Source organism: Helicobacter mehlei (assembly GCF_007280785.1).
GTDB classification, from domain to species: domain Bacteria; phylum Campylobacterota; class Campylobacteria; order Campylobacterales; family Helicobacteraceae; genus Helicobacter; species Helicobacter mehlei.
This window is the reverse complement of sequence record NZ_VKGC01000008.1, coordinates 1-57,671: the sequence shown is the minus strand read 5'-3', so window position 1 is coordinate 57,671 and position 57,671 is coordinate 1. Positions and strand designations below refer to the sequence as shown.

Annotated in this window: 54 protein-coding genes and 3 tRNA genes (1 of these 57 running past the window's edge); 26 read left to right on the top strand and 31 right to left on the bottom strand. The window is 45.5% G+C overall.

Annotated elements, in window-relative coordinates; genetic code table 11:
• The 5 genes in view from FNE76_RS04470 to FNE76_RS04450 are tightly spaced (at most 2 nt apart) and all read left to right on the top strand, a layout consistent with a single transcriptional unit that may run on beyond the window.
• Window positions 1-477, top strand: partial view of a glycoside hydrolase gene (locus FNE76_RS04470; RefSeq protein ID WP_143928397.1) — the 3' portion only. The gene continues 1,611 nt to the left of window position 1, outside the view; the window shows 477 of its 2,088 coding nt (coding positions 1,612-2,088); its start codon lies beyond the left edge, outside the window; the stop codon is at window positions 475-477.
• Window positions 478-479: 2 nt separating this feature from the next.
• On the top strand, window positions 480-1,715 hold the full coding sequence (locus FNE76_RS08540) for a tRNA methyltransferase (RefSeq protein ID WP_235895359.1): 1,236 nt from the start codon (window positions 480-482) through the stop codon (window positions 1,713-1,715).
• Window positions 1,712-3,808, top strand: coding sequence for a glycoside hydrolase (locus FNE76_RS08245; RefSeq protein WP_162983086.1), 2,097 nt, complete (start codon window positions 1,712-1,714; stop codon window positions 3,806-3,808). The genes FNE76_RS08540 and FNE76_RS08245 overlap by 4 nt, the downstream gene beginning before the upstream one ends.
• Entirely contained in the window at window positions 3,805-4,980 is a 1,176-nt protein-coding gene (locus tag FNE76_RS08535) for a tRNA methyltransferase (protein WP_235895358.1), read from the top strand. Before FNE76_RS08245 ends, FNE76_RS08535 begins: the two co-directional genes overlap by 4 nt.
• Complete coding sequence (locus tag FNE76_RS04450) at window positions 4,977-6,158, top strand: tRNA methyltransferase (RefSeq protein WP_120948352.1); 1,182 nt, start codon at window positions 4,977-4,979, stop codon at window positions 6,156-6,158. Before FNE76_RS08535 ends, FNE76_RS04450 begins: the two co-directional genes overlap by 4 nt.
• A 46-nt stretch (window positions 6,159-6,204) precedes the next feature.
• On the opposite strand, the gene FNE76_RS04445 is transcribed toward FNE76_RS04450, so the two are convergent.
• On the bottom strand, window positions 6,205-7,395 hold the full coding sequence (locus FNE76_RS04445) for an O-antigen ligase family protein (RefSeq protein WP_235852362.1): 1,191 nt from the start codon (window positions 7,393-7,395) through the stop codon (window positions 6,205-6,207).
• Window positions 7,396-7,476: 81 nt separating this feature from the next.
• Window positions 7,477-7,749 carry a 30S ribosomal protein S15 gene (gene rpsO, locus FNE76_RS04440; protein WP_104740018.1) on the bottom strand — a complete coding sequence of 91 codons (273 nt, stop codon included), beginning with the start codon at window positions 7,747-7,749 and terminating at the stop codon, window positions 7,477-7,479.
• A gap of 122 nt (window positions 7,750-7,871) precedes the next feature.
• On the opposite strand from rpsO, the gene flhA reads away from it, so the two are divergent.
• The 8 genes from flhA to FNE76_RS08240 all read left to right on the top strand — a co-directional run bounded on the left by flhA (window position 7,872) and on the right by FNE76_RS08240 (window position 17,614).
• Window positions 7,872-10,070: a flagellar biosynthesis protein FlhA gene (flhA, locus tag FNE76_RS04435; protein WP_120948354.1), complete on the top strand. Its 2,199-nt coding sequence runs from the start codon at window positions 7,872-7,874 to the stop codon at window positions 10,068-10,070.
• Between the two features lie 8 nt (window positions 10,071-10,078).
• Entirely contained in the window at window positions 10,079-11,164 is a 1,086-nt protein-coding gene (locus FNE76_RS04430) for a DHH family phosphoesterase (protein WP_120948355.1), read from the top strand.
• A gap of 27 nt (window positions 11,165-11,191) precedes the next feature.
• Entirely contained in the window at window positions 11,192-11,869 is a 678-nt protein-coding gene (locus FNE76_RS04425) for a hypothetical protein (protein WP_120948356.1), read from the top strand.
• Window positions 11,870-11,878: 9 nt separating this feature from the next.
• Complete coding sequence (pheS, locus tag FNE76_RS04420; RefSeq protein WP_120948357.1) at window positions 11,879-12,877, top strand: phenylalanine--tRNA ligase subunit alpha; 999 nt, start codon at window positions 11,879-11,881, stop codon at window positions 12,875-12,877.
• Window positions 12,877-15,168 (top strand): phenylalanine--tRNA ligase subunit beta, encoded by a 2,292-nt coding sequence (gene pheT / locus FNE76_RS04415; RefSeq protein ID WP_120948358.1) that lies wholly within the window; start codon window positions 12,877-12,879, stop codon window positions 15,166-15,168. The genes pheS and pheT overlap by 1 nt, the downstream gene beginning before the upstream one ends.
• Window positions 15,165-16,475, top strand: a complete 1,311-nt coding sequence (aroA, locus tag FNE76_RS04410; protein ID WP_120948359.1) for a 3-phosphoshikimate 1-carboxyvinyltransferase — start codon at window positions 15,165-15,167, stop codon at window positions 16,473-16,475. The genes pheT and aroA overlap by 4 nt, the downstream gene beginning before the upstream one ends.
• Entirely contained in the window at window positions 16,465-17,289 is an 825-nt protein-coding gene (locus FNE76_RS04405) for a 4-hydroxy-3-methylbut-2-enyl diphosphate reductase (protein WP_120948360.1), read from the top strand. Before aroA ends, FNE76_RS04405 begins: the two co-directional genes overlap by 11 nt.
• A 169-nt stretch (window positions 17,290-17,458) precedes the next feature.
• Window positions 17,459-17,614 (top strand): hypothetical protein, encoded by a 156-nt coding sequence (locus FNE76_RS08240; RefSeq protein ID WP_162983087.1) that lies wholly within the window; start codon window positions 17,459-17,461, stop codon window positions 17,612-17,614.
• A gap of 32 nt (window positions 17,615-17,646) precedes the next feature.
• Here FNE76_RS08240 and FNE76_RS04400 read toward each other — a convergent pair whose 3' ends face one another.
• The 4 genes from FNE76_RS04400 to murJ all read right to left on the bottom strand — a co-directional run bounded on the left by FNE76_RS04400 (window position 17,647) and on the right by murJ (window position 22,352).
• Window positions 17,647-18,231, bottom strand: coding sequence for an NAD(P)H-dependent oxidoreductase (locus tag FNE76_RS04400; RefSeq protein WP_120948361.1), 585 nt, complete (start codon window positions 18,229-18,231; stop codon window positions 17,647-17,649).
• Between the two features lie 94 nt (window positions 18,232-18,325).
• Entirely contained in the window at window positions 18,326-19,348 is a 1,023-nt protein-coding gene (locus tag FNE76_RS04395) for an aliphatic amidase (RefSeq protein WP_120948362.1), read from the bottom strand.
• Between the two features lie 92 nt (window positions 19,349-19,440).
• Window positions 19,441-20,871, bottom strand: coding sequence for a cysteine--tRNA ligase (gene cysS, locus FNE76_RS04390; RefSeq protein WP_120948363.1), 1,431 nt, complete (start codon window positions 20,869-20,871; stop codon window positions 19,441-19,443).
• A gap of 17 nt (window positions 20,872-20,888) precedes the next feature.
• The gene (gene murJ, locus FNE76_RS04385) at window positions 20,889-22,352 is read right to left on the bottom strand and encodes a murein biosynthesis integral membrane protein MurJ (RefSeq protein WP_143928396.1); all 1,464 of its coding nucleotides are present in this window, start codon (window positions 22,350-22,352) and stop codon (window positions 20,889-20,891) included.
• Between the two features lie 141 nt (window positions 22,353-22,493).
• Here murJ and FNE76_RS04380 point away from each other — a divergent pair, with 141 nt between their 5' ends.
• The 6 genes from FNE76_RS04380 to FNE76_RS04360 are packed head-to-tail and all read left to right on the top strand — an operon-like array spanning window position 22,494 to window position 28,001.
• On the top strand, window positions 22,494-24,320 hold the full coding sequence (locus FNE76_RS04380) for a DUF342 domain-containing protein (RefSeq protein WP_120948364.1): 1,827 nt from the start codon (window positions 22,494-22,496) through the stop codon (window positions 24,318-24,320).
• Between the two features lie 2 nt (window positions 24,321-24,322).
• The gene (ruvA, locus tag FNE76_RS04375; protein WP_120948365.1) at window positions 24,323-24,883 is read left to right on the top strand and encodes a Holliday junction branch migration protein RuvA; all 561 of its coding nucleotides are present in this window, start codon (window positions 24,323-24,325) and stop codon (window positions 24,881-24,883) included.
• 5 nt (window positions 24,884-24,888) lie between these two features.
• A complete protein-coding gene (locus tag FNE76_RS04370; protein WP_120948366.1) occupies window positions 24,889-26,238 on the top strand; it encodes a class II 3-deoxy-7-phosphoheptulonate synthase in 1,350 nt (449 codons plus the stop codon).
• 58 nt (window positions 26,239-26,296) lie between these two features.
• Window positions 26,297-26,431 (top strand): hypothetical protein, encoded by a 135-nt coding sequence (locus tag FNE76_RS08690; RefSeq protein WP_268877242.1) that lies wholly within the window; start codon window positions 26,297-26,299, stop codon window positions 26,429-26,431.
• 21 nt (window positions 26,432-26,452) lie between these two features.
• The gene (gene tlyA / locus FNE76_RS04365; protein ID WP_120948367.1) at window positions 26,453-27,172 is read left to right on the top strand and encodes a 23S rRNA (cytidine-2'-O)-methyltransferase TlyA; all 720 of its coding nucleotides are present in this window, start codon (window positions 26,453-26,455) and stop codon (window positions 27,170-27,172) included.
• Complete coding sequence (locus FNE76_RS04360) at window positions 27,141-28,001, top strand: bifunctional riboflavin kinase/FAD synthetase (protein WP_143928395.1); 861 nt, start codon at window positions 27,141-27,143, stop codon at window positions 27,999-28,001. Before tlyA ends, FNE76_RS04360 begins: the two co-directional genes overlap by 32 nt.
• Before the next feature lie 95 nt (window positions 28,002-28,096).
• On the opposite strand, the gene FNE76_RS04355 is transcribed toward FNE76_RS04360, so the two are convergent.
• The 12 genes from FNE76_RS04355 to FNE76_RS04300 all read right to left on the bottom strand — a co-directional run bounded on the left by FNE76_RS04355 (window position 28,097) and on the right by FNE76_RS04300 (window position 39,189).
• A tRNA-Leu gene (locus FNE76_RS04355) sits at window positions 28,097-28,183 on the bottom strand.
• Between the two features lie 34 nt (window positions 28,184-28,217).
• Window positions 28,218-28,302: transfer RNA gene (locus FNE76_RS04350), tRNA-Leu, on the bottom strand.
• 22 nt (window positions 28,303-28,324) lie between these two features.
• On the bottom strand, window positions 28,325-28,636 hold the full coding sequence (locus FNE76_RS04345; RefSeq protein WP_034581476.1) for a F0F1 ATP synthase subunit C: 312 nt from the start codon (window positions 28,634-28,636) through the stop codon (window positions 28,325-28,327).
• A gap of 87 nt (window positions 28,637-28,723) precedes the next feature.
• Entirely contained in the window at window positions 28,724-30,808 is a 2,085-nt protein-coding gene (locus tag FNE76_RS04340) for a polyribonucleotide nucleotidyltransferase (protein ID WP_120948369.1), read from the bottom strand.
• 8 nt (window positions 30,809-30,816) lie between these two features.
• Window positions 30,817-31,491, bottom strand: a complete 675-nt coding sequence (locus FNE76_RS04335) for a phosphoribosyltransferase (protein ID WP_120948370.1) — start codon at window positions 31,489-31,491, stop codon at window positions 30,817-30,819.
• 1 nt (window position 31,492) lies between these two features.
• Complete coding sequence (locus FNE76_RS04330; RefSeq protein WP_185962995.1) at window positions 31,493-33,766, bottom strand: LPS-assembly protein LptD; 2,274 nt, start codon at window positions 33,764-33,766, stop codon at window positions 31,493-31,495.
• Between the two features lie 3 nt (window positions 33,767-33,769).
• Window positions 33,770-34,246, bottom strand: coding sequence for an RDD family protein (locus FNE76_RS04325; RefSeq protein WP_120948372.1), 477 nt, complete (start codon window positions 34,244-34,246; stop codon window positions 33,770-33,772).
• The gene (purD, locus tag FNE76_RS04320; RefSeq protein WP_120948373.1) at window positions 34,233-35,474 is read right to left on the bottom strand and encodes a phosphoribosylamine--glycine ligase; all 1,242 of its coding nucleotides are present in this window, start codon (window positions 35,472-35,474) and stop codon (window positions 34,233-34,235) included. The genes FNE76_RS04325 and purD overlap by 14 nt, the downstream gene beginning before the upstream one ends.
• A gap of 223 nt (window positions 35,475-35,697) precedes the next feature.
• Complete coding sequence (gene truA, locus FNE76_RS04315; protein ID WP_120948374.1) at window positions 35,698-36,459, bottom strand: tRNA pseudouridine(38-40) synthase TruA; 762 nt, start codon at window positions 36,457-36,459, stop codon at window positions 35,698-35,700.
• Window positions 36,459-37,499, bottom strand: coding sequence for an LptF/LptG family permease (locus FNE76_RS04310; protein WP_235852264.1), 1,041 nt, complete (start codon window positions 37,497-37,499; stop codon window positions 36,459-36,461). Before FNE76_RS04310 ends, truA begins: the two co-directional genes overlap by 1 nt.
• A gap of 23 nt (window positions 37,500-37,522) precedes the next feature.
• On the bottom strand, window positions 37,523-38,155 hold the full coding sequence (locus FNE76_RS04305) for a protein-L-isoaspartate(D-aspartate) O-methyltransferase (RefSeq protein WP_120948376.1): 633 nt from the start codon (window positions 38,153-38,155) through the stop codon (window positions 37,523-37,525).
• On the bottom strand, window positions 38,155-39,189 hold the full coding sequence (locus tag FNE76_RS04300; protein WP_120948377.1) for a ribonucleotide-diphosphate reductase subunit beta: 1,035 nt from the start codon (window positions 39,187-39,189) through the stop codon (window positions 38,155-38,157). Before FNE76_RS04300 ends, FNE76_RS04305 begins: the two co-directional genes overlap by 1 nt.
• Window positions 39,190-39,306: 117 nt before the next feature.
• Between FNE76_RS04300 and FNE76_RS04295 the strand changes: the two genes are divergently transcribed.
• Window positions 39,307-39,391: transfer RNA gene (locus FNE76_RS04295), tRNA-Leu, on the top strand.
• On the opposite strand, the gene FNE76_RS04290 is transcribed toward FNE76_RS04295, so the two are convergent.
• Together FNE76_RS04290 and galE are read right to left on the bottom strand one after the other, a co-directional pair.
• The gene (locus tag FNE76_RS04290; RefSeq protein ID WP_120948378.1) at window positions 39,392-40,207 is read right to left on the bottom strand and encodes an SDR family NAD(P)-dependent oxidoreductase; all 816 of its coding nucleotides are present in this window, start codon (window positions 40,205-40,207) and stop codon (window positions 39,392-39,394) included. It abuts the tRNA gene before it with no gap.
• Complete coding sequence (galE, locus tag FNE76_RS04285) at window positions 40,200-41,279, bottom strand: UDP-glucose 4-epimerase GalE (RefSeq protein WP_120948379.1); 1,080 nt, start codon at window positions 41,277-41,279, stop codon at window positions 40,200-40,202. Before galE ends, FNE76_RS04290 begins: the two co-directional genes overlap by 8 nt.
• 82 nt (window positions 41,280-41,361) lie before the next feature.
• Between galE and FNE76_RS04280 the strand changes: the two genes are divergently transcribed.
• Window positions 41,362-41,868, top strand: coding sequence for an acyl-CoA thioesterase (locus FNE76_RS04280; RefSeq protein WP_120948380.1), 507 nt, complete (start codon window positions 41,362-41,364; stop codon window positions 41,866-41,868).
• 30 nt (window positions 41,869-41,898) lie between these two features.
• On the opposite strand, the gene FNE76_RS04275 is transcribed toward FNE76_RS04280, so the two are convergent.
• Genes FNE76_RS04275 through FNE76_RS04265 form a run of 3 tightly spaced genes read right to left on the bottom strand, consistent with a single transcriptional unit; the run spans window position 41,899 to window position 45,661 of the window.
• A complete protein-coding gene (locus FNE76_RS04275; RefSeq protein ID WP_120948381.1) occupies window positions 41,899-42,987 on the bottom strand; it encodes a phospholipase A in 1,089 nt (362 codons plus the stop codon).
• A gap of 3 nt (window positions 42,988-42,990) precedes the next feature.
• Window positions 42,991-44,322: a sodium-dependent transporter gene (locus FNE76_RS04270; protein WP_120948382.1), complete on the bottom strand. Its 1,332-nt coding sequence runs from the start codon at window positions 44,320-44,322 to the stop codon at window positions 42,991-42,993.
• A 1-nt stretch (window position 44,323) separates the two neighbouring features.
• The gene (locus tag FNE76_RS04265; RefSeq protein WP_185962994.1) at window positions 44,324-45,661 is read right to left on the bottom strand and encodes a sodium-dependent transporter; all 1,338 of its coding nucleotides are present in this window, start codon (window positions 45,659-45,661) and stop codon (window positions 44,324-44,326) included.
• Window positions 45,662-45,777: 116 nt separating this feature from the next.
• Here FNE76_RS04265 and FNE76_RS04260 point away from each other — a divergent pair, with 116 nt between their 5' ends.
• A complete protein-coding gene (locus FNE76_RS04260) occupies window positions 45,778-46,167 on the top strand; it encodes a YbgC/FadM family acyl-CoA thioesterase (RefSeq protein ID WP_120948384.1) in 390 nt (129 codons plus the stop codon).
• Entirely contained in the window at window positions 46,154-46,408 is a 255-nt protein-coding gene (locus FNE76_RS04255; RefSeq protein WP_120948385.1) for an HP0495 family protein, read from the top strand. The genes FNE76_RS04260 and FNE76_RS04255 overlap by 14 nt, the downstream gene beginning before the upstream one ends.
• Here the strand turns inward: FNE76_RS04255 and FNE76_RS04250 are convergent.
• The 7 genes from FNE76_RS04250 to FNE76_RS04220 all read right to left on the bottom strand — a co-directional run bounded on the left by FNE76_RS04250 (window position 46,374) and on the right by FNE76_RS04220 (window position 53,753).
• Window positions 46,374-48,146 (bottom strand): disulfide bond formation protein B, encoded by a 1,773-nt coding sequence (locus tag FNE76_RS04250; RefSeq protein ID WP_120948386.1) that lies wholly within the window; start codon window positions 48,144-48,146, stop codon window positions 46,374-46,376. The genes FNE76_RS04255 and FNE76_RS04250 overlap by 35 nt on opposite strands.
• A 105-nt stretch (window positions 48,147-48,251) precedes the next feature.
• Complete coding sequence (locus tag FNE76_RS04245) at window positions 48,252-48,941, bottom strand: BspA family leucine-rich repeat surface protein (protein WP_235852266.1); 690 nt, start codon at window positions 48,939-48,941, stop codon at window positions 48,252-48,254.
• A 74-nt stretch (window positions 48,942-49,015) separates the two neighbouring features.
• A complete protein-coding gene (locus FNE76_RS04240; RefSeq protein WP_143928394.1) occupies window positions 49,016-50,857 on the bottom strand; it encodes a BspA family leucine-rich repeat surface protein in 1,842 nt (613 codons plus the stop codon).
• A gap of 32 nt (window positions 50,858-50,889) precedes the next feature.
• The gene (locus FNE76_RS04235) at window positions 50,890-51,903 is read right to left on the bottom strand and encodes a hypothetical protein (RefSeq protein WP_120948389.1); all 1,014 of its coding nucleotides are present in this window, start codon (window positions 51,901-51,903) and stop codon (window positions 50,890-50,892) included.
• Between the two features lie 50 nt (window positions 51,904-51,953).
• Window positions 51,954-52,403, bottom strand: a complete 450-nt coding sequence (locus tag FNE76_RS04230; RefSeq protein WP_143928393.1) for a 23S rRNA (pseudouridine(1915)-N(3))-methyltransferase RlmH — start codon at window positions 52,401-52,403, stop codon at window positions 51,954-51,956.
• Window positions 52,400-53,251 carry an acetyl-CoA carboxylase, carboxyltransferase subunit beta gene (gene accD / locus FNE76_RS04225; protein ID WP_120948391.1) on the bottom strand — a complete coding sequence of 284 codons (852 nt, stop codon included), beginning with the start codon at window positions 53,249-53,251 and terminating at the stop codon, window positions 52,400-52,402. The genes FNE76_RS04230 and accD overlap by 4 nt, the downstream gene beginning before the upstream one ends.
• A gap of 46 nt (window positions 53,252-53,297) precedes the next feature.
• Window positions 53,298-53,753: a hypothetical protein gene (locus FNE76_RS04220; RefSeq protein ID WP_235852267.1), complete on the bottom strand. Its 456-nt coding sequence runs from the start codon at window positions 53,751-53,753 to the stop codon at window positions 53,298-53,300.
• 89 nt (window positions 53,754-53,842) lie between these two features.
• Here FNE76_RS04220 and FNE76_RS04215 point away from each other — a divergent pair, with 89 nt between their 5' ends.
• From FNE76_RS04215 to rimO, 3 genes are read left to right on the top strand one after another with little or no spacing between them, the layout of a single operon-like run.
• Window positions 53,843-54,970, top strand: a complete 1,128-nt coding sequence (locus FNE76_RS04215; RefSeq protein ID WP_120948392.1) for a pyridoxal-phosphate-dependent aminotransferase family protein — start codon at window positions 53,843-53,845, stop codon at window positions 54,968-54,970.
• Between the two features lie 8 nt (window positions 54,971-54,978).
• Entirely contained in the window at window positions 54,979-55,443 is a 465-nt protein-coding gene (locus tag FNE76_RS04210; protein WP_120948393.1) for a phosphoribosyltransferase, read from the top strand.
• Window positions 55,433-56,734 (top strand): 30S ribosomal protein S12 methylthiotransferase RimO, encoded by a 1,302-nt coding sequence (rimO, locus tag FNE76_RS04205; protein WP_120948394.1) that lies wholly within the window; start codon window positions 55,433-55,435, stop codon window positions 56,732-56,734. Before FNE76_RS04210 ends, rimO begins: the two co-directional genes overlap by 11 nt.
• 5 nt (window positions 56,735-56,739) lie before the next feature.
• Here rimO and FNE76_RS04200 read toward each other — a convergent pair whose 3' ends face one another.
• The gene (locus FNE76_RS04200) at window positions 56,740-57,348 is read right to left on the bottom strand and encodes a LysE family transporter (RefSeq protein ID WP_143928392.1); all 609 of its coding nucleotides are present in this window, start codon (window positions 57,346-57,348) and stop codon (window positions 56,740-56,742) included.
• Between the last annotated feature and the right edge of the window lie 323 nt (window positions 57,349-57,671).

The following is a 57,671-nucleotide window of genomic DNA, read 5'->3' as shown; positions in this document are numbered from 1 at the left end:
TATAAGTTTAATTTTTCTTTTGAAGATCTTATCTATGTAAAATGGGGTGCTCCCGCATGGGATGAAAAGCGGGGGTATTTATTTTATGGGGATTTAGCCAAATGGTGGACTCCCAAAGAGGCCCCGCTATGGGATTTGCATTATAAAAAACGCATTGAGGCGTTTTTCACCAACCAAGACATTTACACAGACACGCTATTACACCCCGAAAAAGTCTCTGCCGATCGCTTGCGCACACACCCCACCGCCTGTTTGCAACCCCAGTATTTAAACAAGGAAGCTAAGGCAACTTGCTTGCAAATTTTTCAACAACACACCTACGACCCCAAACCCTTGCAAAAGTATTTAAAATCCTTGCGTTTAATCTCCATTGACAACGCCCCATGCGTGTATCTCAACTCTCAAGACAAACTCCAAGCGTTTAAATCTGATAAGACGATCTGTTTGGCGTTGCAAAAGAATTTAACAAAGGAATAAAAATGATCCGCTTGCTTCTCTTAGCCCTCTTGCTCTTAAATCTGCAGGCTAAAGAAAATGTATTGACCATCATGATTCCCATGGACAAACCCCAAGAATCCAAAAACGCCCCCTTTTTCAAGGCATTTAAAGCCCTCCATGACTACATGGATGAAGGCAATCAAAAAGCCGTAGGTGACCCTGATGCAGATGAGAGATGGGACTACATGAGCATTGCGTGGGGCATTTCAGAGTACATTGAAGGCGTGATCCCCCTAGCCCAAACAGCGGTCCAACAAATGCCCTTAATCCAAGAGTTTAAGCCCAAGAATAAAGCAGAAAGGCGGTTTTTGGCGCATTTGAAACAGCGAGAGATGTTGCGCGCGCTAGATAGTATCGGGGTGTATAATGCCTATGCTAATCACCCTAAAAGTGCCACACTCGCTAAAGTCTTCTTAGACACCGCCAATTTCCTCTATGCCCCACTTTTCAATGCCCAAAGGGCAGGGCTAGATATGATGAGCTACTTAAACCAGCTCCAGCATATCTTGGTCGCTCAAAAACAATGCCACCCCGCCCCCTTTGCCCCCAATGATTATTGCAATGATAGCAGCACTTGTGCGGGCTGTGCTCATGACATCATTGCAACCGCCTATGATGAAAACATTTCTAACGATAAACTCTTACAACAACTGCATACAGACATCAAAAACATGGCCGATGCTTATGGATTTTTCCAACAAAAGATCCATTCGCGCAGTTTGTGGGAACGCCTAACGCTCGCACACATCTTAGGTGATGATAAAGATTTAATCGTCGATGGCAAGCAAGAAGATGTTCCACCCTCCTATTATGTGGATGATGATTCTTATCAAGAGATGTTGCACAAATACCCAAAACGCATAGACCCTAGCCACCTCTCTACCCTCTATCTAGCCCGTCTCCTTGTGCTAAGCTACAACGCCCCCTTCTACACACATTTACAAAACAACCCCACCTCCATTCTAAAAGACCACCCCACCATGTGTTTAAGCCCTAAGTATTTAAGCCCCAAATCCCAGCAAACTTGCCTACAACTCTTTAAAGCCCAAACCTACAACACGAAGGACATTCAAGAGCAATTACACCTTGTGCGCCTGGTCTCCATTGATGATAGCCCTTGTGTGTATTTAGACCCTAAGGACAAGCTCCAAATCTTTAAGTCTAATAATGCAATCTGTGTGGCGTTACAAAAACACTTGACAAAGGAGCAAAAATGATCCGCTTGATCCTCTTAGCTCTCCTAGTCTTAAATCTACAGGCTAAAGAGTCCTCAAGTCATAAAGATACCCCCTTTTTCAAGGCGGCTACAAGTTTGTATGACTCGCTACTCAAAGCCCATAACAGCGCCCTACAAGCCGCCCTAAAAGCCCAGTGTGCGCCTAACGACATGGATCGCGTTGTGATCGCCCCCGAAGTGGTCGCACAGCATTACAAAGAATGGCTCACCCTAGCTGCTGCAATGATCGACCATGTGCCTTTTATGACCCGTTTAAAAAGCCTCCCGCTTTATCACCAAATCAGGGGTTTTGAGACTTTGCACGCCTTTGGCTTGGTGCGCGCTAAGATTAGTGGTAAAATGGATTGTAAAAAGGCACTCAAGCACGGCATACCCCCTTTAAAGCCCCTACAAGCGAAACAACTCTTAGATGACCTGCAACACAACCTAGAGTTTTACTACCCCTTGCTACTCAACGCCTCCAAGCAAGGCCTGCCCTTAGAGTCCTTTTTAGATAACTTAAATTGGGACTTTAGCTTCACATTCAGCGCAAAAGACTACCAAAGAACCCTATTAAACCGACTCCGCTTTGACTCTAAGGATGATGATCACAATCTCAAAACCCTAAAAGGTATGCTAAGTAAAGGCAACTCCCCCACTATCTTGCGCCTCAAAACACTAAAAGCGGGGGCGGATAATTTCTTATTTAACCGCTATGATTATGGTGTCGCCTGGCAAGAAGAAAGAGCCTATTACCAATATGCCCCCCAATTTTTAGGTTTAAGCCTGTGGGACATCAGCCGTTTGCATCAATATTACGCCTATCGTTTCAAAACTTGGCTAGGGGGCGTCCGGACTCTAAGCCCCTCTAACCCGCCCGTCCCTTTAGATCGGGTTGGGTTTTTTGGCTGCTTGAATGCCTCTAAAGCCGACATTCCCGCCTGCAACGCTTTAATCAAGCAACGCAGTGCGTTTTTTTACTTTTTTTTCCGCTCTACTCGCCTGCTTGCTTTCCACGATCAGCCCTGCCTCTATCTCACCCCCCAAAACACGCTCCAAAATTTCCCCTCCAAAGACCCCCTTTGCCAAATCCTACAGGCTAACCCGCCCCAAATGGGCAGGCGTGTGCCTACTAATCTCATCAACGCCTTTAAAAAGGCACAAGAGAGCTTGATTACCATGATGGACACACCCCCCTATGCTGTTGCACCCTTTAAGCAAAGTCTGCAAGCCATTTTACAAGCCACCCCCCTAGCCACCCTACAAGGTCCCAAGTGGAATCAACTTCTCTCTTACGAACAGCTCCACTTGTTTGCCCTGCTAAGAGGCTCGGTGTATTATTTTCGCGCGAATCTAAACAAACACCGCCCTAAATTCATTTCTATCCCTATGTTAGCCTACCACTACCTCAATCTAATCCACTTTTTTTACGCCCCCTTAATAGAAGCCGCCAAACAGGGCTTAGACCCTAGTGCGTATTTACAAGCCATCCAAAGCACCCAAAAACCCCAAAACCCTTGTAAAGAAGTGGGGGACTGCGATGAGCCTACCGACATACCAGAAAGTCCGTGGCTGACCGATTTGAGTATTGCTCAAGTGGGTGCTGACCTCACCAACCGCTATCAACAGGGCAATACGATACCCATGGTCGATTGGGATCTGCCCGCCCATGATGAAAAACACACATTTGCCTCTAATAGCGATTTGGCTAAATGGCTAACCCCTAAATCAGCCCCGCTATGGGATTTGCATTACATCAAACAGGTTGTGGCGTTTTTTTACAATGCAGACATTTACACCGATTCCTTATTGCACCCCCAAAAGCTCTCTATTAATCGCTTGCGTGAAAGCCCCAGTGCCTGCCTGCACCCCAAATACCTTAACAGCGAGGCTCAAGCCACTTGCCTAGATATCTTCCAGCAACGCACCTACGACATAAAAGATCTGCAGCAAGCCCTACAATCCATGCGGCTGCTCTCCATTGACGATAGCCCTTGTGTGTATTTAGACTCGCAAAACAAGTTGCAAACTTTTAAGTCCAGCAACCCCCTATGCCACGCCTTGCAGACAAATTTAACAAAGGACACCCAATGATCCGCCTACTTCTCTTAGCTCTCTTGGTCGTAACTCTACAAGCTAAAGAGCCCCCAAGCCATAAAGATGCCCCCTTTTTCAAGGCGTTTAAGGCGCTTAAAACCTACTTTATTCGCTCCCAAGATCGCATACATAAAGAGTATATGCAGACAAGAACGCCTGATAATATTGTAGGCTATAATGTAAGAGATTTGGCATCCATCACATCGTATTACACAGATGCCGCCACCCCCCTAGCTAAAGCTGTAGCAGCACAAATACCCTTGTTTAAAGAGTTTAAGCCCAAAAACCAAAGAGAAGAGCTTTTCTTAGTCCATGTTAGGGATATGGAAATGCTCCATGTCCTAAATGTGCTCGATTCTCTCATCAATTGCTACAATTGCAAACCAAAAAAAGCCACAGCCCACATCTTTTTAGATGTGATCGCCTTTCTTTATACGCCTCTCATTAACGCCCACAGGGCGGGGCTAGATGTGATCGCCTATCTCCAACAACTCCACAAGGAGTTTTCTCAAAAACAGCTTGATGGGAGCATTGACAAGATCAAAGAGTTCAATATGGCAAGACTTGATGAAAAACGAGAAAAACACATGATCCCCCGCAAGCCTTTTAGAAAACGCCTAGTCCAAGATATGGATCATGCAGAGAGACTGATAAGAATTTCTAGGCAAGAGTGGTATTTTTGGGCGCTCTCAGTTTTGGACACAAGATTGGGCGGTAACTTGGATGAAGATCGCGATAATCTTGTGTCCAGTTGTCGAGGAGGGCTAAGCAAGTTTTTAGAGCAAAACGCCCAGCGCATAGACCCCGAACATCTCTTTGATCTCTATCTAGCGCAGGTGTTCCTCCTAAATCGCAACGCCCCTTATTACTACGACAGCTTACAAAATGACGACCCCAAGATTTTAAAAAACATGCTAAAAGACAACCCCACCATGTGTTTAAGCCCCAAATACTTAAGCCCAAAATCCCAACAAATCTGCCAACAACTCTTTCAAGCCCAAACCTACAACGCTAAAGACATTCAAGAGCAATTACACATTGTGCGCCTGATCTCCATTGATGATAGCCCCTGTGTGTATCTAGACCCTAAGGACAAACTCCAAGCGTTTAAATCTGACAATGCGATCTGTTTGGAACTGCAAACACACCTAACAAAGGATGTTAAATGATCCGCCTACTTCTCCTAGCCCTCTTGGTGTTAAATCTGCAGGCAAAAGAAGATGTATTGACCATCATGATTCAAATAGACAACCCCAAAGAATCCCAAGATACCCAGGAATTTTTCAGGGCGTTTAAGGTGCTCTTTACTTACATGCAAAAATCCTTCGCCAAGATAAAAGATGCGCGCGAAAATGTCCCATTAAATGACAACTACGACTATACTCTGGCTCAGATTATGGCAGGCTACACAGATGCCTCCATCCCCCTAGCCAAAGCTGTGGTTAAGCAAGTCTCCTTGTTTAAAGAGTTTAAGCCCAAAAACCAAAGAGAAGAGCTTTTTTTAACCCATGTTAAAGATAAGGCCATGTTCCATGCCCTAGACCTCATAAACATGTCGCTTGAAGAAAAGGCTACATTTGTTGCCCACGAATTTTTACATATCAACGCATGGCTCTATGCCCCGCTTTTCAACGCCCACAAAGCGGGGCTAGATGTGATCGCCTATTTAGAGCAACTCCATCGCATTTTTTCTAAAAATGTTGATCTGCGTCGTATGAGAAATATCTTTGTTTTTCATGAAAAAGGGCTATATGAAGAGCAAAGAAAAAACATTGTCCCCTATAAGCCTTTTAGAAAACGCCTTATTCAAGATATGCATGAAGTGGATATACCCATGGACATCTTCGCCTTTCGTATAGGCTATCCTTCTTGGGTTGCGCTCGTTATGAACACCATCTTTGAGGGGGGGATATCTGCAAACCGGATACCTGACAGACGCACATTTTGGGACTTCATGGATAAAAACGCCCAACGCATAGACCCCGAACATCTCTTTGATCTCTATCTAGCGCGGGTGTTCCCCCTAAATCGCAACGCCCCCTATTACTACGACAGCTTACAAAATGATGACCCCAAGATTTTAAAAAACATGCTCAAAGACAACCCCACCATGTGCCTAAGCCCCAAATATTTAAGCGCACAATCACAGCAAACCTGCCTACAACTCTTTCAAACCCAAACCTACAACGCTAAAGACATTCAAGAGCAATTACACATTGTGCGTTTGATTTCTATTGATGATAGCCCCTGTGTGTATTTAGACTCTAAGGATAAGCTCCAAGTGTTTAAGTCTAGTAATGCGCTATGTGTGGCGTTGCAAGAACACTTAGAAAAGGGGCTTAAATGATCCGCCTGCTCTTTATCAAGATGTAGCTGACTATGTTAGGACATGCCTAGCGTGCTAGAGGCGATGGACTTGGATTGGGTCTAGTTTGCAGAACTCCCATGACTACCAAAGCCACAAAAAAACTCCCCTCAATAAAAAAGTCAAAGGGATCAAACCCGATCCCCAAAACAATATAAAAGCATAACAGACTGAGCAAGAATAGACTAATTAGGGGGTCTTGATCTAAGGTGCGTGCAAATGCACGCCACACCACAACCCAGAGTAATAAGAGTGCAAACAGTCCCAATAATCCCCTATGGGCGAGGGTATTGAAGATTTCATTGTCATAGCGTTCTTTGCAATCAATACTCTTAGGATCGCGATAAGACCGGGCAAGGGTTACGATCTCTGCAATGTGTTTACACTTGGTGCTGATGCTCATGCCAAAAAATGGGGAGAGACGCACAATCACCCATGCTTCTTGCCAACGCGCTAAACGCGATCCAATGCTCGAATCAGGGTTTTTGTCGGCATAAAGCTTGAGATCGTGGCTAAAACTCTCTTGTGCATTTCTGGGACCATGCAAGATTTTTTGATTCTCCAAAATGTGCACGGATACAAACATCCCGGCAAAAAGCGCGCTGATAACAAGCATATAGGGCAGACAACGCCAAGATTTTTGGCGGTATAAAATGAACAAAGAGAGGATTACAAATGTGGTACCAAAGGCGATAGAGGCACTGCGTGTCCCGCTCAACAAGACCACTACAAACCCTAAAAGCATCGCTATACTGAGTAATATCTTTTCTGAGAATTGTTTGGAATGCAACGCATAGATGTAGCAACCAAAAAGTGCGGCAGATGTTAGGGTTACAAAGCCTACAATTGTGCTAAACCCCACAACACGCGCCACATCAAAACCTATGCGTTGCACCAATGCAATCACGCCATTGAGCGTGCAAGCAAGTGCCATGCTATAAAAAAGATATCTCTGGTTTAAACATACCCGAACGCTACTTAAAAATACTAGACTCGCCACGCCTAACATATAGACTAGGGGCATGTTGAGCAGACGCAAATTTTCATGCCAGCTTTTTAAATCGCTTTCCACAAATAGATTAGGTAATGCAACAACTGCCATGAGCAAAAACGCACCTGCTAGCCACTTAGTGGGATTATCAAGCCTTAAGGGGAGTTTGTATTTCCAATAATAGCTGAGTGCCCCCACAGCCAGCACCACCAGCAGAATCTGGGGCATGGGTTTCTTAAAAGAAGCCAAGAAAAACAGCGCAAAAAAAAGCGTGGCGCACTGGCTAAGGGTGCGGGGTTGCATTACAAGCTAGCGGTTTTTGATCCCAAGTGCTTGGATGAGCTCCATGTAGCGATCGTGGTGGGTGCGTTTGAGGTACTGGAGTAGGTTTTTGCGGTGCCCCACGAGTTTTAAAAGTCCCAAACGGCTAGAGTGATCCTTGGGGTTGCTCTTCAAATGGGTGGTTAGATCGGCGATCCTGCGACTCAAAAGCGCAATTTGCACCTCACAAGAACCCGTATCTTGAGCAGAACGCCCAAAGCGCCTCATAATCTCTTGTTTTTTCTCCGTATCCAAAGCCATAAGACCTCCTAATAGGAATTTGATAAGGTGGCATTATAACTTAAAACAAGTAAAATTTTACATGAAAAATTGTAAAATGGGCTGTTGGCCCAAAAATTGAAGTAAGGATTGATTGAAGAGGCGTGGCAAGCGATAAGCAAAAGAGCATTCTTAAAAAAACTTTCCCTTTTTTAAGGCAATTGAGCCAATCTAAGGATTTGACGGTTGTTGCCTTTGTGATTGCCATTTTGGGGATTATCATTGTCCCCTTGCCCCCCTTTTTGCTCGATTTTCTACTCACCATTTCGATTGCGCTCTCTGTACTCATCATCTTAATCGGGCTTTACATCACCAAGCCCACCGATTTTAGTGCCTTCCCCACTTTACTCTTAATTGTAACCCTTTATCGCCTCGCGCTCAATGTCGCCACCACGCGCATGATTTTAACACAAGGCTATAAGGGGCCCAGTGCTGTTAGCGACATCATTAGTGCCTTTGGTGAATTTAGCGTGAGTGGGAACTATGTCATTGGAGCGATTGTCTTTAGTATCTTGGTGCTGGTCAATCTTTTAGTGGTAACCAATGGCTCAACCCGTGTAACCGAAGTGCGTGCGCGTTTTGCACTAGATGCGATGCCGGGCAAACAAATGGCGATCGACGCGGATTTAAACTCGGGATTAATTGATAATGAAGAGGCTAAAAAAAGACGCGCAACTCTTAGTCAAGAGGCGGATTTTTATGGTGCCATGGATGGGGCAAGCAAGTTTGTCAAGGGCGATGCGATTGCAGCGATCATCATCACCTTGATCAACATCATTGGGGGCTTTTTGGTGGGGGTCTTCCAAAAAGACATGAGCGTCTCTTATAGTGCCTCCACATTTACCATTTTAACCATTGGCGATGGGCTGGTCGGGCAAATCCCAGCCCTCATCATTGCCACGGCTACGGGTATTGTCGCCACGCGCACCACCCAGCATGAGGAGGAGAATTTTGCTAGCAAACTCATCACACAATTAACAGACAAAAGTAAAACCCTCGTTATCGTGGGCTTTATCCTCTTGCTCTTTGCCAGTGTCCCGGGCCTACCCACATTTTCGCTCGCCTTTGTGGGGAGTTTGTTTTTATTCATCGCATGGCTAATTTCACGCGAGGGCAAGGACAATTTATTTGTCAAATTTGAGAAGTGGTTGAGCCAAAAAACTGGAGTCGATCTGGCCACTAGAGCCACTACTCAAACTGAACAAGCCCCCATCACCCGCCCCCAAAAGAGTGCCGAGGAGATCAAAAAAGAAGAAGAACAAGCTATTAATGAGGTGCTTAAAATTGAGTTTTTAGAGCTGGCTTTGGGCTACCAGCTCATCTCCCTAGCAGACACCAAACAGGGAGGGGATTTGTTAGAGCGCATCCGGGGCATTAGAAAGAAAATTGCCAGTGATTATGGCTTTCTCATGCCCCAAATCCGCATTAGAGATAATCTCCAGCTCCCCCCTACCCACTATGAGATCAAGCTCAAAGGGATTAGTATTGGGGATGGGAGCGTGATGCCCGATCGTTTCTTGGCGATGAATACCGGCTTTGCGGGCAAAGAGATTGAGGGTATCCCCACCAAAGAGCCCGCCTTTGGTATGGACGCACTTTGGATTGAGCCCAAAGACAAAGAGGAGGCGATCATTCAGGGTTATACCATCATTGACCCCTCCACGGTGATTGCCACCCACACGAGCGAATTAGTCAAAAAATACGCTGAGGAGTTCATCACCAAGGATGAGGTCAAATCGCTTTTAGATCGCTTAGCCAATGATTACCCCGCCATCATTGAGGAGGCAAAAAAAATCCCCACAGGGGTTATCCGCTCTGTCTTACAAGAACTCTTGCATGAGAAAATCCCCATTAGGGATATGCTGACTATCTTAGAGACCATTACCGACATTGCCCCCAGCGTGCAAAATGACATCACCATTTTAACCGAGCAGGTGCGCGCGCGCCTCTCAAGAGTCATCACCAATATTTTTAAATCTGAGGATGGGAGCTTAAAATTACTCACTTTAGGCACAGCCACCGAGCAACATTTACTTAACAAACTCAAAGATCAACCCTCTGGTAAGTTCTTGCTTTTAAACGCGACCGAGATGCAACAACTCATTGAGAATATCTCCGCCGAGTCGATGAAAATTTTACAACGTGGGGTTGCTCCGGTGATCCTCATTGTCGATCCCGAGTTGCGCCGCCCGCTCTCCTCTAAGATGGAGCAATTTAAAATTGACATCGTAGTTTTAAGCCACGCCGAATTAGACACCAATGCTAAATACGAAGTGCTAGGCACGATCAACATTAATTTTTAAGGACACTGATGCAGGTTTTTCATTTATCCCACATTGATTTAGATGGCTATGGTTGCCAATTCATTAGCCACCATTTTTTTGAGAACATCACCTACTACAATGCCAATTATGGGCGAGAGGTTTCAGCTAGATTGCATGAAATCGCTGATGCCTTGCAAGCACAAGCCAACCAGCACAAGCAGTTTTTGGTTTTGGTTACAGATTTGAATCTCAGCTTAGGCGAGGCGGAGTTTTTGCAAAAACAAAGCGATGGCTTACGCTCACAGGGTGCTGAGGTGCAACTCTTGCTCTTAGATCACCATATCACTGGCAAGGAGGCTGCTGAGACTTACCATTGGTATCATTTAGATGTGGATCGCAGTGCTTCTAAGATCACTTTTGAAACCCTCAAAGCCCAATATCCCCCCCTGCAAGATTTGACAAGCCTAGAATCGATGGTGGAGATGATCAATTCCATCGATATTTGGAAAGAGGGAGAATTTGGGTTTGAATTAGGCAAGGTGTGTATGCGCATGATTGCTGGGAGTTCTGAGCTTAACCGTTTTATGTTTGACACCGAACACCGCAACTATAAATTTGCCCTCTTGGAGCAAGCCCAAGACTATATTGCCAAGGAAAATGGCGCGGTGATCTTTGATAACGATCTTTTTAGGTTAAAAAAAATCGCCCTAGGGGGCAACCCCGATCAAGAAATCATGGACAACATTGCTTCTAATGCCCAAGTGGCGTTGTTATCCCAAAAAAAAGAGGAGTGTAGCGTTTATTGTGAAGGCAAGCGTGGGTTTTTAAGCTACTCCATGGGCGGGATTAGCGTGTTGGCGAATTTATTTTTGTGCCAAAATAGCGAATTTGACTTTTATATGGATGTCAATCCTAGGGGCAATGTGAGCTTGCGCTCCAATGGCAAATGCGATGTTAGTAACCTAAGTAAGCAATATTTTAATGGTGGCGGGCATAAAAACGCCAGCGGGGGTAGAATCGAAGGATTTAAAGAAAGTTTTAGCTATTATGACATCAAGGAGCAGGTGGAAAAGGCATTGAATAAAACAACGGAAACGGATTATGGCTTTTTTGGCAATCGTTTCCAATTTTAGTCCAATCGATATTCTAAAGGAGTCAATATGAGGTCGTGGTTTGCGTGTTTTTTGCTGACGATAGTTTTAAGTGGGTGTGTGAGCTATCAGATCAAGCCCGAGAATGTCTCCAGTTACAACAATGGGATTCAGGTTTTGACCTCTTCTAAGGCGCGTTCTAAGGTGCAAGTGGAGGTGGCACAAAAAAAACTCAAAGGGATTGATAACCCACCTTTGGTGCTGTATGTGGGGGCTCAGGTGATTGGGGGCGATCCGGTGGATTTTGATACTTCTCATATTTCTGTGAGCGAAAATGGCAAGAGTCTATCAGTCTTAAATTTTAACCAGATGATGCGTTCTAGCTATGACTTTGAGCCTGCCTTGCAGAAATTCAATATCGCCGTGCCCACCTCATCTGCTACAGATGTGATGGCACCCCCCATGTTTTACTACGGGCAGGGCGATTTCTTAGCCTATGACATGATGTTTGGCATGCCCTTTATGATGATGGATGATGCCCAAACGCAAGCCATCGAACAAGAGGAGCGCCAAGCCTTCAAGATCATGGCAATCAACTACCTCAAACGCTCCACCCTCAAGCCCGGAGGCAAAGCTAGAGGCGGGTTTGTTGTGATTAATTCAAAATACATTGTCCCGGGCACTCTTGTGGTGCAAGTCTTGCTAGAAAATGAACTCCATGCCTTTAAGATTGATATTACACAATAGGGATTTTTTTTGCAAACTTTAAAAAATTTACTCACCCAAATCCAAGAGGTTGGCGACCTTAAGGATTTAGAAACCTTGCGCCTCCAAGTCTTAGGCAAAAAGGGGGTGCTCACCCAAGAGTTTAGTGCACTTAAAAAGCTAGAGGGCAAAGAAAAAACCCAAAAGGCCCAAGAGCTCAACACCTTTAAAGAAGCCTTCGTCCGTGTACATGCCAGCAAAAAAAAAGAATTACAGGATTTGGAGCTAGAGGCTAAATTGCGCGCCCAAGCCATCGATCCCACTTTGGCTAATAGCACCTTGGGTTCTAGTCTAGGGCATCCTTTAAGTTACACCAAAGATCGCATCATCACCTATTTTACCCAACAAGGATTCAAACTGCATGTAGGCACGCTGGTAGAAGAGGAGCGGTATAATTTTGACATGCTCAACATGCCCGGCTACCACCCCGCACGCGACATGCAAGACACCTTTTATTTTAAAGATCATAAGTTATTACGCACCCACACCTCGCCCACCCAAATACATGCCATGCAGACCCAAAAACCCCCGATCAAGATGATTGGCGTGGGCCCCACTTTTAGGCGCGATTATGACACCACACACACCCCCATGTTCTCCCAAGTGGAGGGTTTGGTGGTGGATCACGCCCAAAAAGTGCATTTTGGGCACTTAAAGCAGGTTTTAGAGGACTTTTTGCATGATTTTTTTGGGGGTGTCAAGGTGCGTTGGCGTTCTAGCTTTTTTCCCTTCACCGAGCCTAGCGCAGAGGTGGATATTAGTTGTGTGTTTTGTGCCCAAGAGGGTTGTAAGGTGTGCAAACATACCGGCTGGTTGGAAGTGTTGGGGGCAGGCTGTGTACATCCAGCTGTCTTTAAACATGCGGGGTTAGAGAATGTGAGCGGGTATGCCTTTGGACTAGGCATTGAACGCCTCACCATGCTCACTTGTGGGATTAATGATCTTAGAAGTCTGTTTGAAACCGATTTACGCCTCTTGGAGGGCTTTTAATGCTCCTTAACACTGACACTCTACGCGATTTTTTGGAGGGGTCTTTACCCGATGTATCTACTCTGTGTGCGGATTTAAGCTATATTGGCTTGGAGGTAGAAAGTGCAACCCCCTTTAATCTGCCTGATTTGGTGGTGGTGGGTCAAATCTTGGAGTGCACCCAACACTCAGATGCCACCAAGTTACATGTTTGCCAAGTGGATATTGGCTCTAAAGTCTTGCAAATTGTGTGTGGGGCGGGTAATGTGGGTGTGGGGCAGTTTGTGGCTGTGGCACTGATTGGGGCGCATTTACCCGATCTCAGCATACAAGCAAGCAACTTAAGGGGTGTGGAGAGTTTGGGCATGCTCTGCTCGGCTGTGGAACTAGGTTTGCCTAAAACCAATGAGGGGATTTTGATCTTAGATAGCAGTATCAACCATGATAAACCCCTTAGGTTAGGTGCGTCTCTAAAAGACTTGCCCTTTTTTAAAGGCACGCTTTTAGATATTGCGCTCACCCCCAATCGGGGCGATTGCTTGAGCGTGTTAGGATTGGCGCGTGAGATTAGCGCGCTCTATCATTTGCCCCTCAAATCTCCCCCTAAGCTAACTATTGGTGCGTCCTTGGACATCCAAATTGCCTCAAATCTCTCCCCTTGCGCGCTTAATTACGCCTTGCTTGATTTGAAGCCCTCTATGCCTCTAGAGATTGCCCTCAATCTCGCCCTGCAACACAATCTACAGTCTGACCCCCTAGCCAATTTCTTAGAATATGCCACCTATCTTAGTGGCGTGCTCTTACATGCCTACCCCCATGTGCGCCTAGAAGTGGGTATCAATGGCGCGGGTTTTGTGTGCGTGGGCGATCACGCCCAAACCCTCTCTGTGTTGGGCGTTAGCCCCCCTAGCTTACCCACCAGTGCGCCCTATCTTATCGAGGCAAGTTTTATAGACCCTGAGCATGTGTGCCAGAGTCTGCACGCCCACCCTATGGAAAATAGCCCCACGCTGACTTATCGCTCTAAGCGCGGGAGTAATCCACAGGTGTTAGTGGGTTTGGAGTGGCTAGCTTTTTTGCTCCAACGCTTTGCACCCCAAGCTAGCTTGCAAGTGAGCCCCCCTAGCACGCCTACTCTGTCCACTAAAACCCTCAACTTTAGCCCCCAAGACATCGGGGATATTTTGGGGCAAACACCCAGCAAAGAACGCATACAAGAGATTTTAAATGCATTGGGTTTTGAGTTATGCGATCAAGACGATCAATTCCTAGCCACCATCCCCCCCTTTAGGCATGACATCAGCGCAATTCCTGACATCGCCGAAGAGATTTTGCGCATACAAGGCCTAGATGATCTGCCCAAGAGTCCTTTATTCATCTATGAAAGCACGGGGGCCAACCCCCATTACACACGCTATCTCTTTGAGCACCAAATAGCTATCAAAGCCCTAGCATGGGGTTTTAAGGAGGTGGTGCATTATCTTTTTGCTAAAAAAGAGCAATTAGAAGTCCTAGGTTACCCCACCCTGCAAGAAGACCTAGACTTATTCAACCCCATTAATAGCGATCTTGACACCCTACGCACCTCTTTAATCCCCGGACTCTTAGAAGCCTTGGGGCGTAATAAAAATTTGGGTTTTAAAAGTGTGGCGTTGTTTGAATTGGGTAGTGTCTATGACACCCAACGCACCGAACAACCCAGTTTGGCTTTTCTGGCTACTGGTTTGCAAACCCTCCCCCACTACCCCCACCCCAAGGGCTTAGAATGGGATTTTTATAGCTTTACTGCCACGCTTGCACGCATTCTAGGAGTCTTTGAATTGCACCCCATTAGCCCCCAACAACGCCAAGACCAACCCTATTTGAACACCACCTACCACCCCTACCAAAGCGCATGGATATTCCAAGAGGGCGTAAAAATCGGCGTTGTGGGTGCCCTTAACCCGATTTTAGTCCAAAAACATGATTTGCTAGAGGGTTTCATCGCTGAGGTCTTTAGCGCGCATCTAAACCCCAAACCCCACAAAATCCAGGAGTTTTCAAAACTCCCCACCAGCTTTAGAGATTTAACCATTTTAGTGGGCAAAGAATTACACTTCAGCGATCTCAAAAAGAGTATCCAACAAGCCCAAATCCCCCACCTAAAAGAAGTCTTTGCCCTAGATGTCTATTCTCAAAGCCCCCAAGAGATCGCCTTGAGTCTGCGTCTAAAAATCCAATCCCAAGAATCCCTTGTAGATAGCCAATTACAAGAAGTGGTGGATCGCGTGCTCCACATCCTAAGTACACGCTTTAAGGCTAGACTCAAATGATTGCAATTCAGCCAGCCAAGAGTTTTGATCTCAGTCTAGATCAACTCCCCCCAGATAAATCTTTGAGCCACCGCGCTTTTATACTAGCCTTGCTAACCAATAAGCCCTCTGTGGTGCATCACCCCCTATGCGCCAAGGATTGTTTGAGCACTCTAGCCACCAGCAAGGCTCTAGGTTTGGGTGTGCAAAAAAAACGACACACCTTCAAGCTCACCCCGCCCCGAGATTTTTTACGCTTTAGCGAGCCTACCAAGCCTCTAAATTGCCATAACTCGGGCACGACCATGCGCCTTTTTGCAGGACTGTTAAGCTCCAGCCAAACTCTCCGGCAACACTACGTCTTAAGTGGCGATTCCTCGCTCAACAAACGCCCAATGGGGCGTGTGATTGTCCCCTTAACTCAAATGGGCGCGCGCATTGATGGGCGCGCGCAAAATTCCCTAGCCCCTCTAAGCATTTTAAGCACGCCCTTGCATGGGATTAACTACGCAAGCCCCATGCCCTCCGCACAAGTCAAGAGCGCGGTTTTGCTAGCCACCCTGCAGGCGAGTAGTCCGACCACTTTTAGCGAGCCTTTTTTAAGTCGCGATCACAGCGAACGCATGTTAAAAGCACTGGGCGCAAATATCCAAATTAGCGATCAGCGCATCACCCTAGAGCCTTTAAGCAAACCCCTAGAGAGTTTTGAATGGGCTATCCCGGCTGACCCCTCCAGCGCATTTTACTTTGCCCTAGCGGTGGTCTTAGTGCCCCAAAGCCGTGTTTTGCTCCAAAATATCCTACTTAACCCCACCCGCATCGAAGCCTTTAAAGTTTTAGAGAAAATGGGTGCACATGTAGAATTTTACCCCAAAACCCAAGAGATCGAACCTGTGGGGGATATTTATGTGGAACACCGCTCCTTAAAAGCGGTACAAATCCAAGAAAACATCGCCTTTTTGATCGATGAACTGCCTGCTTTGGGCGTGGCTATGGCAGTAGCTAAGGGGGTTAGTGTAGTGCGTAATGCCAAAGAGTTACGCTTTAAAGAGAGCGATCGCATCACTACGACCTTAACCAATTTGCAAAAAATGGGTATTGAGTGCCACGCCCTAGAAGATGGTTTTGAGATCGTGGGTAGTAGTTTAAAGTGCCCCAAAGAGCCCCTAGAGAGTTTTGGCGATCACCGCATCGCTTTAAGTTTTGCCACCGCTTTATTAACCTGTGGTGGTGTACTCAAAAATGCCACCTGCATGGCGATCTCCTTCCCCCAATTTTTAGAAATCTTAGGGCGCATTGTCCCGCTTAAGGTAGCTGATGGAAGTTAAAATGGCTAAAAATTACGGCTTTTGCTTTGGCGTGAAGCGCGCCATTGAGATCGCCCAAAAGAATAAAAATAGCGTCTCTCTAGGACCGCTCATCCACAATCCCAAAGAGATCGAACGCTTGGAGCGCGATTTTAATGTCCGTGTGCAAGAAGATGTGGGTGCGATTAAATCGCAAAAAAGCGTGATTATCCGCACACATGGCATCCCTAAAGATGATTTGGCCTTGTTGCAAGATGAAGGTGTACGCATCATTGATGCGACCTGCCCCTATGTGATCAAACCCCAGCAGATTGTGGAAAAAATGAGCGCACAAGGTTACCAGATCGTGATCTTTGGGGATGCTAACCACCCCGAAGTTAAAGGCGTGATTAGCTACTCAAGTACGCCCCCCCTAGTAGTGGCTTCTTTAGCAGAATTGCAAACCCAAAAGCTAGGCAAAAGGGTCGCCCTCGTGTCCCAAACCACCAAACAAACCCCTAAACTTTTAGAGATTGCCAGCTTTTTGATCACTCATTGTGCCGAAGTGCGCATTTTCAACACCATTTGTAACGCCACCTTTGACAACCAAGAGGCGGTGCGGGACTTGAGCCAAGAGGTAGATATTATGGTGATTGTGGGGGGCAAGAGTTCTTCTAACACCAAGCAACTTTTCAATATTGCCAAAGAGTTTTGCGCTGATAGTTACTTGGTGGAGGATTTTAACGACCTTGATCCCACATGGTTTGTGGGCAAAACCCTCTGTGGTATTAGTGCTGGGGCTTCAACTCCTGATTGGATCATCGCCGATGTGAGGGAGAAGATTTTAGGATTTTAGGGTTGCATGGGTAAAAACCAAAATTGTTATCCAAAAAATTTATTTTAAGTGCCACGACCAGTACACAGGGAGATGAGGCTAAAAACAGAAGTGACTATCTCATAGCGCATCAAAAAATATTGTCCCAAGACTTTTTTATAGGCTTTGTGGATGGTAAAGGTAGGGCTTAATGGAGGTGGGGGAGCGCAAATGGGTCGTAACCGCTTATGACAATTCTATGAATTTAGCGAGCAAGAATCAAGGTCGCAACTCTGACTCTTTTACTAAGGGCGAGACTCTGCCCTTAAACTCTGAGGATAATCCTACATTTTTTGCCAACCCCTAGAATTAGATAACTGAGCCAAAAAAGCGGATTGTTTAAAGATGACCAAAGACCTTGTTTAAATGTGCGGTGTAATTTTTAAAGTATTGTTCTATCTGCGGGTCTTTGATAACATCATGGCAGATGAAGGTGGGTAAAGCCTGCATGCCTAAAAATTGGTTGGCTTTGTGCAAGTGCAAATACACCCCATCCACGCCCACGCCCCCAAAAAATTCCTCTTTGTTGGTGAAAGCCTCAGCAGGGGCGTTCCAAGTGAGTGAAAACATGTATTTTTTGCCCTGAATGAGCCCCCCTGTGCCGTAATTCTTGGTGGGGGCGGTGTGGCTACGCCCATCGTTTTGCCACAATTTCCCATGCCCTGCCATGAAAACCTCATCGATGTATTTTTTCACCACCCACGGCTCACCCATCCACCAACCCGGCATTTGCCAAATCAAGGCATTGGCGTTTAAAATCTTAGCCACTTCCTCCTCTAAGTCATAGCCTTGATCGATGTGGGTTTGCACCACGCTATGCCCCAAATCTTGCAACACCTGTACGGCATGGTTATGCAAAGTGGTGTTTAAACGCCCGTGTGAGTGCCCGAATGCTTTAGCCCCATTGAGCAACAAAATCTGCATGGTGATCCTTAAAAATGTGTTGTGAAGAAGAGTTGGCTAGGCATGTCCCCTCCATGTAGCCTACCTTAGCCCATCCCCTCCAAGAAAAGCCTAATTAGTCCTTATGGGGCAAATCATAGACTGGGCAAGCGGCCACACCCACGCTTGAGCGGGTGAATTTTTCTACATTTTCTTGAGCCTTTTTGGGATCATTGACCCAAGTTTTATAGAACTCAAAAGGGCATTCCACCACACCCTTATTGCCATCACCACTAGCAAAAACCCCGCTATAACCGCGGTGCAAGAGTTTAAAGAGTTGGTTTTGACTCTGATCGTACTTTCTAGCATCGCGGATTTGGTGCACAGAGAGTTGGGCGTATTGGAGTCCATTTTCCTCTTCTCCGCATTCGCCCAGAGTGCGCCCATCAAAACCGATGATGCTAGAGTGCCCAAAATAAGAATACACCCCATCAAAACCGGTCGCGTTTGCCACAGCCACATAACACTGATTAGCCCACGCCATCGCTTTGACCATTGTAATTTGCTGTTCTTTAGCCGGATACATGTAGCCCTGACAGCGCACGATGAGCTCGGCCCCTCTCATCGCACAATCGCGCCAAATCTCCGGATAGTTGCCATCATCACAGATAATCAAAGAAACCTTCAAGCCCTTAGGTCCCTCTACCACATAGGTTTTATCCCCCGGATACCAGCATTCAATAGGACACCAAGGCAAAATCTTGCGGTATTTTTGCACGATCTCGCCCTTGTCATTGATGAGGATCAAGGTGTTATAGGGGTTTTTCTTAGGATCTTCGTGTTTTTCCCCCGTCAAAGAAAACACGCCCCAAACTTTATTTTTCTTACAAGCTTCAGAAAAAATAGCACTCTCTTCCCCCGGAACACTCGCCGCAGTGTCAAACATCTCTTGTTTGTCGTACATAATCCCATGCGTGCTGTATTCGGGGAAAATAATTAGGTCTAGTCCGGGCAAACCTTGTTTGACCCCATGGATCACCTTGGCGATGTTGTGGCAATTCTCTAGTACCTGTGCCTTGGTGTGCAACCTGGGCATCTTATAATTGACCACCGCCACGCCTACAGTATCGGGGCTACTGCTAATATCTCCGTGTCTCATGCAATCTCCTTAGATTTAAATTAAATTAGAGCTTGGCACTCCGAGGGCGCACTCTACACCCCAATCTTAAATGATCTATTAATAAAAAATAATTACCATAACTTCTCCCAAGTTGTGCCCCCCACTTGATCCATCAATAAAATGCCCTGCGTGGCTAGCTCCTCTCTTATGCGATCGGCTAGGGCAAAATTTTTAGCTTGTTTGGCTTGCAAGCGCAACTGGATTTGCGTCTCAATATAGGTTTTAAGTGCCCCATCTACGCCCAGTTGGAAATAAAGCGTGGGGTCTTTGCCCCCTAATCCTAAAAGTGTTTCTACAAAGGCTAAATCTTGCAAAATTTCTTGGGCTTTTTGTTTTTTAATGGTCTTGAGCGCATTGTCCAAGCTTTCATTTAAAAGGCGTAGGTGTTCCTCCAGCACACTTAGAGCCTTAGAAATATTCAAATCATCTTGCATGCACTCTAAGAGGGCGTTGGCAAAGGGACTATGGGCATTATTTAGACTAGGTTGTGCCAACTCTAGAGCACGTTTCTTGAGGCGATAAAGCTTGTCTAGGCGTTTTTTATGCACAAGCAAATCCTCTTCGTTGAAGTGCAAAATCGCGCGGTAATGCGTGCCTAAGAGGTAATTACGCAAAATCTCCCCATCATAGACCTTGAGCGCGTCCTTGATGTAAAAGCTATTGCCTAGACTCTTACTCATCTTTTGCCCCGAGATATTGACAAAACCATTGTGCATCCAATACTTGGCCAATTCTTGATCAAAGGCGCAACGGGTTTGGCTCGCCTCGTTTTCATGGTGGGGGAAAAATAAGTCCGACCCACCCCCGTGGATGTCAATTTGATAGGGCTGTTGGCTGTAAGCCAAATTGGCAAAGATCATCGCCGAGCATTCAATATGCCAGCCGGGCCGCCCTTTGCCAACCGCGCTTTCATAGCCCACATCGGAGTCGTCCTTGTAAGCTTTCCACAGCGCAAAGTCCTTTTCATGGCGTTTATGGGGGTTATCCTCAATGCGGCTTAAGCTCTCTTGATCCAAACTATGTGCGCTCAAAGCCCCATAATGCGAATCGCGCGTGGTGTCTAAATAGATGTCCCCATTGCTGGTTTTGTAGGCACAACCCTTGTCTAAGAGGGTTTGGATCATCAGGGCCATGCTTTCTAAATGCTGGCTAGCCCGAGGCTCTAAATGGGCGCGTTGCACACCCAAAGCCTGCATGTCCTCTAAATAGCTAGCAATAAAATACTCGCTGAGGGTTTTGATATTGGTTTGTTCTTGGCGGGCTTTGTGGATAATCTTATCATCAATGTCGGTAAAATTTTTGACAATCTGCACGCCATATCCGCTAAGCTCTAGGGTGCGTTTGAGCAGATCAAAGGCGATAGCACTTCTAGCATGCCCTAAGTGAGAATAATCATAGACTGTAGGCCCACAGATGTAAATCTTAACCAAATCGGGCTGGATAGGCTCTAGAGGCACTTTTTGTTGCTGGTGGCTATCATAAATGTAGTAAGTGGGTTTCATGTTTTACCTTTGGATCGTTAAAATAGGAGTTGGAGGGCATCTTGTGTGTGCCAAGCCTCCAAGCACCACAGAAATAAGAGTAATGCTAGAGTTTCTAGGGCTAAAAAGCTGGCTAATTTTAAAAGAGCTTTGGGCGTGATCATGCCCAAAAAGCGCTTAAATCCAAAAGCCTTAATGTTTAAAAAGCAGAGCAAAAAGCCCGCTAGGGAGCTAGAGAGGGCTAGACCGCTAGCCTGCAAATAGGGCATTAAGCTTAAAGAACAAATAGTCCCAAAGATCAGAGAGTAGAGGGAGATTTTGGCGGCTTTGAGTTGCTGGTGGTGTGCGTAGAGCCAAAGTGAAAAGATTTTGGCTAGCCCAAAGGGCAAGAGACCCACCAAATACATTCTAAAAACTGCAACACTTTGAATCACATCTTGAGCCCCAAATTGCCCACGCTCAAAGAGTAGGGAAATGATCAGCGGGCTTAAGAGCAATCCCCCTAAAGTGCAGAGCAAGAGCATAGCGGTTAAAAAATATAAAGCTTGTTGGAGGTGCTGGATGGCTACATCTTGTTGGGCGTTTTTAATGGCTTTGGCGATGGTGGGGAATAGGGCGGTGGAAATGGCAATGGCAAAGAGAGCTAGGGGGAGTTGGAAAACGCGGTTGGCATAGTAAAGATAGGAAATGCTACCAGTTGCCAAAAAAGAGGCTAAGAGCGTGTCAATAAAAGAGGAAATTTGGCTAGCCGAGTTGCCCAGCACGCTGGGGAAAAATTGCTTGAAAAAGCCCTTGAGATCGCCCTTAAGAGTGGCTTTTTTGCGCGCTTGGCTGGGATTTTTAAAACACAAGTAAATTTGCTCCAAGCCAACCCTAAAGAGTTTGCCAAAACCCAAGACATAGAGGGGGTAAAAATGCACCACCACCTGCCCTATCCCCCCAATCAGCACGCCATAGCTCAAATAATAGACCACTTCTAGCAAGTCTTTATCTTTGCCTAGCAAAAGTGCGGCAATCATGCCCAAATTAAGCAAGATGGTTTGGTATGCGCTCACAAAAAAGTGGTTTTTATATTGCAATAACGCCCCAAAAAAGGTGGCTAGAAAGACCAAGAGCAGGTAATAAAAATTGATCGCCACGATGTTTTGGGCTAGGGTAATGGTGCGTGCATCAAAACCATAGGCTAAAAGTTTGGTGAAAAAGGGCGCATACAAACTCACAAGTAAGGAAAAAAGCATTAAGAGCGCGCTAAAGATCACAAGCACGCTCACACTAAAAGCCCCCTTGTGCTTGCTGGCTATAAAGGCGGGCAAAAAGCTTTGGGTAAAAGCCCCCTCGGCAAAGATTCGCCTAAAAAGGTTGGGGAATTTAAACGCTACAAAGAAAATATCGCTATACAACCCGCTCCCCAAGATGGACGCACTCAATAAATCGCGCACAAATCCGGCAATGCGTGAGCACAAAATCCCCGAGCTGGTGGTCAAAAAGAATTTTTTAAGCAAAAGCACTCCGCTAATTTAATTTGGGGCAACCCTTGATTTGATTAATTACACTTTTAAGAGAATTATACTACAATCGCACACCATAATTGGCGGGATCAAGAGTAACATGAGTAACATAGCGATTTAAGCTAAGGGATTAATTTGGCGGGCGAGTTTTATTCTAAAGTGGTTGAAAATTGTGGGGACATCCAAGCAGAGCTGGAGAAAGTGGCTCAGGCTTATGATTTAGATGTTCATGATTTATGGTTCGATCTCTTAAAAGTGCATACTTTAGTGCGCTTTGAGGCGAAAGCTGAATACAAAGTTTTGGGGGGGGAGAATGCCAAACAAATTGATGATGATGTCTTTTTTGAAAATACTAGGTTAAGCGTAATCCAACGCTACGATATTTGTATTAAAAAAAGACTGTTCCGTTACTTTTTGGATTTGGAGGTTTCTGAGGAGAATGACAAACTCTTTGTTGTCTTTGAGAACCCCTGTTTGATTGTGAATAATGAGGGACTTTTTGATGAAATTTGCGACTACATCGAATCTTGGATGGCCCTCAATAAGATCATATTGCGCCAAATGAGTGCCCAGCACACGGCTTTTAAAAAAGAATTAGCCGATTATGCTACCCAAGACAAACAGCCCGGCACGATTTTACTTAAAAGTGCGCGTTATACTCCTAACAAGCCCGGTCTTCTGTGTTTTATCCTCAAAGAGAATTGGGAACGCAAAAATCAAGAAGAAGCCCCCCTCAATGCTATTTATGGCGCAGGAGAAGGCGAGGTTGTGCTAGAGTATATCAAGCCCGCTCAAGGTGTGAGCGGACGGGACCTCAAAGGGCAGATCGTCGTGGTCAAAGAGCAAGAGATTACCCCCTTTGCGCTGGAATATAGCAACGAAGCCTTTGATGTCCAAGATTTGCCCACCAAAGTGGTCTATTCCTCCAAAATTGCCCAATATGTGGCTTTGGTCGATGACAAACTCAAGAGTTTTACTAAAAACACCTACACCGAGATGAAAAGCACGGGCATGCCCATGTTTTTGGGGGGTGTAGAAAAAGGCCCTTCGCTCCATATTACCGCTAAAAATGAGATTGATAATGCCATCGAAACCAATTTGCGGGTGGAGGCTAAGGAGATTTTTATCAAGGGGAATGTGGGTAAAAATGTCAATTTAGTCGCTCAAAAGGTGGTGATCGAGGGGCAGTTACACGCGGATAGCAGTGTCGAGGCCGATGAGATCACGATCACCAATAATAAGGGTCTGTGCAAAGGCAAAAATGTGCAGTGCAAATATGCTGATAGAGGGACGATCATCGCCCAAAATTGCCAAATAGAGGCCAGTAGTGGTAGCCAAATCTTTGCCAAAGAGATTAACTTAAAACAGGTTAAATCTAACAATGCCTTTTATTTTTCCTCTCTTTGCTCGTTAGAAAATGTGGAAGGGAATGAGAATAAATTTTGTTTTTCAGCCTTTGCTGAACCAGAGAGCAAGCAGATTTTAGAGGAGACCAAAGAGTCGATGGTGATCTACAAAGAAAAGGCACAAAAAGTCATGGCGCAATACCAAAAGCTCAATATTTTTGTGCAAAAGCACCAACCCACTATCGATAAGATCCGGAACGCTGATGTCGCTACGCGCAAAGCCCTCATTGAGGAGGAGTCCATCAAGCGGATTTACTACGATTTTATGGACTGCTTAAAAAGAGTTAAAATTTTGCACCTCTACATCTTAAAGATCCAAGACCTTAACCATAAGTTTTTAGATCAGTTGGTGCAAATTGAGGCGGGTATGAAGCAAGCCAAGTTGCATATTGATAGCCCTTGGACGGCTTTTAACACAATTAGTTGCATCAAAACTTACAGCGGGAGAAACCAAAGTATTTTGACCGAAAGTGGCGAGATGACGGATTTTCTCTTAGATGAAGAGGGCGACCGACTGGTAAGGGTCAATAGCCGCCAGCACATCAACAAGTTTTAGCTATGATTGCAGGTTTGGTTGGTAAGGTGTCCTCGCTCGCCCCCACTTTTGTGGAGCTAGAGGTGCAGGGCGTGATCTATGGGGTGCATATCAGTTTGCAAACTAGCCAGCAACTCCAAGAGAATCAAGAAGTGTTTTTACACACCACGCCTATTTTTCGCGAAGATGCACATTGGCTCTTTGGCTTTGCCCAACGCTCTGAGCAAGAAATTTTCCAACGCCTCATCAAAATTAGCGGGGTGGGGCCCAAAGTAGCCCTAGCCATTCTTTCGACTTACGACCCCCTAGAATTTGAAGCCTTGATCCAAGCTAAGGATTTAAAGGCTTTGCAAAAGGTCCCCAGCGTGGGCACAAAACTAGCAGGCAAGATCATGCTCGATCTAGCCGGCTATTTTGTAGAAAACCAACCTAGTCATGCCCCTAGCGCACCTTTAATACAGGCGGTGTTGGCTTTAGAGAGTTTGGGCTTTAAAAAGGGCGAGGCACTAAAAGTGTGCGCCTCCTTGCCTGCTGATTTGAGCACGAGCGAGCGCATCAAGCAAGCCCTCAAGCAACTCAAGTAGATCCTATGCAATGGCAAGTTGATAGTTGGCGCAAATTCCCCATTTTGCAACAACCCACCTATAAAGACTTACAAGCCCTCAAGCAAGTCGAGCAAACCCTCAGAAGCTACCCGCCTCTAGTCTTTGCTAAAGAAATCCGTTCCTTGCAAAGTGCGCTTAAAGAAGCTGGCTGTGGGCGGGCGTTTTTATTGCAAGGGGGGGATTGTGCTGAGAGTTTTAGCAGTTTTAGTGCTGATGGGATTCGCGATCTTTTTAAAATCATCTTGCAAATGAGCGTGGTTTTGGCATTTGGGGGGGGGTGTCCGGTGATTAAGGTAGGACGCGTAGCCGGGCAATTTGCCAAACCTAGAAGCCAAGAGAGCGAGACCATCGGGGGTCAAGAAGTCCCCATTTATCGGGGAGATATGATCAATGGGGTGGATTTGGAGGAGCGAGAAGCCGATGCAACCCGCTTGCTTAGAGCCTACCATCAAAGCGCAGCCACTTTAAACCTCTTGCGCGCCTTTGCTAAGGGGGGGCTAGCCGACTTGGCCGAAGTGCAACGCTGGAATTTGGATTTTGTGAAAAATAACGACTTTGGGCAAAAATACGCTAGCTTGGCGATGCAGATTACCCATGCCCTAGAATTTATGCAAGCTTGTGGGGTTAGCGATGTGCCTACTTTGAGGGAAACCGATTTTTACACCAGCCATGAGGCGTTGTTGCTCAACTATGAAGAGCCCTTAATTCGCCAAGATAGCTTGAGTGGAGGTTGGTATAGTTGCTCGGCACACATGCTTTGGATTGGGGAGCGCACAAGAGGTTTAGATCAAGCCCATGTGGAGTTTTTAAGGGGGGTGGGCAATCCCATCGGGGTTAAGATTGGTCCTAAGACCACTTTAGATCAGATGTTGGGTTTGTGTGAAGTGCTCAATCCGCAAAACCAAATGGGGCGTTTGAGTTTCATTGTGCGCATGGGGGCTAGTGCCCTCCCCCAAGTCTTCCCCCCCTTGTTAGAGGGTGTTTTAAAAGCCCAAAAAGAAGTGGTGTGGGTGTGTGATCCCATGCATGGCAACACGATTAAAACCGCTCAGGGGATTAAAACCCGTTGCTTTGAGGACATTCTCCAAGAGGTTAAGAGCTTTTTTGAGATTCACCAAGAGCATGGTAGCTGTGTTGGTGGGATTCATTTAGAGATGACGGGTCAAAATGTAACAGAATGCGTGGGGGGCTCGCAGGGCTTGAGCGAGGAAGGGTTGCAAAACCACTACTACACCCAATGTGACCCACGCTTGAATGCCACCCAAGCCCTAGAACTGGCTTTTTTACTCGCCCAAATGCTTAAAACTCGTGTGGTGCGCTCCCGCGCATTTTAGGGGTTTTTAACATTACTAGCTTTATAATATCCCCTATTCCCAAACCAAAGGATTGCAGATGAGACTGTGGCTGTTAGCTGGGGTGGTTGTGTTCTTTTTTGCCGCCTGTTCAGAGAGCAGGAGTCAGATTTTAGAGGATGAAAAGGACTACACGCCTTCAGAAAAAACTATCTGGCAACCCGAACAAAAATAAGAGGGGGTTTAAGGGGGCTCTTTGCGTTTAGATCAGTATTTGGTGTCTAAGGGCTTGTGTAATAGCCGCCAAAAGGCACAGGAGTTGATCTTGGAGGGGGGTGTGCGGGTGGCTGGACGGATTTTAAACAAGCCTAGTTTGGAGATCAAGGGGAATCTTCTTTTTGCATTGGAGCAAGATTTAAATCTATCCAAACGCATTTTTGTGAGCCGTGCGGGCAAGAAACTTTGGGCATACTTGGAGCACAATCCTCTAGGTTGTGCTAATAAGGTGATCTTAGATGTGGGATCGAGTGCGGGTGGATTTGCCCAAGTTCTATTGGAAAAGGGTGCGCAAAGGGTGGTGTGCGTAGATGTGGGGAGCAACCAGCTTGATCCTGTCCTCAGAGAGCACCCCCAAATTGAGTTGCACGAACATTGCGATATCCGTTGCTTTAAAACCCAAGAGACTTACGACCTGATCACTTGTGATGTGAGTTTTATTTCCTTGAGCCTAATTTTAAAAAGCCTAATCCCCTTGAGCCGTGCTTATTTATTGCTCTTTAAACCCCAGTTTGAGGTGGGCAGACAAGCTAAACGTAATAAAAAGGGCGTGGTGCTCAATACTGGGGTCACCGCCCAGCGTTTAAAAGCCTTCATTGGTGAGGCACAAGCACTAGGGCTTAGGGTGCAGCACATGCAATTATCCCCCATCAAGGGCAAAGAGGGCAATGCAGAAACTTTTATCTATTTCACACGCTAATATCACCAGTTTAGCGATTGGCAAATTTGATGGCGTGCATGTGGCACACCAGCGGCTATTAAAACGCCTAAGCCCCCCAGCAGGTGTCTTAGTGGTCGCCAGTCAAGAGCCCCAAAAAGTTTTGACCTCTTTGTCTCAACGGGCTTGCTTGCTCCAACAATATGCCCAAGAGGTGTTTTTTTTGCCCCTAGAGCGCGCGCGCGCCTTAGCCCCACAAGATTTTACCCAGCTTTTGGAACAAAAATTCCCTCACTTGCAAAAAATTATCGTGGGCTATGATTTTAAATTTGGCAAAGATCGCATAGGCGATGTCCATACATTGCACTCCCTTTTAAGCCCACACATCACCCTAGAGATCACTCCCGAGATTAAAATTAAGGGCATCTCTTTGCATTCTTACCACATCAAGGAGTGTATCAAACGTGGGGAGGTGGCTCTAGCGCATAAATTCTTGGGACGACCCTTTGTGATTGAGGGTCCAGTGGTGATGGGGCAACAACTCGGGCATAAAAAACTTTACGCTACCCTTAATTTGGCTCTTGAGCCTACGGAGCTCTTGCCTAGTTTTGGGGTGTATGCCACGCGCGTGGAATTTTCCCATGCGTGTTTTTGGGGGGTGAGTTTTTTGGGACACCGCTTGAGCACAGATGGCAAACTCGCCCTAGAAACCCATGTCTTGGATGCACAAATCCCCACCACGCCACACCATTTGCGCGTGATTTTTGTCAAAAAAATCCGCAACAACACCTTTTTTAAAGATTTGGAGAGCTTGAAACACCAAATTAGTTTGGATATACTAAAGGCTAAGAGTATCTTAAAGTTGCAGTGAAACATGGCACACCTAAGTGATTCTAAAGAGTCTAGCGTGCGGGTTACCTGCCCTCTGCTTCTATGAGCTGGGTATGACTAGAAATCAAGCGAATATGGTACCAAAAGTCGGACTCGAACCGACACGGGGTCGCCCCCACCAGATTTTGAGTCTAGCGTGTCTACCAATTCCACCATTTTGGCACAAAAAACAAGGAACCAAGCCTTGCAACTTTTATGGTGCACTGGGCGAGACTTGAACTCGCACGAGTCGCCTCACCACCCCCTCAAGATGGCGTGTCTACCAATTCCACCACCAGTGCCCTACCCCCCCTCCCTTTCTGATTAAGCTAAGAACGGATTACTGTAAATCGCAATGATCGCAAAGACCAAAGTATAAATGACCTGTGCTTCAATCATCGCCATCGCAATGAACATGGTTGTCAAGAGCTTACCGCCCACGCCCGGATTACGCGCCGTGCCTGTGATGGCAGCTGCTGCGGCATTTCCCATACCAATGGCACCCCCGCAAGCAGCCACCCCCAAGCCCACGACAGCCCCCACGACAGAGTAGGACTTAATCATATCCACTCCGCTAAAATCTGCCCCAAAGGCCAGTCCTGCCATCGCACAAAAGAAAAGCACAAAAAACTTCATCACCAACTCCGATTTATTATTTTCCGTTATTCCAAGTTGTTCTTAGAAAAGGTGATTATCGCATGCTTAAGCTTAATTTTCAAGCCTTTAAGCCAAATCTAGGTCTATTTTATAGGTTTGGGCGTGGATTTTGATAATTTTGCAAGTAACCCCGCTCTCCTTGTGGAGAAAATCCGCACTAAGACCCCTTTGCTCCCAGCAACTCTTGTGTAACAAGCTCTCCCCTCCTCTGGGCAAGCGCACAAAAGCCCCAAAATCCACGATCTTTTTGACCTCTACCTCTACGATCTCGCCAACATAGTAGGGTGGGCTCTGTGGGCTCTCTTGTTGCACCAAGTCTAATATGAAATGTTTAGCCCCTAAAATACCCTCTGCATGCGTGCCCCGGATTTGGATTTGCCCGCTGGTTTTGTCTAAATCTATCTGTACTTGGAAGCGTTCGATGATCTCTTTGATTGTTTTGCCTGAAGGCCCGATCACCAAAGCGATTTTTTTAGGCGTGATGCTAAAGCTTTGTAAAGTGGGCAAGATTTGGGTATTTAACACAATGGACTCTCTAGCCTCTTGCATGCGATCCAAAATGGCAGAGCGTGCACTCTTAGCCTGCTCTAAAATCTCTTGGAGCCAATCTAGGCGGATACCTTGTAATTTAGTGTCCATCTGCATAGCAACAATCCCCTCTAAGCTCCCAGCAATTTTAAAGTCCATATCCCCATGCATGTCCTCTAGGGCACTAATGTCGCTCAAGATCACATGTTCATTGCCCTCTAAAATCAAGCCCATCGCCACGCCCGCAACAAGGGCATGCACGCCAACCCCGCTGGCACACAAAGCCAAAGACCCCCCGCACACACTCGCCATTGAGCTAGACCCGTTGGACTCTAGGATTTCAGAAACTAGCCGAATGGTTTGGTTTTTGTCCATAATGCTACTCTCTAGGGCGCGTTTGGCTAAGTTGCCATGCCCTAATTCGCGGCGGCTGGGCGCACCCAGCGGAGTTGCCTCCCCCACGCTAAAGGGGGGAAAATTATAATGGAACATGAATTTTTCTTTAGTGAGTGCTTTGTCATCTAAATGTTCGCGGATTTTGGCATCTCCTTCTAAGCCTAGTGTGCAAGTTACTAAAGCTTGGGTGTGCCCACGGGTAAAAAGTGCACTCCCATGGCAATTAGGTAGAATATTGGTTTCAATGTTAATGGGGCGGATGGTGTCTAGATCGCGTCCATCGGGGCGCTTGTGTTGCTCTAAAATCTGACTCCTAATGATTTGGGCCACATAGCTATTCAGGGCATTTTGAATCTCTTCGAAAACATAGCCATGCCCTTTTTGTTCTAAATCTAAAGCGATCTCATAGGTGAGCATGGCAAGTTCGGCATGCCGCTCGCTTTTAGCCATTTGGGCAGTGATTTCTAAAACTTGGAGATGAAAATGCTCCTGGATTAGGGCTTGTAATGCCTTGTCTTCTTTGGGCGCAAAACTTAGGGGCATGGTGGGGGGTTTTCTAAAGGGTTCAAAGTTTTGGGTGTATTTTTGGCAACTCTCTTGAATGCGTTGGTGGGCGCATGAAAGCACCTCTAAGAGCTGATCTTCTGGAAGGGAGTGGAGGTGTTGCCCGCATGCTTGCATTTCAATCATCAACAACGCCTCCACACTCCCGCAGACATACAAATCTAGAGTGCTCTCTTTCATAGCTGACACGCTGGGGTTAAAGATATAGTTATTAGCAATTTTACCCACACGCAGGGCACAAAGGGGGGTGTTGATGCCAATGTTAGCCAAATAAAGCGCATTGCTAGCCGCATTGAGCGCGCACACTTGCAAATCGCTTTGTTGATCGTGACTGAGTACTAAAAGGGTGATTTGGGTGGGGTAGGCGTAAGTTTTGGGAAAAAGGGGACGCAAGGAGCGATCGATGATGCGTGAAGTGAGAGTTTCAAATTCGCTCATCTTGCCCTCGCGTTTGCTAAAGCCCCCCGGGAAACGCCCAATGGCATAGGATCTTTGGCTATATTGCACACTTAGGGGTAAAAAATCCGTTGTAGCAGGGGTTTTATCCACCACCACAGCAGCTAAAATGACCGTCCCTTGATGCTTATACCACAGGGAGCTGGTGGCTTGGCGGGCAGTATAATCTGTTTTAAATTCTTCATTTCCAATTTGGATTGTGGGCATGGTTCTCCTTAGTTAATATTTTTCATTGAAGTGTTTAAAATATCTTCGATTTCTTTTTGTGTGATGCCAATGGGGGTTTTGTAGTAATGTTCGATCGAAACAAAATATTCGGGCCGATAGACGCTCACCACACCATCGCAAAGGGTTGCCAAACGCTCGGCAACATCTTTAGAGACAATGGGCGTTAAGACATAAATATTTTTAGATAATTTAGCTGTGCAGGTTTGAATCGCCAAATTAGCCGTAATGCCTGTTTCAATGCCATGATCGACAATGAAGACACTTTTATTCCCCAAAGATTTGATCGTATTGCCTTTTCTAAATTTGTAAATCCTAGATAAAATCTCTTCCTCATAGACTCGTTTAGCCTCGCCATAGACATAATCTAGGGTGATCTCGAAGGAATTGATGAGGTTTTCATTCATGATGATGTCCATGCTCTCGCTCACCAAAGCGATCTCACACTCTCTATTAAGTGGGGCATAAATAGGTGCGCTAAAGAGAAAATCTAGGGCTGTGCCTAATTTTTGGGAGAGCACATGGGCAAACTTGAGCCCGTTTAAGCTAGTGGCTAATACAATGGCATTTTTGGTGTCTAAGTGGCGAATCATCACTTCATTCACCAGTTGCAATAGAGCATCTTCTTGATTAGCAAACATAAAATCATCGACTAAATTTCCCATGTTACCTCTTGAGTTGCCGGTAGGTGATGTTGGTTTTTGTGATGGGGGAGAAGTCTAGGGTCAGCTTGATATAGTTGTTTTCATAGACACGCAAGGGATCATTAGGATTACTGGTTAAAACGGGTCTTCTTTGATTGACAAACTCCAAGCCCACCCCAAAACAACGAATCTTTTTGAAGAGCCCAATGCGCCAATTCAAAATCACATTGTTTTCAATGTCATACCCCACAGATGCATTTAGGGCAAACCATCTAAAATCATTGCTCAAGCCTGCCTTTAAATAGTTGGAAGTGTTTTGGACGATTTTGTTAATCCCATTGTCATTAAAATTTTTTTTCACATAGTAAGAGATGTTAGCACTCAAAAACTTACGGGTGTAGTTTGCGTTGATAGACACCTCATCGACGCTATTATAATACCACGAATAAAACAAAGTCCCGTAAATATCCAAGCCTTTTAAAGGCGAAAAGCCGATTTTGGTTTCCATCGGAGTGCGTGCAATCGAAATTTGATCATCAAAATCAAGGGACTGTGAGATGCGCCAATACAAGAGTTCCTGCCCACCCAAGCCATAGAGGTATTGTGTGAGATTCAAATAAAGTTGCTTGCTGGAGGGGTTACGCGCCACAATACTAGAGGGATTCCACACCGCATCGTAAATTTGTCCGCGGTAGTCATAATCGCTGAGGGTGTGCCCAGAGGCGGTGGCGACAAAGTTATTGCTAGCCTGCGCGCTCAAAACATACATTTGATTATTAAATAGCCCATCAGTATAGGTGTAGTAAGCCCCGCTGAGTATTGCTTGTAGCTGGATGGTGTGTAAAAACTTGTTGTATTCTCTGGCTAGATCGGTGTTCAGATAGAGTGCATAGCCACTTGAAAAATAATTCCCAAATTCTCTAGATACACCCTCAATATGGGGGACATAGCTATGTTTGGTGTTCATGATTGCCACATTCCCCATACTGACATTATTCCACAAGCCTACAGATAAGTATTTTTTAAATAAGGAGAATTGCACTCCTAAGGGCACAGAGATCGAATTTTGCACATACCCATAGCCCACCTGACGCACGATATTATTGAATTGGTAATCCAGGGAGTAAAGGAGATGTTTCCAACCCAAGGGGGCTAAATACTTGTGGTATTGCAAATTGGGTAAAGATTGGAAGGTGGTGTTATTATTGATCTTGTTAAGGTTTAAAAAGTATTTGAGATAAAAGCCGTAAAAGTGATTATTGGTTTGGACATAGTAGTTCCCACGGGACATGTGAGTCGCATCCGTGATGCGTTTATTGACCTTTTCAAAACGCACATAGTCCAGATCATTCATGTAAAGAAAATCCAAATAAAAGGCGTTGTCTAAGGGGTGGTGCAACTTAAAATACTTTTGTAAAGTTTGGCGGCTAGCATTCATAGCTTCAAACCCAAAGACATTTTGGTTTCTGAGATCGTAAAGCCTAGTGTATTTATCGTAGTTGTAAAAATAACGCATGTTGAATAAAAACTTATCTTGGTGGGAATTGATCACTCTGGCTTGGAAGTTGATTCCCAAGCCCCTTTTAGATCGAATCTGGGGGGTGAAAGTCATATCCCACGAATCTTTGGGCGCAACATAAACAGGCTGTAAATAAATAAAGCCGGCTAAATTGGAAGTCCCAAACTCGGGGTATAAAAGCCCGCTAGCACGCTTGGTGCTTGTGGAAACAAAAACATAGGGCAGATAAAGGACCGGAATGTTCCCCAGATAGATTTTTGAATTCCACAGCGATAAATGCGATTTGGTTGAATTAAAATGCCCCGAAGAGGCCCGGACATGCCAAATGGGGTTATCAATGCTACACCCGGAGGTGGTGAGATTTTTAATATGGTATTTGTCATTGTCGGCATGGGCAATGTCGGCACTAATCCAAATTCCGGTAACACTATCTTGTACGTAGAAAGGAAAAATGAGCTCGTATTTTTCATCCAGCCTGATTTTCACATGCTCGCTTTGCACCAAGAGCCCCTCACCCCGATACACGCGCACATGCCCTTCTAAAGTAGCTTCTTTTTTTTTGGTGTCATACACTACTTGATCGGCTAGGATATAGACATCGTAGTTGAGTAAAATCGCATGCCCGCTAGCCGTAACAACATTGTTCTTGGCTTCAACATGGTCGGCCATGAGTTCAAAAATCTTGTGGTTTTTCTTATCAAATTTTTGCACAGCCACTTGTTGCTTACTCTGTGCCAAGACCCACAGCAATACCAGAAAAAGAAAAAAGCGCAACACCACTCATCTAGTCACAATAACAAGGGTTTTGGCATGTTTATCATGGAAAATCCGCCCAAATTTATCTTTGGAAAAAAGGGCAATGGGGTAGAACAACAACAACTCTTTGAACAACCAACGCTTCAATCTTGCACTCAAGGGGGGTTTATCCCAAGTTCTCAAGGCGACTACACGCAAATGGAACACAAATTTGCCAATGGTCGTACCCAAAAAGCCCATCAAGAGCATCTCATAAAGCCCATGCACCACCACGCATAAAAGTAAAAAACGCAAGGATAAATAAGACTCCAGCAACTGCCCTAAATGCAACGCAGATAACCAACGCATGTTCAAATCCCATGCCAAAAACCCCACCCATAATAAATCCACCAGAAACGCTCCCACCCTCCAGCCAAAGGGTGCAATCACCAAATGCTCTTTATAGAGCACCTCTTCTATTTTTTGCTCATCCATGGTGATATGCCCATTAAAGTGCGCCAATATCCTCTCTAAATTGCATGCCTTCAAACTGCACTTTTTTAACCAAACCATAGGCATGGTTTTTAGCCTCTGTGAGAGATTTGCCCTTGCCTACACACACGCACACCCGCCCCCCAGAGACCACAAACAAGCCATTTTCTTGAGCGATCCTGCCTAGATCCAAATGCCCGGTTTTTTCATCAAAGGGATCGATGTAAATGCTCTGCCCTTGTGAAATTTTGTAGGGGTAATCTTTAGAGGCTAACACCACACCTAGGGAGTGTTGGTGGTGCAACTCCAAGTGCAAATTTTGTAAAGTGCCCGCAATGGTGGCTTCGCACAAATCTAAAAGAGGGGTTTTGAGCAAGGGTAACAATACACTGCACTCTGGATCGCCAAAACGTACATGGCACTTTAACAAATAAGGCTCTAATTGCCCCTCTGTTGGCACCACCATGATTTCTACAAACAACACACCCACAAAGGGCGTGCCCTGTCTGACCATCTCATCTAAAATGGGTGCAACAATGGTGGAGGCAATTTTTTGCCTGAATGCCTCATCGCAAAAATGAGTGGGGGCAAAGGCTCCCATCCCGCCCGTGCGGGGTCCATCGCCCGAGAGTTGTTTATAATTTTGGCATGGAGGCAATAATAAAAAATCTTGGTGGTGTGCCAAAGCCAAGATCGAGAGCTCAAAGCCCTCCAAAAAATGTTCCACCACAACTCTCGAGTGTTTTTCTTGCACAAAAAAGCGTTCTAAGGCTAGCTGGGCTTCTGGAGCGTTTTTAGCAATGACCATATTTTGGATTAAGTCATCTGGCCCAATTACAAGGGGAAAGTCACAGCTTTGCACCTGTTCTCTGGCTATGTTGTAGTCCTGTGCAATAAAAAAGGGAGAAGTGGGGATATTTAAATTCAAGGCTAAATTCTTGGTAAAACTCTTAGAGGCCTCTAGGATACTGGCTTTTTGACTAGGCCCAAAAACTTTAATTTCTGCTTGAATCAGTGCATCGCTCAGTCCCTCTATTAAAGGTTCTTGAGGTCCAATCACCACCAAGTCAATATGTTTATCTGTAGCAAAACGGATAATTTGAGTGTGATCTTCTAGTGCCACATTTTCGCCAATGCTCTGTGTACCCCCATTGCCCGGAGAAAAATAAATATCGCCTATACGGGCATCTTCTCTAAACTTGCGCCCCAAAGCATACTCTCTAGCACCACCCCCAATGATTAGAATCTTCTTTTTCATTCAGTCCCTATTTTATCAATCCACCCAAACGACCGTTACTATTCTTGCGTAGTTCAAAGAAGCTACAATCTAGGCTAAGAGGGTTCTCTTAGGTGGCAGATTCTACCAAAGAAAATACCAAATCACACAAAAACCACTACAATTAGCCTAATCTAATGAATAAAAGAACTTGCCAATGTTAGAAACACGCATCGCCCAGGCATCTTTACAATGCTAGAGTCCATTATAATTGAAATTTGCTTAAGCTTTCGCCATAAGAAACACGGCTCAAAATAAGACCCTCTGGAGCTAGGGGCATATGGTAGATATGCCTTTTAAGCCCAATTTGATCGCCTAAATCTAATAAGCTCATTTTGCCCAAACTACACGCCAAAGCTGCCCCCACCATCAAACGCACCTGTGCCCTTAAAAAGGCATTAGCCTCCACAACCACCACGACACAGGGTAAATTACAGATCGTATAGCCATAACAATATACCTTGTAGATTGTGCGGATCGTGCTTTTAGGATCGCTACCTTGTTTGCAAAAATACCCAAAATCATGCGTGCCCACAAATAAATCTAGGGCTTTTTGCAAATCATGCAAGCTCCCATGCGGGTGGGGGGCGATGTAGCGGGCCAAAAAGGGGTTAAGCACTTTGGGGGCTAGGACATAGCGGTAAGCTCTTTTGGATGCCCAAAATCTAGGGTGGAAATCCAGCGGGGCGGGGGTGATGGCTTTACAGACAATGTGGGGGGCAAGTTTAGCGGGCAAATAATGGGCTAATTTGGCACAATCTATAGGCAAGTGCGTAGCGAAGGAGATCACTTGGTGGCTGGCATGCACGCCCTTATCGGTGCGCCCCGCAGCTAGAATGGGGCTAGCAATCCCCAAGCTTAAAAGGGCTTGTTCTAGCTTGCCCTCCACACTTGGCAAGCCCTCTTGTTTGGCAAACCCACAAAAGGCACTGCCATCATAGGCGAGCACCACTTTAAAGCGTTGCATCAATAAAAACGCACAATCATGCGTCTATAGAGCGCATACGAACCTAGTAACCACACAAGGGGCAAAATAGCAACAAAAATCAAGGGGGCATCTTGGCTAATGACATGCATGCACAAAAAATAAATCCCCACAGCCAAGAGCACATAAATATAAGAAAGGTTTTTAGAAAAACGGGGGTTGGCAATCCCAAAAGTGAGGATAAGAAAAATGCTGGCTAGGGGGAAGAGCGCGACTAAAATGGCTTGGGTAAAACGCCTTTTTTGGTTTTTGTTTGCATCTTTGCCAAAAGCACTTTTCCAGTAGCCAATGTAATCATGGGAGTGCAAAAAAACTGGATTTTTGTTGCTAGAAGAGGCGATTCTATTTTTTAAGGCGAGCTGGCCAAACTGGACCTTGCGCAATTGATCTTTTTGGGCAAAATAGGCATTCCCGTGTTCGAGTTGGAGTTCAAATACACCTTGTTGGTTTTTGATCTGCCCTTGTTTGGCAATGATAAAACTCTCTAGGGCTAACCCTTTGTGTGAAAATAAAATCACATCATTAAAGAGATTCCCTTGATTGCTCCCAATATAAACCAGCCAATCGCCCAATTTCTGCCCAAATTCGCCCGGGTGGATATTCACATCGATCTTTTCTTTTTTGGACTGAATAAAGGAGTAATACGCGCTCTTAGAAGCGGGAACCAAAATTAAAGAGAAGACGAGCAAAACCAAGCTCACAAACACACACAAAGGTAGAAAGGCTTTCACCAAACTTTTAGGTGAGATACCCAAAGAAAAAAAGACCAAGAGTTCGTGGTCATAGGAGAGTCGTGCTAATCCAATGGCACACGCCCCAAAAAAGGTAATGGGGATGATGAAAAAGATCGTCCCGGGCAAGGAGTAGATGTAAAGTTGCACCAAATCCAAAAAACTCAATTTCACCACGAGAGTTACACTGGCAATGCCAATAAGCATCACAATAGAGGCGATGAAAAAGAGCACCAAAAAGAAAGAGAAAAACACTTGTGAGATGGCATAAAACATATAGGATTTAGCCATCTGCACTAAACACTCCTTGCGGGCTAAAGCCCCCGCTCAATCCCATCTAGAATGGGCACGAATAAGCAACGATCCAGCACCTGATCCACTACCAAAACCCCACCTTTTTTAATAAAACGGGTGATCTTTTGGGCTTGGTTGTCCAAAATGGGAGCCACTAAAATACCCCCTTCTTCAAGTTGATCGTTCAGTGCCGGGGGGATGCTACGCGTGCAGGCAGAAAATAAAATGCGATCATAGGGTCCATACTCACTCCAGCCTAGTTGCCCATCTCCTAGCTTGGTGTGGATATTGGTTGCTCCTAGTTTTCTAAAACGTTTCTTAGCCTCCACCAAGAGCTTTTCAATGCGCTCAATGCTGAAGACTCGCCTAAAGAGTTTGGAGAGCACCATCGCCTGATACCCACTCCCACACCCAATTTCTAAGACACTATCAGCCCCTTGAGGCTTTAAAAATTGGGTCATCTTAGCCACGGTTAGAGGAGAGCTGATGAATTGATCGGCTCCCATTGGTAAGGCATCCAAACTATAGGCTAATTGCTTAGAGGGGACAAATTCCTCGCGATTGATCGCGCAAATGGCATTCTTGATGGACTCCTCTAGGCTAAAATGTTGGGCAATCGCCTCACACATGTGTGCGTTCTTAATTTGGAACACTAAAACCCTTCAAAACTCAAGCTACCCTTAGAGTAATTGCTCACTCTAGCTTCAAAGAAGTTCGATCGGTGGCTATTAAAATTAGCAAACTGATCCACCCATTTGAGGGGATTTTTGGTGTGATAAAGTTTAGGCAAACCCACAACGGCCAAGCGTGTATCTGCCAAGTATTCGATATATGCCCTAAGTGCCCTAGGGTTGAGATCCAAAATCTCGCCTTGTGTGATATACGCTCCCCAAGCACTCTCCAAATCCACCGCCTCTTTAAACATGGCGACCACCTCTTCAATGAGATCGGGGCTAAACAAATCTGGACGCTCTTTTCTCAAAGAATTGATCATGTTTTGGAATAAGCTCAAATGTGTAACCTCATCTCTTTGGATAAAGCGGATCATCTGTGCTGAGCCTAGCATTTTGCCCCCTCTAGCGAGCGCATAAAAAAAGCTAAACCCGCTGTAAAAATAAATGCCCTCTAAAATTTGGTTGGCAAACAAGACTTTTAACAAATTGCGTTCGGTGTGCGCATGTGCCAAATCCATATAAACTTGCGCCACACAGTCATTTTTATTTTTCAACGCCTCATCGGTGCGCCACATTTCATAAATCTCATCACTATTAGCACTAATGCTCTCCACCATGACCGCATAGCTATGGCTGTGCAACGCCTCTTCAAAGGCTTGGCGTACCAAGCATAAATTGATCTCTGGGCTGGTGATAAAGGGATTAACATTGTCAATTAAATTATTTGTCTGCAAGCTATCCATGAAAATAAGCTGGGCTAGTGCGCGATCGTAGCCGATTTTTTCTTGCTGGGTGAGCTTCAAGTAGTGGTTTTTATCCCCGTGCATGCTCACTTCTTCAGGAAACCAAGTATTGGTCAGCATCGTTTTCCAAAGCTTGGTAGCCCATGGGTATTTGATTTGGTTGAGATCAAACATGCTAGTGGGGTTGCCTCCAAAGATTTGGCGATCCTGTGCTCGCTCTGTGGAGTGGGGGTTATAGATTTTTTTACGGTCCAAGGTCTGTTTTTTCATAGATGCCTCTTATCATAATTTGGAGGAGCGATCATACTTTAAAGTAGCTGATCCCTACATAAATGGATTTTTTCAGTGATTTTTAAACTTGCGGGGGTAGAATAGTGGTTTTTATAAGCGGAAGTGGCGAAATTGGTAGACGCACCAGACTTAGGATCTGACGCCGCAAGGCGTGGAGGTTCGATTCCTCTCTTCCGCACCATCACCCTAAAATCTTTTGGCGCACCACCCAATCATAAAGTCTATCAGGCAAGCATTTTTTAGCCCACACCAATAAATGGGCGTGTTTGCCCACCAAATAACGCGTTTTGGGGCGGGGGGCTTGCAAGGCTTGCAAAATGCATGTGGCGATCACTTGGGGTTTTGTAGCCCTCTGGTAGGTTTGCTTGTAAAAGGTACTGGCTTTTTGGCACTCCACATCATAAGGGCTTTTAGGATCGGGGGTATAGGCGTTCAGCGTGCCCTGATCCCATTTGGTCTCAATCGCCCCGGGCTCAATGAGCACCACCTGCACCCCAAAAGGGATGAGCTCGGCGCGCAAACAATCGCTATAGGCCTCTAGGGCGTATTTGCTGGCATGGTACCAGCCTAAAAAAAGCGTGGTGGATCGCCCTGCACTGGAGGCAACATTGATGATCTTAGGGCTAAGATGGGCATTTTGGCGCAAGGTGGGCAAGAATAAAGAAGTGAGTTGGGCGATGCTAAACAAATTGACTTGAAAAAGAGCTTTGGCTTGCTCTAGGCTATGTTCCTCTAAACTCCCCAACAAACCATAACCGGCATTGTTAATCAACACACTAATTTGGGAGTCTTGATCCAAAATCTTTTGGACCACTTGCCTAACCTGCGCCTCATCACTCAAATCACAATCCAAGCGCACACAATTAGGGTGTTGCAACACCTCTAGGGTGCTCACCCGTCTAGAGATCGCATAGAGTTTATAACCTTTTTCTAGCAATAATAAGGCACATTGCAACCCAATCCCGCTACTCGCCCCGGTCAGCACCACGCTAGCCATGTTGCCTGCCCAAATATTGTTCCCATTCATAGGCACTAGAAACAATGTTTTTTAGGTCATCAAACTGGGGCTTAAAGCCAACCTCTAAGATTTTGGCATTGTCGGCAATCAAAGAGCTTGGATCGCCCACACGCCTAGGCGCGATTTGCACTTTGAAATCCACCCCGGAAACTTCCTTAACTTGCTTGATCACCTCCAGCACGCTATAACCCCGACCATAGCCCACATTGTAGATCGCATTTTTGTGGGTGTCTAGCAAAGTATTAAAAGCCTGCAAATGGGCGAGGGCGAGATCATCAATGTGGATAAAATCGCGGATACAAGTCCCATCGGGTGTGGGGTAGTCATTCCCAAAAATCTGCATAGAGGGGCGTTTGTGGGTGGCGCATTCACAAGCAACCTTGATCAAGTGGGTCGCATTTTGGGCGCGTTGCCCCAAACCAAAGGGGGTTGTGTAGTCATTAAAATGAGTCGCCCCCGCCACATTGAAATAGCGCAAAATCGCACATGAAAAATCCTCTGCTAGGCTGGTATCTAATAAAATGCGCTCCGCCATCATTTTAGAAGCACCATACGGATTGATAGGCTTTAGGGGAGCTTGCTCATTCACGGGATAATCGCTGGGTTCATAAACGGCCGCACTGGAGGAAAAAAGCAAGTGTTTGATGCCATGTTGGGTGCAAAGTTTGGCGAGTTTGAGGGTGTTGAGCGTGTTGTTTTCATAATAGCTCAATGGCATGCGCGTGGATTCTTCCACGCTGATTTTAGCTGCAAAGTGCAACACGCCTAAGATGGGGTACTTAGCTAAAAGCTGGCTTAGAGCTGGGCTATCTTGCAAATCTAGATGCACAAACCCCACCCGATTGGAGGCGTAATTTTGCGTAATTTTGCGTAATTTTGCGTAATTTTGCGTAATTTTGCGTAATTTTGCGTAATTTTGCAAACTTTGCAAATGGATGTCAAACCCCGTACTCAAATTATCCACAATGAGCAGAGAATAGGGCGTGTACTCCAAAAACCAACGCGCTACACTCGAACCAATATACCCGCAAGCCCCAGTAAAAAGCAACATAGCAACCCCTAAAACATGACAATTTAACCCGATATTATCTAAAATCCACTAAAATAACGCCATTTTGAATCAAGGAGCTCCTATGGGAAACATGCAAGAATTAGTGATGGATACAACCGCTAGCGTGGGCGACCCTAGACAGTTGGTGATGTCTTTTTTAGTTACCCCTACGATGGTTAATTTCAATAATGTCATGCACGGGGGGGAGTTGCTCAATCTGCTAGATAAAGTCGCCTATGTGTGCTCCACGCGCTATTGTGGGTATAGCACGGTTACTTTGAGCGTGGATCGCGTGTTGTTCAAACACCCTATCCCCATCGGGACTTTGGTTACCTGTTTTGCCAGTGTGAATTATGTGGGCACCAAGAGTTGTGAGGTGGGAATCAAGGTGATCTGTGAGGATTTTAAAACCAAAGTCGCCACCCACACTAATAGCTGTTATTTCACGATGGTGGCCATGAAAGATGGCAAGACGATCGCTATGCCTCCCTTTACCCCCTGCACCGACAAAGAAAAAGAACGTTATGAAAGAGCGATTAGACGCAAGGAAGCCCTCAAGAGTACCCAAAAAGCGGCGTTGAAAAAATAAGGCAAATCCAAAAATCCAAAGTAACTAAAGCTAGGGATTGAGACGAATCCCTACCCCAAAGCGGTTGGAAAAGACATCATATTCATAAAGACCATCGCCATAGCCATTAAAATACTGCATGTAAAGCCCGACAAAACGGCTGATCCTAAAGGTATAACCAATACGGATCGCGCCATGCCAGCGTTTATAACGCCAATATTGCGTGAAAATGTCATAGATGCGCATTTCAAAATGATGCCGACCCCGCCTATAGTCGATCAAAGCATTCCCATAACCCATAAAATCGATCAAATTAGGGTTGGATTGGTTGTAAGGGATATAGGGCCAGTAAGCAACTCTAACTTTAAGCCCTCCCTTTTGCCATGTAAGCTTGAATACCGGGCGTTGCCCTGCACTCACTGAGCGGCAACCCCCATCAAGCCCCCCCTGCTGGACAATTATTTGCTTATTTTCTTCTGTAATATGAACGGGTGTTCCCGGAAAGGCATCAGTGGGATTCCCATTGCGGAAGGGTTGGTAACATTGCCTGCCCCCAATGCCATTGGAAATATGTTGCCAACCAATCCAAAACTCACTCAGATACCCCATCTTTTTGGTAAAAAAGGGGATATTGAGAGGATAGACATAAATAAGCTCGGGCATGTAATTGACCATGCGCATGGGCGCGCTTTGGGGGTTATTGTAAATTTGAAACCAGTTGGTTTGGGTGTAGGCTAAATAGAGCGTCCCAGTGGTGAAGAGAAAATGCCGGATAACCGGAATCCTAAAACTCACTTGGAATTTAAATTCAGTGCTTTGGTAGCGGTTAATGCTGGGGAAATACCACTGGTAAATGGGGGTAAAACTATGGTAAAAGGGCATAAAATAAGTCCCGCGGTATTCCATAATATCCAAGTATTTTTTGGCAAAGTCGCTTAAGATATTGACTTTTTTGGGCTTTCTGGGGGGTACGCTCCAAGAGTTTTTGAGGCCATAAAACCATGGCTTGTAAAAATCCGGGTATTGAGGACCAGTCGTATAACCCTTGTGGGCTAACTGCGAGGGACTTAGGCGGTTATTAGCCTCCTCACCCCCTAAAAAACAAAGATAAACACAGCTTGTTAGGAAAACCCGGCGCATGGGCTAACTTTTCTTAAGCTGTAAAAATAGAATGAGGATCATCACCACCGGTGCCACAAAGCGCACACCAAAAATCCACACCTGAAATCCCAAACGGGTTAAAAAGCGTTTGCTGGCTTTATAAATGCGTTTTTGATCCAAGACCCACCCTAAAAAAATTACCGAGAACAAACCTCCCAAGGGCATTAAGATAGACGAGACACTAAAATCTGCCCAATCAAAAATATTTTTACCCCCAAATGTGAGGAATGGCGCATATTGCTTGTGGATTGACAAGATCACCAAAATCCCCACAAAATAAATTCCTAGACCCACTAAAAAGCAAGCTTTGGCGCGACTCCATTTCAAATGATTCATCAAATAGAGTGTAACGGGTTCTAGCATGGACACTGTAGAGGTGATCCCTGCAAAGATCAAGGCTAAGAAAAATAAAAAGGCGATGATCGAACCGGCTAAACCCATTTGATAAAAGATCAAGGGCAAAGAGATAAAGACCAGCCCCACCCCCTGAGAGGGTTCCCCATTGAAGTTGAAGATGAAGGTGAAAATCATTAACCCGGCAATTAAAGAAATGGCAATGCCGGGCAAGACCACCCATAGCGAACTGCCTAACAAATTTTCATTAGACTTGGTAAAAGCCGCGTAGGTGGTGATCGTGCCCACCCCTAGACTTAAAGAGAAAAACATCTGTCCCAACGCATCTAAGAATACCCTTAGGTTAATTTTGCTGGCATCAAAAACAAACATGTAGTGCATGGCCTGCGAAAAGCTAGGTAGAGTCATAGCATAAACAAGCAAACCGATAAAAACCAAAAACAACAAGGGCATCAGCCACAAGCTCAACCGCTCGATCCCCTCTTTAATCCCCTTAGAAACAATCCAAACGGTCAGCCACAACCACACACTAAAGCCAAAAATCTGCCAAAACAAATCTTGAGAACTCAAGTGTGAAAACGCTTCTTGAGATATTGCCAAAGAGGAGGGTAGATTGAAGCTCACCTTAATTAAGTAGTAGAACACCCAGCCTAACACCACCGTGTAAAAAGACAGAATAAGAGGCCCTCCTAGCAAGAAGATCGCGCTAAATCCCCAAATTTTCTTGCGCTTGGTATCAAGGTGTTGGTAGCAAGAAACCACATCTTTACGCCCCAAGTTGCCAATGATCATATCAGCAAGCAACATTGCAATCCCCAAGCTTAAGGTCAAGCCTAAATAGAGCAGGACAAATGCCCCGCCCCCATTGCTCCCAGCCATGTAGGGGAAACGCCAAATGTGCCCTAGCCCAATCGAGCTCCCCAAAGTGGCTAAGATAAAACCTAACTTAGAAAAACCCATACTAGCCCTGCAAAATCTTCACAGCCCAAATCACCAAAATCACGATGGGTGCAATGAATTTTAGTAAGAAAACCCACACAGAAAACATCCACTTATTTAAAAAGTGCAAGCTCACCGCATAGAGTTTTGTCCTGCTCACCACCCAACCCACAAAAAGCACAGAAACCAACCCCCAAAAGGGCATTAAAATCGAGGTGGAAAAAAAGTCTGTCAAGTCAAAAAGATTCTTGCCAAAAAATCCTAAATGAGTCCCATACTTCGCATCCAAAGAGAAGATGAGCAGTACACCTATCACAAAGACCACCCCAGTAAGCCCCCATGTTGCCTTAAAACGCGGATAATTTTTATCCACTAAATACTGCACGGGGGGTTCTAAAAGGGCAATGGTAGAGGTGATCCCTGCAAAGGCTAGGGCACATAAAAACAAAACAGACACTACGCTCCCCATCACTCCCATTTTAGAAAACACCACAGGCAGGGATACAAAAATCAATCCCGCCCCTTGCGAAGGATTAGCCCCGTATTCAAACACAAAGGTAAAGATCATCAAGCCGGCCATCAAGGAAATTGCAATGCCGGGCAAAACAATCCACACCGCGCTTTTGAGCAAATCCTGCCTGCGGTGTGTGGAAGAAGCGTAGGCGATGTTGATCCCTATGCCCAAGCTCAAAGCAAAGAACACCTGCCCTAGCGCGCTCACAAAAACCTTTTGGTTGAACTCTGCTAAGCGAATCCCAAACATGAAGTCTAGGGCTTTTTTAAAGGAAACCTGCGTGGAGGCATAAATGAGCAAGCCTATGAAGATGATAAATAACAAGGGCATTAAGATAAAGTTGAGTTTCTCAATGCCATCTTTGACCCCCCTAGAAACCACCCAAGCACTCAGCAAGAGGGTTACTGCCAGCCCAGCTACCTGCGTGCCAATGGAATTACCTAAGAGATCAGTTAAAATTTGTTCAGAAGCCTTAATGTCTGTGGGTAAGTTAAAGCTCACCACAGCTAAGTAATAGAACACCCAGCCTAGCACGATCCCATAGAAGGTCAAGATGATGGGTCCGGTGAAGAGCATGAGCCCCGCATAACGCCAAGTTTTGCGCTCCGGGTGGGGGTCTAGCTCAGCAAAGGCAGCCGCGACATCTTTTTGGGTGCTCTGTCCTATCACCATTTCAGCAATCAACATGGTAAGCCCAATCGTGAGTGAGAGGATCAAAAAGAGAATCACAAACCCACCCCCGCCACTGGTGCCGGCCATGTAGGGGAAACGCCAAATGTGTCCGAGCCCTATTGAACTGCCCAAGGCAGCTAACACAAACCCTAGTTTTGAAAAGCTATTCACCAAAACTCCTTTCTCTTGATATTAAAAAAGTGCCCATTCTAGCACAAAAAAAATTAAGGTTTAATATATCTTTACAAAATCATGCTATTCGTAGAGATTTTATCCAAAAAAGGGAATCTATGCGTCTGCGGGTTTATTATGAGGATACCGATTGTGGTGGGATTGTTTATCATGCCAACTACTTTAAATATTGCGAGCGGGCTAGAAGTGAGGTGTTTTTTAAAGCGCACTTGATCCCCCAAGACCAAGAACACGCCTTTGTGATTCAGAGTCTGCAAGCCCAATTTGGCGCACCCGCTATGTTGGGCGATAGCTTAGAGGTCCAAACACAACTTCTAGCCCTCAAAAAGGTGAGTGTATCCCTCCAACAAGAAATCTTTAAGATCACCTCCCAAAAACCCGAATTGCTTTTTAGCATGCAAATTAAGATCGGCTTTATCCACCTCCCCACCAAAACCGCCACACGCATACCCCCTCACTTTGTAAGGCTTTTGCATGGACTCCAATAAGCTCCAAATCACCTACCCCACTCTTTGGGAATACCGCCTCATCACCGACAATCCTAGGGCCCTCCTAGAGGAACTCCCCCAAATTTTGGGCAGACAAGATTACAAGGCGGATTTAAACCACATGAGCGCGCATGGCAAATACACCAGTTTGCAACTCTGCTTAGAGGTGCAAAGCCAAGAGGAACGCGATCGCCTCTTTAGTGCCCTTAGCACCCATGCGTTTGTAAAGTGGGTGCTTTGAGGGTGGGCTTTTCTAGCGGTGGCAGGGTTAAAGAGAGATTAGAAATATCTAGGTAGTAGAAAATATCCTTGTTATTTTCATAGCCCGTAATGATGAGTTGCCCCCCGACAAAAGCTAACGCACTGGGGTTGTTAATCGCATCAGGCAAACCATAAGCATCGATAATCTGCCCATCTAAGGGGTTGATCACCAAGAGGGCGTTATAGGCCTTACTGAGTGCGAATAAACGCTCTTGATAGAAAGCTAGTCCAGAAATATAAAACTCTGAGAGAGAACGCCCTTCTTTGAGGGGATTATTGCTTGAGGTCTGCACCACACGTTCAAAACTCAAGCCCAAATCTTGATCCAGCATGCCAATTAAGATCAACTGCTTGTAGCGTTTGTTAGGCACGGTGAGCATGTAGGTGTAAGTCCCATCACTACGGGCACTCAGCACATAGTAAGTAGAAGCACGGCTTGTTCTTAGGCGGTTACGCCCGATCTCATCAAAATGGTGTGCGCCTTGTAAGAAGTTGGGGAAATTATTTTTTGCTTGGGGGTTATAAGCCACATCCACACTGCTTTTATTAGCCCCCATCAAGCGGATCACATTCCCCACCATATTTGCCCCGACAAAATTCTCCACCGACACAGAATAATCCTTGTCCAACACCAAATGTACCAACACCTTGTTTAAATCTTGATTGACGATGTAAAGCCCCTCTTTTTGGGTGCTGATCAAAAAGGTATTTTTGAGCATGGCATTATTCCCCGCAAAGGTATCAGGCGAAAAGCTAAAGGGGGCGGGCTTGAGTGTTGGGGCGCACCCATCAGCCTCTTGTGTGTTGCCAAGAGGATTAGCAGGCATTGCAAGGGTGAGGCTAGAGGGGCTAGATGTCAAAGGTTGGAGGGGGTCAGATGGGGGGGTTGGGGGTTCTTTGGTGGCTAGAAAATTGAGATCGCTAATGGGCGCATTGAAGGGCAAGGTGCTAGGCTTGCTCTCTAGCAAGATCAAATGTTTATTAATCACCAGCGGGGCGTTTTGGTAATGGCGATCCCAGTTGTGCTTGTCATTGGCCAAGATGGGCGCATCCACCACTCTTTTACTGAGTAATCTAGGAAAGCCCATGTGCTTCCAGTTAGCCGTGCTCCAAATATTTTCATGCAAACGCCAAGAAAAGCGAATCGGATCGCCATGCCCTAAATAGGGAAAAGGGCCGGTGGAAATAAACGCCTGCACCATGTTAGAGAACACCACCACGCTAAAGATGGCAAAAGCCCACAGATTGGCACGGCTCAATTTGCGATAAGGCAGGCGTTGCCCGTAGAGATAAAGCCCCCCCTCTTGGCTTAAAAGGCTAAAATCGGGTGCAAAGAGCAACAACCCCCCCAAGATCAACGCCACCATCCAAAACACAAACTCAGCCCAAAATTGTGTGTGTAGTCCCAAAATAGAGAGGGCAAACCCCTGTCCGACATCCTCTAGGGCATGGTTGCCCATGTGGTAAAAGCTTTGGTAAAGCCCCCCTGCTGTGATCAAAATTAAAATGGCTAGGTATTTGGGTTTGATCCCATAACGCACGATAAACAAACCTGCCAAAGCGATATAAACCATGCTTTGGCGCTCCGCCCAACACTGGATACAAGGCGAATCGTGGTAAATAAAACCCAAGATCAAATTAGCAATCCCCACCGGTAAAGCCATGATGCCAATAATGGCTAGAGAGAATAAAAAGTAGAAGGTTCTAGGTTGTGCCATGTTTAACCGCTATTTTGGTGTGATAAGCCCCCATGCTAACATAAAAAAGCTTAACCCCCTAAGCCCTATGTTGTAGCGGGGGTTTAAGAACACATTTATTTTTGGCTATTGCTCCAGTTTGCCTTGATACCAAGCTGGGCAATCTTTGAGGCTTGCACAATCTTTAAACATGTCACCTAAGCCATGATGGACATTAGATACATCCCACTTATCTAAAGGTTGGTTAAAATCCTCGCAACCATAAAACATATGCCCCATATCTGTAACGCTAGACACATTCCAGCTATTCAGGGGCTGGTTAAAGATCGCGCACTTTTTAAACATGCAATTCATCTTCTCCACCTTCGATACATCCCAGCTAGAAATATCATGGTTAAACAGAATCGCGCGGTAAAACATGCCCTCCATGTTGCTTACATGCGATACATCCCAGTTTTCTAGCCCCTCAAAATCTTTGCGCATAAAGGCGGGGGCTTGATCCCCATGGGACGTGGCATGCGAAAACACGAAGCTTAAATCCGTGATTTGGCTAATGTCAATCTCCCCTAAATGCACGCTTTCATCGGCGGCTAATTTTTTAAGTTCCTCCTTGTTTTGGGGGCAATATTTTTTAGCATGCGGCACAGCCGGGTTCTCGCCCAAAGCGTGGCTCTTAAGGGTGGTTAGCACTTCCTCTAACTTGGTAACCCCCTTTTTTAACCCCTCAGAGACACTGGGGGGTATGTTGATTCTTTTGGCTCCGGCATGCTTGATCTGACTTAGCAATTCCTCTAATTTTTCTAACACCTTGTTCATGGACAACCTTTCCAAACTAGAATGAAGGGCATTGTAACACAAAGCCCAACATGCATGGCAAACATGCCACCATCTCAGTCCGGATACCAACGGGGGCGTCTAGCTAGGCTATCACAGCCAGAAAACATTGAATGTGCCTCTCTCACCTTAGAGATTCTCCAGCAATCAATGTTTTGGTTAAAACGGCTACAACCGCTAAACATCTGAGACATCTTTGTTACATTTGAAGTGTCCCAACTATCTAAAGGCTGGTTGAAACTAGAGCAATCCCTAAACATACAACCCATATTTTCTACGCTAGAAGTGTCCCAATCGTTCAAGGGCTGGTTAAAACGCTTACAGCCATCAAACATGCAAAACATATCTTTGACGCTGGAGACATCCCAATCCTCTAAGGGCTGATTGAAAGACTCGCAATGGCTAAACATGCCCCACATCTCCTCCACCCTAGAGACATCCCAATTATCTAAGGGTTGATCGAAGTTTTTACAATTTTCAAACATGCCATGCATGTTTTTAACATTGGACACATCCCAGTCGTTTAAAGATTGGTTAAAACGGGCATCCTCATCTCCATAGCTACTCATGGCAAACATCTCTCGCATAGTCTCTACACTAGAGACATCCCAGTTGTCTAAAGGCTGGTTAAAGCGAAAGCAATATTTAAACATGTATTCCATGTTTTTAACATTGGAGACATCCCAGCTATTCAAAGGTTGGTTAAAGTTTTCACACCTACTAAACATCCCCTCCATGTTTTCCACGCTAGAAACATCCCAACCATCCAAAGCCCCATTAAAATTGCGGCAACCGCTAAACATGCTATACATGTTTGTTACCCTAGAGACATCCCAGCGATCTAGGGGTTGGTTAAAATTTTGGCAATCATTAAACATGAGTCCCATATCATTGACTCTAGATGCATTCCAGCCATTCAAGGGTGCGTTAAAATTTTTACACCCTGCAAACATGCAATCCATGCGTGTTGCACTAGAAACATCCCAACGATCTAAGGGCTGGTTGAAGTTGGCACAATAACCAAACATAAAAATCATATCTTGCACCCTAGAGACATCCCAGTCATTCAAAGGTTGGTTGAAGTTTTGGCAACCAAAGAATAAGAAAGTCATGTGCTCTACCTTAGAGACATCCCAACTATTCAAGGGCTGGTCAAAGTTTTCACACAGCCTAAACATCGCCTCCATGCTCTCTACCTTAGAGACATCCCAACTTGAGATGTCATGGTTAAAATGGATGGCTTTATAAAACATGGCTTTCATGTTGGTAACATGGGAGGTGTCCCAGTTTTCTAAGCCCTCAAAGTTTTGGCGGGTGAAGGGTTCGACTTCGTCGTCTTCGTACCCCCCCCCCCCAGTGGTGTGCGAAAACACAAAACTTAAATCCGTGATTTGGCTAATGTCGATCTCACCTAAATGCACGCTTTCATCAGCGACTAATTTTTTCAACTCCTCTTTGCTTTGGGGGCAATATTTTTTAGCCATTTTAGGCGTAGCTTTGGTGGTGGTGGGGGCACTTAAAGCGGGATGCTCTTTTAGAGCCATTAGCACGCCTTCCAAATCAAAAACACTTTTTTCCAAACTTGCCAAGGAGTCCAAAACCTCCTTAGCGGTGCTGACCTGCTCTAGACTGGCTAGAGGCGTGTTGATTTTAGCTCTCAGGCGTTTAAGCAAAATCAATACTTTTTCTAACTCTGTATCGTCCTCTAAGCTGGCATAGTGGTTCTCTAGGGCTTGGCTTAGATGAGTCAAAGCTCCGACTAATGCGCTAAATTTGGCATGCAAGTCCTTAGCCTCAGCCCCCGCATCTAGTCCCTCCTCTAACATCCCCCTAGCTAAACGCCCCGCTCGCTTAGCACTTTTGACCTCTTGTTCTAACTTCTCTAAAACCTCTTGCATGTATCCTCCTAACAAATAAAATGAGAACTGCTCTAACATAAAAACACTTCCAGCGGATAATTTTTGTCCATCTTTTTAAGGTCCAAATACGCTTGGATGATCAAAAACTCATCTTTGGGGTGGGTGCTTAGGCGTTCTTTAACCTGCTCGATCATCTCTAAATCCAGCAAAACATACAAAAACCCCTTTTCGGCTAGCTCGTCTTTTTCAGCCAAAAGCTCAAAGAATTTAAACCAATCATCGGGAGATAAAAAGGCTTTAGAATCCAAAGCCATTTTACAATACTCTTGTTTGCTATAACCCACCGCCGTGCAAAAATCCACAACCTCTGCGCGATCTAGGGCGACTTTTTGTTGCCAAAAGGCATCTAAAAGGACTTGCAAAACGGATTTATCTAACAAATTTTGCGTCTGCTTCAACACCTTAGAGACTTCTTTAGGCGTGCCTTTTTTAATGATCTCCACAAGCGCATCGCGTTTAAGCTCTAGGCTAAATTGATCCTTTTTGATCACCTCGTTGGCATAGCGCAAATCTTGCGTGATTTTGTTGCGGATATTTTGGAGATAAAAAGGATGCTCGGCGTAAAACTCAAACTTCTTCATCTCCACCTCTTGTTTTTGCTCGATACTTTGGTAAATCCCCAAAAGCTGATCCACTTTTTCATGCCCACTTTTGGGTGTGTTCAAATCGGCTTGCAAAACAAAACGCCCCAAAATGGCGGAGAGTTTGTCAAATAAGGGGCTATAGTAATTTTCCTTGCTAAAGGTGTGTTTGCTCTCTTGGTCGATGATCTGGCGGGTAATTTTTTCAAAGTCGCGCCCTTCTTGGTAGCGTGCCCAGCAACCGCCCAAATAATTAGCCAGCACAAAGAACAAAGAACACACAAAAAACACCAACACCACCAACACCACCCAAAGTGCGATGGGGAGGTGGATGGCGTGCTTATTCCAAGTTAAAGCAAAACTGCCCGGACTCACACTATAGACACACCACCCCAGTGCCAAAACAAATAAAATCGTAAAAGAGCCATAGTAACGCAATTTCATGGGTTTCCTTTTTTTGTATGCTGTGTTTATTATACCCTAAAGTAGCTAACTCACTTATGGTAAGGGTGGTGGTTTAAAAGGCTCAAGGCTCTAAAAATTTGCTCGCATAAAACTAATTTGGCAATCTGGTGGCTCAAGGTCAAGGGGCTTAAAGAGAGAGCCAAACAGCGATCTAAAAAATCGGGGGCAAAGCTATATGCACCAGCGATAAAAAAATGCACACGGGGTTGCTTGGTTAGGATTTGGCTAAACTCTTGGCTATTGCAAAGTTTGCCCGCAGGGTGCATAGCAATACATAGGGCGTTAGGCTTAAGATAGGGGCTTAGGGTTTTGGTGTAGAGGGCTTGGGCACTCTTGGGCGTGCTGTTGTGCAGATTAGGGGGCAAGAGATCGACAACCTTTAGAGTAGTGTTGAATTGCTGGCATTGGCGTTGTTGGTGGGCTAGTAACGCCGTGATCAGGGGGTCTTTTTTGGCGATGGCATAGAGCGTGCAAGTCATCGATTTTCAGTTAGCATGCCCACTAGATCGCTAATCGTTTTTTTCAAGTCCTTTCTGTGGATAATCATGTCAATCAAGCCATGTTCTAAAAGAAACTCGGCGCTTTGGAAACCTTGGGGCAACTCCGCCCCGATGGTTTGTTTGATCACCCGTGCCCCCGCAAAGCCCACCATCGCCCCGGGCTCGGCAATGATGAGATCACCCAAGAAGGCAAAAGATGCGCTCACACCCCCAAATGTGGGATCGGTGAGCAAGGAGATAAAGGGCAACTTGGCTTCTGCTAGCCGATTGAGTGCGGCACTGGTCTTAGCCATCTGCATGAGCGAATAGGTGGATTCTTGCATCCTAGCCCCCCCGCTGGCACTCACAATCAAGAGGGCTTGGGAGTTGCTCACCGCACGCTGGATTGCCCGCACGATTTTTTCACCCTCCACAGAGCCTAACGACCCCCCCATGAAAGCAAAATCAAAGATCACAATCTGCATGCCAATGCCATTGACTGAGCCCTGCCCACTGATGACCGCACTAGGGCGGCCTGTTTTGGCTTGGTATTTTTTCACCCGTTGCTTGTAACTCTCTTTATCCACGAAGTTGAGCGGATCAACTGGTTTTAACTCTTGGTCAAATTCGACAAAACTCTGCGGATCGCACAAAAATTCCAGCCGATCTTGTGCGCCCATGCGGAAATGGTAGTGGCACTTCAAACACACATGGTGTTTTGAAAAAACTTCTTTGTAATACATTAAGGCATTACACTTGGGACATTTGATCCAATGGCTGGGCATGTCCTGTTCGGAGGATTGCACCCTTGTTTTTTTCAAATTTTTTAAAAAGTCTGTAAAACCCATATTCACCCTTCAAACATTGATGGAGCTATTGTAGCATAAGTGGCGATCACTCCTCGATTAATTGCGTGATCTGCGCCTCCAGCATCGCCATCACTTGGAGTTGCCCGATGATCTCTTGAACTAAGGGGATGAGGGGGGCTAGTTGGGTACTTTTCTGGACATCTTGGGCGATGGCGATGTAACCTTGCAAGATACCCCCCAAGTAATCAAAAAGCAGGGTATTATTGTAATAATCTTGTAACACTTGGAACAAAGAAGCGTTTTGTTTGACAATGCTATTGATGACACCCATTTCTTTAAAATGTTCTTCTCGATTATCTAAACGCAAACGAATTGCAATGCTGTTGAGTTTCTCGTTAAATAGGGAGATGTTTTTGCGTACGCTGGCTTGGTAGATCGCCATTTGGTGGATGGCTTCTTCAATGGTGTGGATTGAGGAGAGAGCATGGAGTGTGCAGAAAGTTAAAAAAACAACGACCCATTTTTTCAAAATACCCAACACACGCACCCTTTTTGTGAGATGGTTTATTATACCACCAACTAGAAAAATCGTAAGGCTCTTTGTGTTATACTCGCTCTTTAGGAGAAAAAATGCCAATCTTACAACCCTTATTATTTACCCCCGGGCCCACCCCTATCCACCCTAAAATCGCGCGGGTATTAAGCCAGCCTGTCCCCCACCACCGCACCCCTGAGTTTGAAAGCATTTTTGCGGGTGTGCGGGCACATTTAAAGGAAATGATGGGCACAGCAGAGGTTTTAACTTTAGTGTGTAGTGGCACGGGTGCTATGGAAGCGGTCCTGTGCCATTTTGTAGAGGCACGCACCCAAGAGCCTAAACTCTTGGTGCTCAACAATGGCAAGTTTGGCGAGCGTTTTTTTAAAATCGCCCAAGCCCACCACTTACACGCCCTAGAGATCAAGAGCGCATGGGATAGCCCCATTAGCCCCCAAGAGGTGTTAGCCTTTTTGCAAGCACACCCTAGCCTAGAGCTACTAGCTTTGCAGGCATGCGACTCTTCGGGGGGTTTGCGCCTGGATTTTGAAGGCATTGCCAAAGTAGCCAAAGAGCACAACCCTAATTTATTGGTGATTGTAGATGCGATCACTGCCCTAGGTGTGGAGCCCTTAGATGTTACCCATGTCGATGTTTTGATTGGGGGGAGTCAAAAGGCGTTCATGGCACCCGTAGGACTAGGAATCTTGGGCTTAAGCCCGCTAGCTTTGCAAAAACTCACCCCCAAGGGCTATTATTTTAATTTACACGCCGAATTAGCCAACCAACAAAAAAACACCACCGCCTTTACAGCCGGCATTAGCCACATCATCGCCCTGAAAGCCTATTTCGAATGCGTAGCAGAATTGGGCGGGCTAGATGCCCTTTTTGCAGACACCAAAAAGCGCGCACAGGCTAGCCACCAAGCCCTAAAAGCTCTAGGCTTACAAATCTATCCTAAAAACCCAGCACCAAGTATGAGCACCATCTATCATGAGCAGGCTACACAGATTCGCAAACACCTTAAAAAATATGGCGTGATCGTGGCTGGTGGGCAGGATCATTTAAAAGATGTGCTCTTACGGGTGAATCACATGGGCTTGGTGGAGGTCTATGAGATCGCATGGGTGCTCAATGCTTTAGAGCAAACTTTGCTGGATTTGGGCTTGAAATCCAGCTTTGAGGGCGTGGCTGTGCGGGCATTTATGCAACATTATTACTAGGGGGCAACATGCGGCAATATTATAGCTATGCAGATTTTAAGCAAGATGTGTTAGCCCTAGCCCAGCAAGTCGAGCAAGATTTTAAACCCCAAGCCATCATTGCGATCTTGCGTGGGGGGATGACTTTAGCGCATTTTTTGGGGCTGTATTGGGACATTAAAGAGGTCTATGCCATCAATGCAAGTTCTTACAGTAGCGATCGCACGCAGAGCACGCTAGAAATTAACAACATCCCCTATTTGGATCCCCAACACCAGCAAGTATTAGTGGTGGATGAAATTGTAGATAGCGGGAAGAGCTTTCAGGGTGTCCTAAGAGTCTTGAAACAACAATACCCACAAGTTGTCTTTAAAAGCGCGACTCTCTTTGCCCAAAAAAGCGCGCGTTTTAAGGCGGATTTTGTGCTTAAGGAGGCTAAATGTTGGATCGACTTTTTCTGGGAGGTGGATTTAGGGGGATCGCGTGCGCCCTAAACTTTATTTAGTCTCTTTGGGTTGTTCTAAAAACTTGGTCGATAGCGAGGTGATGTTAGGTAAACTCTCTAGCTATGAGCTCACCCAAGATAGTAGCCAAGCTGATGTCATCATTGTGAATACTTGTGGGTTTATCCACTCTGCCAAACAAGAGAGCGTGCAGGTCTTGCTAGAGGCGATCAAAGCGCGCAAAGAGGGTGCGCTGGTGGTGGCTAGTGGGTGCTTGAGCCAACGCTACAAAGAGGAATTACAAGCCGAGTTGCCTGAGATCGACATCTTCACGGGCGTGGGGGATTATGATCGCATCGATGAGCTCATCGCCACCAAAAAAAGCGCATTTTCAGCACCCATTTTCTTAGCCAATGCCACCCACCAACGCACCATCATTGGTTCTAAGGTGCATGCCTATGTGAAACTCTCTGAGGGGTGTAACCAAAATTGTAGCTTTTGTGCAATCCCTAGTTTCAAGGGGCGTTTACAAAGTAAAAGTATCGATCAGATTTTAAGAGAGGTGGAAAATTTAGCCAAGCAGGGCTTTAGTGATATTAGTTTCATCGCACAAGATTCCAGCTCTTACTTGAGCGATCAAGGTGTAAAAAATGGGCTTGTTGATCTGATCGGTGCTCTTGACAAACAACAAGCTATTAAAAGCGCACGCATTTTTTATCTCTACCCAACTTCCACCACGCCTAGACTCATCGACACGATTGCCAACTCGCCTATTTTTGTCAATTACTTTGACATGCCCATCCAGCATATCTCTAATCACATGCTCAAAACCATGCGCCGCAACTCTAACACGCAAACCCACATCCAGCTTTTAGAACGCATGAAAGCCCTTCCGGATAGTTTTTTACGCACCACTTTACTATTGGGGCACCCTGGGGAGAGCGAGGAGGATATGGCGATTTTGCAAGAGTTTTTAGAGGGCTTTAGTTTTGATCGCATTAATCTCTTTGCCTTTAGCCCTGAGGAAAACACGCGTGCGCATAAAATGGAGCGTGTACCTGAGAGCGTGATCGACCAACGCCTAGATAGAATTAATGCCTGCGTACAAAAACAAGTGCAAGCCTCCATGCGAAGTCTCTTGCACAAACCTATTGATGTGATCGTGGAGGGTTTGAGCGAAGATGGACTTTTTTTAAAAGCACGGGACAAACGCTGGGGATTAGAAATTGATGGCGAGATTCTCATTAATGAGAGCTTGATCGAAAACACCACTCCCGGGCACTACAAGGCGATCTGTTCTGCCTATGAAGAAGGTATGCTGGTAGGGAAAATCATTGCTTGAGGCGATCACACACCCCTTATAAGATTAATGGAGATATACAAAACAAACCCAATAAAAATTAAAGCACAGACAAAGTCTATCTTTTTACAGTGCTTGGTGTATAAATTTTTAATCTTTGGATTTGAAAATAAGAGTGCCACACCAAGAAAATAGCAAAAACTTTCTGTAACCAGAAGTGCAACAAGCAAGCTGAGATGAAAAAGATTATAAGAGAAATTTAGACTTGAAAAAATACTACCAAAATAAAATAAAGCTTTGACATTGCTCATATTTGTAATAAAGCCCCTGACAAAGGGCTTATCTGTATAACCTAAACTCCCAAAATTTTCTTTTTTTTTCAAATTTTTTAGGAGCAAGAAGGCTAGATATGACAAATAAAAAATGCCCAGTAGAGTTAATAAAGTCTTCATTAAAGGAAAAGATTCAAGCACGAGTTTCAACCCACCCAATGATAAAATAATCCAAATAAGAACAGCTAAAGAAATGCCACAAACCACTAAAAATGCTTTTTTAAAATCTGCCTTTAAGGCATACGCGCTCACAATAAAAAAGTCAGGACCGGGGAGCAATAATGCAAAAAGATGGATCAGAAAGATTAACAGAAAATCCGCCATGTAATCCTAACTCCAATCATTGGAACACACCACAGTAACTCGCAGAAAGATTCTATAAATCGTCCACAGAAACACCATAAATACCTCCACCAACTTGTCCAGATAACAAATCTTCCCCTAAAATATCCTTATGTTTAAAGCAAATTGTAGGCTAATTGGGCTTTTCAAAACCGATCTAAGTTATGTAATCAGATTTATACTCCGTAGCAAAAGCCGCCTCAAAAGGTTTGTCCAGCAGTTTAGATGGCAAGTAAGCAGTTCTATTGCCACCAGTGTTTGGGGTGCTGTGCAATACCAGATCACCAAGTTTTCCTTTGCCTTGA

What these genes read in the sequence shown, in the direction of transcription:
- FNE76_RS08540 (WP_235895359.1), top strand. Translation starts at nt 480, where the DNA reads ATGATCCGCTTGCTTCTCTTAGCCCTCTTGCTCTTAAATCTGCAGGCT.
- FNE76_RS08245 (WP_162983086.1), top strand. Translation starts at nt 1,712, where the DNA reads ATGATCCGCTTGATCCTCTTAGCTCTCCTAGTCTTAAATCTACAGGCT.
- FNE76_RS08535 (WP_235895358.1), top strand. Translation starts at nt 3,805, where the DNA reads ATGATCCGCCTACTTCTCTTAGCTCTCTTGGTCGTAACTCTACAAGCT.
- FNE76_RS04450 (WP_120948352.1), top strand. Translation starts at nt 4,977, where the DNA reads ATGATCCGCCTACTTCTCCTAGCCCTCTTGGTGTTAAATCTGCAGGCA.
- FNE76_RS04445 (WP_235852362.1), bottom strand. Translation starts at nt 7,395, where the DNA reads ATGCCCCAGATTCTGCTGGTGGTGCTGGCTGTGGGGGCACTCAGCTAT.
- rpsO (WP_104740018.1), bottom strand. Translation starts at nt 7,749, where the DNA reads ATGGCTTTGGATACGGAGAAAAAACAAGAGATTATGAGGCGCTTTGGG.
- FNE76_RS04430 (WP_120948355.1), top strand. Translation starts at nt 10,079, where the DNA reads ATGCAGGTTTTTCATTTATCCCACATTGATTTAGATGGCTATGGTTGC.
- FNE76_RS04425 (WP_120948356.1), top strand. Translation starts at nt 11,192, where the DNA reads ATGAGGTCGTGGTTTGCGTGTTTTTTGCTGACGATAGTTTTAAGTGGG.
- pheT (WP_120948358.1), top strand. Translation starts at nt 12,877, where the DNA reads ATGCTCCTTAACACTGACACTCTACGCGATTTTTTGGAGGGGTCTTTA.
- aroA (WP_120948359.1), top strand. Translation starts at nt 15,165, where the DNA reads ATGATTGCAATTCAGCCAGCCAAGAGTTTTGATCTCAGTCTAGATCAA.
- FNE76_RS04405 (WP_120948360.1), top strand. Translation starts at nt 16,465, where the DNA reads ATGGAAGTTAAAATGGCTAAAAATTACGGCTTTTGCTTTGGCGTGAAG.
- FNE76_RS08240 (WP_162983087.1), top strand. Translation starts at nt 17,459, where the DNA reads ATGGAGGTGGGGGAGCGCAAATGGGTCGTAACCGCTTATGACAATTCT.
- FNE76_RS04400 (WP_120948361.1), bottom strand. Translation starts at nt 18,231, where the DNA reads ATGCAGATTTTGTTGCTCAATGGGGCTAAAGCATTCGGGCACTCACAC.
- FNE76_RS04395 (WP_120948362.1), bottom strand. Translation starts at nt 19,348, where the DNA reads ATGAGACACGGAGATATTAGCAGTAGCCCCGATACTGTAGGCGTGGCG.
- cysS (WP_120948363.1), bottom strand. Translation starts at nt 20,871, where the DNA reads ATGAAACCCACTTACTACATTTATGATAGCCACCAGCAACAAAAAGTG.
- ruvA (WP_120948365.1), top strand. Translation starts at nt 24,323, where the DNA reads ATGATTGCAGGTTTGGTTGGTAAGGTGTCCTCGCTCGCCCCCACTTTT.
- FNE76_RS04370 (WP_120948366.1), top strand. Translation starts at nt 24,889, where the DNA reads ATGCAATGGCAAGTTGATAGTTGGCGCAAATTCCCCATTTTGCAACAA.
- FNE76_RS08690 (WP_268877242.1), top strand. Translation starts at nt 26,297, where the DNA reads ATGAGACTGTGGCTGTTAGCTGGGGTGGTTGTGTTCTTTTTTGCCGCC.
- FNE76_RS04360 (WP_143928395.1), top strand. Translation starts at nt 27,141, where the DNA reads ATGCAGAAACTTTTATCTATTTCACACGCTAATATCACCAGTTTAGCG.
- FNE76_RS04345 (WP_034581476.1), bottom strand. Translation starts at nt 28,636, where the DNA reads ATGAAGTTTTTTGTGCTTTTCTTTTGTGCGATGGCAGGACTGGCCTTT.
- FNE76_RS04340 (WP_120948369.1), bottom strand. Translation starts at nt 30,808, where the DNA reads ATGCCCACAATCCAAATTGGAAATGAAGAATTTAAAACAGATTATACT.
- FNE76_RS04335 (WP_120948370.1), bottom strand. Translation starts at nt 31,491, where the DNA reads ATGGGAAATTTAGTCGATGATTTTATGTTTGCTAATCAAGAAGATGCT.
- purD (WP_120948373.1), bottom strand. Translation starts at nt 35,474, where the DNA reads ATGAAAAAGAAGATTCTAATCATTGGGGGTGGTGCTAGAGAGTATGCT.
- truA (WP_120948374.1), bottom strand. Translation starts at nt 36,459, where the DNA reads ATGCAACGCTTTAAAGTGGTGCTCGCCTATGATGGCAGTGCCTTTTGT.
- FNE76_RS04310 (WP_235852264.1), bottom strand. Translation starts at nt 37,499, where the DNA reads ATGGCTAAATCCTATATGTTTTATGCCATCTCACAAGTGTTTTTCTCT.
- FNE76_RS04300 (WP_120948377.1), bottom strand. Translation starts at nt 39,189, where the DNA reads ATGAAAAAACAGACCTTGGACCGTAAAAAAATCTATAACCCCCACTCC.
- FNE76_RS04290 (WP_120948378.1), bottom strand. Translation starts at nt 40,207, where the DNA reads ATGGCTAGCGTGGTGCTGACCGGGGCGAGTAGCGGGATTGGGTTGCAA.
- galE (WP_120948379.1), bottom strand. Translation starts at nt 41,279, where the DNA reads ATGTTGCTTTTTACTGGGGCTTGCGGGTATATTGGTTCGAGTGTAGCG.
- FNE76_RS04280 (WP_120948380.1), top strand. Translation starts at nt 41,362, where the DNA reads ATGGGAAACATGCAAGAATTAGTGATGGATACAACCGCTAGCGTGGGC.
- FNE76_RS04275 (WP_120948381.1), bottom strand. Translation starts at nt 42,987, where the DNA reads ATGCGCCGGGTTTTCCTAACAAGCTGTGTTTATCTTTGTTTTTTAGGG.
- FNE76_RS04270 (WP_120948382.1), bottom strand. Translation starts at nt 44,322, where the DNA reads ATGGGTTTTTCTAAGTTAGGTTTTATCTTAGCCACTTTGGGGAGCTCG.
- FNE76_RS04260 (WP_120948384.1), top strand. Translation starts at nt 45,778, where the DNA reads ATGCGTCTGCGGGTTTATTATGAGGATACCGATTGTGGTGGGATTGTT.
- FNE76_RS04255 (WP_120948385.1), top strand. Translation starts at nt 46,154, where the DNA reads ATGGACTCCAATAAGCTCCAAATCACCTACCCCACTCTTTGGGAATAC.
- FNE76_RS04250 (WP_120948386.1), bottom strand. Translation starts at nt 48,146, where the DNA reads ATGGCACAACCTAGAACCTTCTACTTTTTATTCTCTCTAGCCATTATT.
- FNE76_RS04245 (WP_235852266.1), bottom strand. Translation starts at nt 48,941, where the DNA reads ATGAACAAGGTGTTAGAAAAATTAGAGGAATTGCTAAGTCAGATCAAG.
- FNE76_RS04240 (WP_143928394.1), bottom strand. Translation starts at nt 50,857, where the DNA reads ATGCAAGAGGTTTTAGAGAAGTTAGAACAAGAGGTCAAAAGTGCTAAG.
- FNE76_RS04235 (WP_120948389.1), bottom strand. Translation starts at nt 51,903, where the DNA reads ATGAAATTGCGTTACTATGGCTCTTTTACGATTTTATTTGTTTTGGCA.
- FNE76_RS04230 (WP_143928393.1), bottom strand. Translation starts at nt 52,403, where the DNA reads ATGACTTGCACGCTCTATGCCATCGCCAAAAAAGACCCCCTGATCACG.
- accD (WP_120948391.1), bottom strand. Translation starts at nt 53,251, where the DNA reads ATGGGTTTTACAGACTTTTTAAAAAATTTGAAAAAAACAAGGGTGCAA.
- FNE76_RS04215 (WP_120948392.1), top strand. Translation starts at nt 53,843, where the DNA reads ATGCCAATCTTACAACCCTTATTATTTACCCCCGGGCCCACCCCTATC.
- FNE76_RS04210 (WP_120948393.1), top strand. Translation starts at nt 54,979, where the DNA reads ATGCGGCAATATTATAGCTATGCAGATTTTAAGCAAGATGTGTTAGCC.
- FNE76_RS04200 (WP_143928392.1), bottom strand. Translation starts at nt 57,348, where the DNA reads ATGGCGGATTTTCTGTTAATCTTTCTGATCCATCTTTTTGCATTATTG.